The organism is Desulfobacter hydrogenophilus (genome assembly GCF_004319545.1).
Lineage (GTDB): Bacteria > Desulfobacterota > Desulfobacteria > Desulfobacterales > Desulfobacteraceae > Desulfobacter > Desulfobacter hydrogenophilus.
In genome coordinates, this window is record NZ_CP036313.1 from 230,685 (window position 1) to 288,355 (window position 57,671).

Annotated in this window: 56 protein-coding genes and 1 riboswitch (1 of these 57 only partly in view); of the genes, 24 read left to right on the top strand and 32 right to left on the bottom strand. The window is 46.9% G+C overall.

Annotation, left to right across the window (positions count from 1 at the left end; translation table 11 throughout):
* The 3 genes in view from EYB58_RS01095 to EYB58_RS01105 are tightly spaced (at most 27 nt apart) and all read left to right on the top strand, a layout consistent with a single transcriptional unit that may run on beyond the window.
* Positions 1 to 132: the 3' end of a YbaB/EbfC family nucleoid-associated protein gene (locus EYB58_RS01095; RefSeq protein ID WP_111954266.1), read on the top strand. Its footprint begins 177 nt before the window's first position; only the last 132 of its 309 coding nucleotides appear in the window; its start codon lies off the left edge, out of view; it ends in the stop codon at positions 130 to 132.
* 27 nt (positions 133 to 159) lie between these two features.
* Entirely contained in the window at positions 160 to 759 is a 600-nt protein-coding gene (gene recR, locus EYB58_RS01100; protein WP_111954268.1) for a recombination mediator RecR, read from the top strand.
* A 2-nt stretch (positions 760 to 761) separates the two neighbouring features.
* A complete protein-coding gene (locus tag EYB58_RS01105) occupies positions 762 to 1,175 on the top strand; it encodes a YkgJ family cysteine cluster protein (RefSeq protein WP_111954270.1) in 414 nt (137 codons plus the stop codon).
* A 452-nt stretch (positions 1,176 to 1,627) separates the two neighbouring features.
* Here the strand turns inward: EYB58_RS01105 and EYB58_RS23725 are convergent, their stop codons facing one another.
* Positions 1,628 to 1,894 (bottom strand): J domain-containing protein, encoded by a 267-nt coding sequence (locus EYB58_RS23725; RefSeq protein ID WP_242637510.1) that lies wholly within the window; start codon positions 1,892 to 1,894, stop codon positions 1,628 to 1,630.
* Positions 1,895 to 2,186: 292 nt separating this feature from the next.
* Between EYB58_RS23725 and EYB58_RS01115 the strand changes: the two genes are divergently transcribed.
* The 5 genes from EYB58_RS01115 (at position 2,187) to EYB58_RS01135 (ending at position 4,810) form a co-directional block, all read left to right on the top strand.
* Entirely contained in the window at positions 2,187 to 2,633 is a 447-nt protein-coding gene (locus EYB58_RS01115) for an Hsp20/alpha crystallin family protein (protein WP_111954272.1), read from the top strand.
* 18 nt (positions 2,634 to 2,651) lie between these two features.
* Positions 2,652 to 3,023, top strand: a complete 372-nt coding sequence (locus tag EYB58_RS01120; RefSeq protein WP_111954274.1) for an Hsp20/alpha crystallin family protein — start codon at positions 2,652 to 2,654, stop codon at positions 3,021 to 3,023.
* A gap of 102 nt (positions 3,024 to 3,125) precedes the next feature.
* Positions 3,126 to 3,692, top strand: a complete 567-nt coding sequence (locus tag EYB58_RS01125) for an Hsp20/alpha crystallin family protein (RefSeq protein WP_111954276.1) — start codon at positions 3,126 to 3,128, stop codon at positions 3,690 to 3,692.
* Between the two features lie 256 nt (positions 3,693 to 3,948).
* Entirely contained in the window at positions 3,949 to 4,389 is a 441-nt protein-coding gene (locus EYB58_RS01130) for an Hsp20/alpha crystallin family protein (RefSeq protein ID WP_111954278.1), read from the top strand.
* A 34-nt stretch (positions 4,390 to 4,423) separates the two neighbouring features.
* Complete coding sequence (locus EYB58_RS01135; RefSeq protein WP_111954280.1) at positions 4,424 to 4,810, top strand: Hsp20/alpha crystallin family protein; 387 nt, start codon at positions 4,424 to 4,426, stop codon at positions 4,808 to 4,810.
* A gap of 155 nt (positions 4,811 to 4,965) precedes the next feature.
* Here EYB58_RS01135 and EYB58_RS01140 read toward each other — a convergent pair whose 3' ends face one another.
* The 4 genes from EYB58_RS01140 to EYB58_RS01155 are packed head-to-tail and all read right to left on the bottom strand — an operon-like array spanning position 4,966 to position 8,506.
* Positions 4,966 to 5,772 (bottom strand): OmpA/MotB family protein, encoded by an 807-nt coding sequence (locus tag EYB58_RS01140; RefSeq protein WP_111954282.1) that lies wholly within the window; start codon positions 5,770 to 5,772, stop codon positions 4,966 to 4,968.
* 22 nt (positions 5,773 to 5,794) lie between these two features.
* Entirely contained in the window at positions 5,795 to 6,556 is a 762-nt protein-coding gene (locus EYB58_RS01145) for a motility protein A (protein ID WP_111954284.1), read from the bottom strand.
* A 5-nt stretch (positions 6,557 to 6,561) separates the two neighbouring features.
* Entirely contained in the window at positions 6,562 to 7,929 is a 1,368-nt protein-coding gene (locus EYB58_RS01150) for an HD-GYP domain-containing protein (protein ID WP_111954286.1), read from the bottom strand.
* A gap of 25 nt (positions 7,930 to 7,954) precedes the next feature.
* A complete protein-coding gene (locus EYB58_RS01155) occupies positions 7,955 to 8,506 on the bottom strand; it encodes an HD domain-containing protein (protein ID WP_111954288.1) in 552 nt (183 codons plus the stop codon).
* A 107-nt stretch (positions 8,507 to 8,613) separates the two neighbouring features.
* Between EYB58_RS01155 and EYB58_RS01160 the strand changes: the two genes are divergently transcribed.
* Complete coding sequence (locus EYB58_RS01160) at positions 8,614 to 9,618, top strand: LysM peptidoglycan-binding domain-containing protein (RefSeq protein ID WP_111954290.1); 1,005 nt, start codon at positions 8,614 to 8,616, stop codon at positions 9,616 to 9,618.
* A 38-nt stretch (positions 9,619 to 9,656) separates the two neighbouring features.
* Here EYB58_RS01160 and EYB58_RS01165 read toward each other — a convergent pair whose 3' ends face one another.
* Positions 9,657 to 11,474: a GspE/PulE family protein gene (locus tag EYB58_RS01165; RefSeq protein ID WP_111954292.1), complete on the bottom strand. Its 1,818-nt coding sequence runs from the start codon at positions 11,472 to 11,474 to the stop codon at positions 9,657 to 9,659.
* Between the two features lie 208 nt (positions 11,475 to 11,682).
* Between EYB58_RS01165 and EYB58_RS01170 the strand changes: the two genes are divergently transcribed.
* Positions 11,683 to 12,576: a DMT family transporter gene (locus EYB58_RS01170; protein WP_111954294.1), complete on the top strand. Its 894-nt coding sequence runs from the start codon at positions 11,683 to 11,685 to the stop codon at positions 12,574 to 12,576.
* Positions 12,577 to 12,852: 276 nt separating this feature from the next.
* On the opposite strand, the gene EYB58_RS01175 is transcribed toward EYB58_RS01170, so the two are convergent.
* The 3 genes from EYB58_RS01175 to EYB58_RS01185 form a co-directional block, all read right to left on the bottom strand.
* A complete protein-coding gene (locus EYB58_RS01175; RefSeq protein WP_020589781.1) occupies positions 12,853 to 13,041 on the bottom strand; it encodes an indolepyruvate ferredoxin oxidoreductase subunit alpha in 189 nt (62 codons plus the stop codon).
* A gap of 113 nt (positions 13,042 to 13,154) precedes the next feature.
* On the bottom strand, positions 13,155 to 14,111 hold the full coding sequence (locus tag EYB58_RS01180; protein ID WP_111954296.1) for a hypothetical protein: 957 nt from the start codon (positions 14,109 to 14,111) through the stop codon (positions 13,155 to 13,157).
* Between the two features lie 6 nt (positions 14,112 to 14,117).
* Positions 14,118 to 16,394: a cysteine synthase gene (locus tag EYB58_RS01185; RefSeq protein ID WP_111954298.1), complete on the bottom strand. Its 2,277-nt coding sequence runs from the start codon at positions 16,392 to 16,394 to the stop codon at positions 14,118 to 14,120.
* 167 nt (positions 16,395 to 16,561) lie between these two features.
* Between EYB58_RS01185 and EYB58_RS01190 the strand changes: the two genes are divergently transcribed.
* The 8 genes from EYB58_RS01190 (at position 16,562) to EYB58_RS01225 (ending at position 28,801) form a co-directional block, all read left to right on the top strand.
* Positions 16,562 to 18,787 (top strand): LPS-assembly protein LptD, encoded by a 2,226-nt coding sequence (locus EYB58_RS01190; RefSeq protein WP_111954300.1) that lies wholly within the window; start codon positions 16,562 to 16,564, stop codon positions 18,785 to 18,787.
* On the top strand, positions 18,784 to 19,308 hold the full coding sequence (locus tag EYB58_RS01195) for a UpxY family transcription antiterminator (protein ID WP_111954302.1): 525 nt from the start codon (positions 18,784 to 18,786) through the stop codon (positions 19,306 to 19,308). Before EYB58_RS01190 ends, EYB58_RS01195 begins: the two co-directional genes overlap by 4 nt.
* A gap of 74 nt (positions 19,309 to 19,382) precedes the next feature.
* Entirely contained in the window at positions 19,383 to 19,658 is a 276-nt protein-coding gene (locus EYB58_RS01200; RefSeq protein ID WP_020589776.1) for an HU family DNA-binding protein, read from the top strand.
* A gap of 15 nt (positions 19,659 to 19,673) precedes the next feature.
* On the top strand, positions 19,674 to 20,699 hold the full coding sequence (gene holB, locus EYB58_RS01205) for a DNA polymerase III subunit delta' (protein ID WP_111954304.1): 1,026 nt from the start codon (positions 19,674 to 19,676) through the stop codon (positions 20,697 to 20,699).
* Between the two features lie 104 nt (positions 20,700 to 20,803).
* Complete coding sequence (locus EYB58_RS01210; RefSeq protein WP_111954306.1) at positions 20,804 to 21,616, top strand: PSP1 domain-containing protein; 813 nt, start codon at positions 20,804 to 20,806, stop codon at positions 21,614 to 21,616.
* Entirely contained in the window at positions 21,613 to 23,523 is a 1,911-nt protein-coding gene (metG, locus tag EYB58_RS01215) for a methionine--tRNA ligase (RefSeq protein ID WP_170299746.1), read from the top strand. The genes EYB58_RS01210 and metG overlap by 4 nt, the downstream gene beginning before the upstream one ends.
* A gap of 47 nt (positions 23,524 to 23,570) precedes the next feature.
* A complete protein-coding gene (locus EYB58_RS01220) occupies positions 23,571 to 24,962 on the top strand; it encodes a penicillin-binding transpeptidase domain-containing protein (protein WP_111954310.1) in 1,392 nt (463 codons plus the stop codon).
* A 125-nt stretch (positions 24,963 to 25,087) separates the two neighbouring features.
* Positions 25,088 to 28,801 (top strand): SIS domain-containing protein, encoded by a 3,714-nt coding sequence (locus EYB58_RS01225; RefSeq protein WP_111954312.1) that lies wholly within the window; start codon positions 25,088 to 25,090, stop codon positions 28,799 to 28,801.
* A gap of 259 nt (positions 28,802 to 29,060) precedes the next feature.
* On the opposite strand, the gene EYB58_RS01230 is transcribed toward EYB58_RS01225, so the two are convergent.
* From EYB58_RS01230 to EYB58_RS01275, 10 genes are all read right to left on the bottom strand, one after another.
* On the bottom strand, positions 29,061 to 30,689 hold the full coding sequence (locus EYB58_RS01230) for a mechanosensitive ion channel family protein (protein WP_207309113.1): 1,629 nt from the start codon (positions 30,687 to 30,689) through the stop codon (positions 29,061 to 29,063).
* Positions 30,690 to 31,664: 975 nt separating this feature from the next.
* Positions 31,665 to 33,026 (bottom strand): IS1380 family transposase, encoded by a 1,362-nt coding sequence (locus EYB58_RS01235; RefSeq protein WP_111960849.1) that lies wholly within the window; start codon positions 33,024 to 33,026, stop codon positions 31,665 to 31,667.
* A 204-nt stretch (positions 33,027 to 33,230) separates the two neighbouring features.
* Positions 33,231 to 33,998 carry a ComF family protein gene (locus EYB58_RS01240; RefSeq protein ID WP_111954574.1) on the bottom strand — a complete coding sequence of 256 codons (768 nt, stop codon included), beginning with the start codon at positions 33,996 to 33,998 and terminating at the stop codon, positions 33,231 to 33,233.
* Positions 33,998 to 34,825, bottom strand: coding sequence for a 23S rRNA (guanosine(2251)-2'-O)-methyltransferase RlmB (gene rlmB / locus EYB58_RS01245; RefSeq protein ID WP_111954576.1), 828 nt, complete (start codon positions 34,823 to 34,825; stop codon positions 33,998 to 34,000). Before rlmB ends, EYB58_RS01240 begins: the two co-directional genes overlap by 1 nt.
* Positions 34,825 to 35,385, bottom strand: a complete 561-nt coding sequence (gene gmk / locus EYB58_RS01250) for a guanylate kinase (protein WP_111954578.1) — start codon at positions 35,383 to 35,385, stop codon at positions 34,825 to 34,827. The genes rlmB and gmk overlap by 1 nt, the downstream gene beginning before the upstream one ends.
* Before the next feature lie 3 nt (positions 35,386 to 35,388).
* Entirely contained in the window at positions 35,389 to 35,661 is a 273-nt protein-coding gene (locus EYB58_RS01255; protein ID WP_020589767.1) for a DUF370 domain-containing protein, read from the bottom strand.
* Positions 35,662 to 35,799: 138 nt separating this feature from the next.
* Positions 35,800 to 36,684: a YicC/YloC family endoribonuclease gene (locus EYB58_RS01260; protein WP_111954580.1), complete on the bottom strand. Its 885-nt coding sequence runs from the start codon at positions 36,682 to 36,684 to the stop codon at positions 35,800 to 35,802.
* Between the two features lie 4 nt (positions 36,685 to 36,688).
* The gene (locus EYB58_RS01265; RefSeq protein ID WP_111954582.1) at positions 36,689 to 37,222 is read right to left on the bottom strand and encodes a DUF4416 family protein; all 534 of its coding nucleotides are present in this window, start codon (positions 37,220 to 37,222) and stop codon (positions 36,689 to 36,691) included.
* Positions 37,219 to 37,392 (bottom strand): Trm112 family protein, encoded by a 174-nt coding sequence (locus EYB58_RS01270; RefSeq protein ID WP_111954584.1) that lies wholly within the window; start codon positions 37,390 to 37,392, stop codon positions 37,219 to 37,221. The genes EYB58_RS01265 and EYB58_RS01270 overlap by 4 nt, the downstream gene beginning before the upstream one ends.
* Before the next feature lie 22 nt (positions 37,393 to 37,414).
* On the bottom strand, positions 37,415 to 39,169 hold the full coding sequence (locus tag EYB58_RS01275) for an ABC transporter ATP-binding protein (RefSeq protein ID WP_111954586.1): 1,755 nt from the start codon (positions 39,167 to 39,169) through the stop codon (positions 37,415 to 37,417).
* 66 nt (positions 39,170 to 39,235) lie between these two features.
* Between EYB58_RS01275 and EYB58_RS01280 the strand changes: the two genes are divergently transcribed.
* Complete coding sequence (locus EYB58_RS01280) at positions 39,236 to 40,525, top strand: 3-deoxy-D-manno-octulosonic acid transferase (RefSeq protein WP_111954588.1); 1,290 nt, start codon at positions 39,236 to 39,238, stop codon at positions 40,523 to 40,525.
* A gap of 202 nt (positions 40,526 to 40,727) precedes the next feature.
* Here the strand turns inward: EYB58_RS01280 and EYB58_RS24650 are convergent, their stop codons facing one another.
* Complete coding sequence (locus EYB58_RS24650) at positions 40,728 to 40,817, bottom strand: hypothetical protein (protein WP_368733847.1); 90 nt, start codon at positions 40,815 to 40,817, stop codon at positions 40,728 to 40,730.
* A gap of 29 nt (positions 40,818 to 40,846) precedes the next feature.
* Entirely contained in the window at positions 40,847 to 41,176 is a 330-nt protein-coding gene (locus tag EYB58_RS01290; RefSeq protein ID WP_131071979.1) for a drug/metabolite transporter permease, read from the bottom strand.
* A 133-nt stretch (positions 41,177 to 41,309) separates the two neighbouring features.
* Here EYB58_RS01290 and EYB58_RS01295 point away from each other — a divergent pair, with 133 nt between their 5' ends.
* Positions 41,310 to 41,969: a nitrite/sulfite reductase domain-containing protein gene (locus EYB58_RS01295; RefSeq protein ID WP_111954592.1), complete on the top strand. Its 660-nt coding sequence runs from the start codon at positions 41,310 to 41,312 to the stop codon at positions 41,967 to 41,969.
* 2 nt (positions 41,970 to 41,971) lie between these two features.
* A complete protein-coding gene (locus EYB58_RS01300; RefSeq protein ID WP_111954594.1) occupies positions 41,972 to 42,883 on the top strand; it encodes an MBL fold metallo-hydrolase in 912 nt (303 codons plus the stop codon).
* A gap of 170 nt (positions 42,884 to 43,053) precedes the next feature.
* Here the strand turns inward: EYB58_RS01300 and EYB58_RS01305 are convergent, their stop codons facing one another.
* Entirely contained in the window at positions 43,054 to 43,965 is a 912-nt protein-coding gene (locus EYB58_RS01305; RefSeq protein ID WP_111954596.1) for a DMT family transporter, read from the bottom strand.
* 154 nt (positions 43,966 to 44,119) lie between these two features.
* Here EYB58_RS01305 and tyrA point away from each other — a divergent pair, with 154 nt between their 5' ends.
* Complete coding sequence (tyrA, locus tag EYB58_RS01310) at positions 44,120 to 45,262, top strand: bifunctional chorismate mutase/prephenate dehydrogenase (protein ID WP_111954598.1); 1,143 nt, start codon at positions 44,120 to 44,122, stop codon at positions 45,260 to 45,262.
* Positions 45,263 to 45,292: 30 nt separating this feature from the next.
* Here the strand turns inward: tyrA and EYB58_RS01315 are convergent, their stop codons facing one another.
* Complete coding sequence (locus EYB58_RS01315) at positions 45,293 to 46,654, bottom strand: sigma-54-dependent transcriptional regulator (protein ID WP_111954600.1); 1,362 nt, start codon at positions 46,652 to 46,654, stop codon at positions 45,293 to 45,295.
* A 12-nt stretch (positions 46,655 to 46,666) separates the two neighbouring features.
* Positions 46,667 to 48,457: an ATP-binding protein gene (locus EYB58_RS01320; protein WP_111954602.1), complete on the bottom strand. Its 1,791-nt coding sequence runs from the start codon at positions 48,455 to 48,457 to the stop codon at positions 46,667 to 46,669.
* A 594-nt stretch (positions 48,458 to 49,051) separates the two neighbouring features.
* On the opposite strand from EYB58_RS01320, the gene EYB58_RS01325 reads away from it, so the two are divergent.
* Complete coding sequence (locus tag EYB58_RS01325; protein ID WP_111954604.1) at positions 49,052 to 49,546, top strand: Spy/CpxP family protein refolding chaperone; 495 nt, start codon at positions 49,052 to 49,054, stop codon at positions 49,544 to 49,546.
* 109 nt (positions 49,547 to 49,655) lie between these two features.
* Here the strand turns inward: EYB58_RS01325 and EYB58_RS01330 are convergent, their stop codons facing one another.
* Positions 49,656 to 50,462, bottom strand: coding sequence for a fumarylacetoacetate hydrolase family protein (locus EYB58_RS01330; protein ID WP_111954606.1), 807 nt, complete (start codon positions 50,460 to 50,462; stop codon positions 49,656 to 49,658).
* Positions 50,463 to 50,536: 74 nt separating this feature from the next.
* Between EYB58_RS01330 and EYB58_RS01335 the strand changes: the two genes are divergently transcribed.
* Positions 50,537 to 51,439, top strand: coding sequence for a rhomboid family intramembrane serine protease (locus EYB58_RS01335; protein WP_111954608.1), 903 nt, complete (start codon positions 50,537 to 50,539; stop codon positions 51,437 to 51,439).
* Here the strand turns inward: EYB58_RS01335 and EYB58_RS01340 are convergent.
* The 7 genes from EYB58_RS01340 to EYB58_RS01370 all read right to left on the bottom strand — a co-directional run bounded on the left by EYB58_RS01340 (position 51,420) and on the right by EYB58_RS01370 (position 57,533).
* On the bottom strand, positions 51,420 to 52,115 hold the full coding sequence (locus EYB58_RS01340) for a S1 family peptidase (protein ID WP_242637511.1): 696 nt from the start codon (positions 52,113 to 52,115) through the stop codon (positions 51,420 to 51,422). The genes EYB58_RS01335 and EYB58_RS01340 overlap by 20 nt on opposite strands.
* A gap of 149 nt (positions 52,116 to 52,264) precedes the next feature.
* Positions 52,265 to 52,801, bottom strand: a complete 537-nt coding sequence (thiF, locus tag EYB58_RS01345) for a sulfur carrier protein ThiS adenylyltransferase ThiF (RefSeq protein WP_111954612.1) — start codon at positions 52,799 to 52,801, stop codon at positions 52,265 to 52,267.
* The gene (thiH, locus tag EYB58_RS01350) at positions 52,801 to 53,907 is read right to left on the bottom strand and encodes a 2-iminoacetate synthase ThiH (RefSeq protein ID WP_111954614.1); all 1,107 of its coding nucleotides are present in this window, start codon (positions 53,905 to 53,907) and stop codon (positions 52,801 to 52,803) included. Before thiH ends, thiF begins: the two co-directional genes overlap by 1 nt.
* A gap of 249 nt (positions 53,908 to 54,156) precedes the next feature.
* Positions 54,157 to 54,939, bottom strand: coding sequence for a thiazole synthase (locus EYB58_RS01355; RefSeq protein WP_111954616.1), 783 nt, complete (start codon positions 54,937 to 54,939; stop codon positions 54,157 to 54,159).
* 2 nt (positions 54,940 to 54,941) lie between these two features.
* Positions 54,942 to 55,139 (bottom strand): sulfur carrier protein ThiS, encoded by a 198-nt coding sequence (thiS, locus tag EYB58_RS01360; RefSeq protein ID WP_111954618.1) that lies wholly within the window; start codon positions 55,137 to 55,139, stop codon positions 54,942 to 54,944.
* A gap of 91 nt (positions 55,140 to 55,230) precedes the next feature.
* A riboswitch (TPP riboswitch) is annotated at positions 55,231 to 55,325 on the bottom strand.
* 39 nt (positions 55,326 to 55,364) lie between these two features.
* Positions 55,365 to 56,216 (bottom strand): diaminopimelate epimerase, encoded by an 852-nt coding sequence (gene dapF, locus EYB58_RS01365; RefSeq protein ID WP_111954620.1) that lies wholly within the window; start codon positions 56,214 to 56,216, stop codon positions 55,365 to 55,367.
* 186 nt (positions 56,217 to 56,402) lie between these two features.
* Positions 56,403 to 57,533 (bottom strand): ribonuclease D, encoded by a 1,131-nt coding sequence (locus EYB58_RS01370; protein ID WP_111954622.1) that lies wholly within the window; start codon positions 57,531 to 57,533, stop codon positions 56,403 to 56,405.
* Between the last annotated feature and the right edge of the window lie 138 nt (positions 57,534 to 57,671).

The following is a 57,671-nucleotide window of genomic DNA, read 5'->3' on the forward strand; positions in this document are numbered from 1 at the left end:
GATCCCGAAGATATTGAAATGCTGCAGGATCTTGTGCTTGCCGCAGTGAATGACGCCTTAAAAAAATCCCAGGAGATGGTCTCCACTGAAATGGGAAAACTGACCGGTGGCATGAATATCCCAGGCATGTAATATTTTATAAAATAACCAGAACCCATTGTGAACCATTATCCTGAAGCCATTGTCAAGCTGATCCATTCGCTTTCCACCCTGCCGGGAATAGGAAAAAAAACAGCGGAACGTCTGGCCCTTCATATTCTTCATGCCCCGGACCATGAAGCCGCGTCTCTGGCCGCAAATATCATTGAACTGAAAAAAAGCGTCCGGCTATGCGCATCCTGCTTTGCGCTCACTGACCGGGAAACCTGCCAAATCTGTGCAGACCCCGGCCGTGATAAAGGCATGATCTGCGTGGTGGAGAACCCCACAGACATGGCTGCCATTGAAAAGTCAGGGGGCTTTTCAGGTGTGTACCACATCCTTGGCGGTGCCCTGTCCCCCATTGACGGCATCGGCCCCAAAGACATTCGCCTGGCCGAACTGTTCAGGCGGGCCCGGGGCAAGGACGTCAGAGAGCTGATCCTTGCCACCCGCACCAATGTGGAAGGAGAAGCTACGGCTGCCTATATCCGGGGCAAACTGGCTACAACAAAAATTAAAATCACCCGAATTGCATCGGGCATACCCATGGGGGGGGACCTTCAGTATGTGGACCCCTTAACTATGCAGAAAGCCATGGAAAAACGTTACGGAATCTGAAAATGCTGACACCAGAAGATATTTTTGACTGTAAATTATGCGGCGAGTGCTGCAAAGGATTTGGCGGCACCTATGTGGATGAAAAGGACATCAGAAAAATCTGCAATTATATCCAAGCAGATCCTGACACCTTTGTGGAAAATTATTGTGATATGTCCGGATCAAGGCCGGTGCTGACACGGGGAGAGAACGGGAGCTGTATTTTCTTTGACCCCCAAAAGCAGTGTACCATCCATCCGGTTAAACCATATATGTGCAGGGCCTGGCCCTTCATAAAAGCCCTGATTAACCATCCGGAAAACTGGGATATCATGGCAAACTCCTGCCCAGGTATGAAAAAAGGCGTCCCACCCGGGGATATTTCACGCATAGCTATCATGGAAAAAGAAAAACTTGATCGGGCTTTCAAGCGTTAGTCAGGCTCTAAAGCATTTCACTGATGCGAAAAGACACTGTCAAATAAAGAGTTCTAATACCATATATATGCGGTAACATTCGAACCACATGATTATCTGATATACCTGAGGGATAGCTTATCATGACCGGATACTCTCCCGACAAGAGACCTGCACCATGACATCTCCTGCATTCGTATGCGCCACCCCATCCTTGACCGGAACAGGATGGACATTTTAATTGTACTGGCAGTGCCACCTTAATTTGTCCACCCTGAAATGCCTGTTCAGGTGTTAATGTGATCACGACATTAAGATTCTCAAAACATTCGCTTTTAGGTCGGGATATTTGCCTGAAATTGCATCATGTTCTATCAAACGATTCATCAAATGGTGGTCTATAGGTATGAAAAAACCGTAAAAAAATCGCAGTTCCCAAATTTATCGGTTATTCTTTTTCAGGAATGAGAGATTCAACGTGTTCCCTTGGGCCGGATCTTATACTTTCCCCATACGTGGATCTCAACTTTTTTTTGACTCAGGACTTCAAGATCATGTATCTGTCGTTTAATTGGATCTGAAAGTATGGAATATACCTCCTGGACTGCAAGAAACGGAGAATGGTTATCCCCATAACGGTCTGGATGGAACTCTTTAACAAGTTGCCTGTATGCGTTTCTGATCTCATCCAGTGTTGTATCTGAAGCGGTTCCTAAAACAAAGTAATAGTCTTTTGGCATGATATCCCCCCTGATAAAGACTCGCCAATCAAACCATTTACGACCTACATTATCATATTAATAAAAAATTAAATAGTAATGAAATTATATTGACATAGTATTTTTTTGTGTTTATCCTAATTCGGAATTCAAAAAAAGGGCTTTCAAACCAGGCCTCTAAAACAAAAAAAACAATACAACAGCCACGGGCTGTCCTCGTCCATCAATACCCAGGCACAGCCCATAACAAAGGTTTAAAGATCTAAGTAAGTTACCCAGACTTTCATATAAAAAAACGAAAGGAGTTGGAACTATGTTTACAAAACTAAGTGACATCGACAGAAGGTTCAGGACCATGGATCTGTTCCGAAACAAAATAGACAGACTTTTGAGTGATTATGACAGGTCATACCTTTATAATCCTGCTTCCACACTTAGATCTAATTCACTAAAAACCAACCTTCTGGAAAGCGGTGATAGATTTGAAGTCCAGGTCGAAGTGCCCGGTATCTCAAAAGATGACCTGAATATCAAAATCCAGGGCAATTATCTTGAAATTAGCGGCAAACGTTCTGTGGAGACCCCGGAAGGGTACAAAAAGCACAGAAATGAAAGAGGCAGCAGCACATTTTCACGCAGCTTTACTTTGCCGAATGACATTGATGCTGAAAAGGTGGAGGCCGCGCTTAAGGACGGCATTCTGTACTTGACACTACCAAAGTTAGAAACTGCAAAACCCAAGCAGATCACAATCAGTTAATTTGATTAGGAGGTTATCATGAGTGACAGAAAAGAAGATGACGCCATCGAAAAAACCAGAGATCTAAGGACTGCCATCCCATCTGTTGATATTTATGAAAATGATAACGAAATTCTTCTGTATGCTGATATGCCTGGTGTAAAAAAGGAAGATCTCTCAATAAATATCGACAATGGGACCCTTTCCCTTTCCGGTGTTCGTCGGTTTGAAAACAAAGGGGTTTCCAGATGGGAACAGTTTTCTGATATAGAATATGCCAGAAGTTTCTCCGTGCCCCAGAGCATTGAAGTCGAACGGGTGGAAGCAGCGCTCAAAGATGGTGTACTCAAATTGCATCTGCCCAAATCTGAAGCAGCCAAACCCAAAATGATCAAAATAAACGCCGCATAAAATCAAGGAACCATCTCTATTGCTTGGATGGCTGTGAGAGTCGATTGAGCATATCGCAGCCATTTTGAGCCAAACCATATCAGTATAAAAAGGAGATTAAAAATGGATATTAAAAAGATAGCACCATGGAATTGGTTTAAAAAAGAAACCGGAGATAATGGACATACCATTCCTGAAAAGTACAATAAAGATAAAGAGAACAGGTATTCAACACGCTCATTAAATGTTTTGCACGATGAAATGGACCGGTTATCTGATAATTTTTTCAGCGGTTTAGGCTTGTTTCCATCATTTTCCAGGTCAGGAATGCTTGAAGAAATAACCGGGAATGTATTAAAACCCAGTCTTGATCTAAGTGCAACTGATAAAGAATACACGGTTTCCTTAGAGATACCAGGCGTCAATAAAAAAGATGTAAACCTTGAGCTTATTCATGACACCTTGATTATTCGGGGAGAGAAAAAACAAAAAAAAGAAGAGAAAAAGAAAAATTGTTACCGACTCGAAAGATCCTATGGATCATTTCAACGCACTTTATCGCTGCCGGAAGATGCCAACAGGGACAATATAAAAGCTGATTTTAAAAATGGTGTATTGAACATCACGATCCCCAGAATGGAGCTTGCTTCTGGAACCGAATCTAAACAGATAGAAATTAAAAATACCTAACACGCGAATATTTATTATAAGAACTAATTAAAAAGGCTCGAACCCATTATTGAAATAAAGTCATTAAAAAAACAATAAAACCCTATTGACATGGAACAATCCAGAGTTAATTTAGGCAAAAATAGAGATGACTTTGTGGGAGCAGGGGTTTTGTACATAGAATTGACGACACCTTAACTTTCATGGAACGTCGATTCTATCATCCCAAACGGTTCCCGTAACAACCCTCAATAACCTATCACAAGGAGGACGAATTATGTTTACAAGATTTGGTGATATAGACAGATTATTCGGCACCATGAATCTCCTTCAAAGGAAACTGGACAATCTTTATGGCGCTTATGGGAGACCATCCGGTTACAAATGGGAATTAGAATCAGCTGTTCCCAAGACAAATCTCTATGAACACGGAGACAATTTTGAAATCAAAGCCGAAGTTCCAGGACTTGAAAAGAATAACTTGAATGTAAAGATCCAGGGGAATTATCTTGAAATCAGCGGAGAAAGGCGATCAGATGCTCCCGAAGGGTATAAAACCCATAAAACTGAAAGAGGCGTTGGATCTTTTTCCAGAAGCTTTACACTGCCTGCAGATGTTGACTCAACCAAAGTTAAAGCCACGCTTAAAGACGGTGTGCTTTATCTTACACTTCCCAAGCATGAGGCCGCAAAACCCAAAAAAATAAGCATAAATTAAACTTTAAGATAAAGTTTTAAAAAAGGAGGGTACAATGGATAGAGCACAAGAAATCGTAAAGCAAGACGAAAGAACCGTCGAGAAAACTCATGAATTGTATGAAGCAACGCCAGCCGTAGATATTTATGAAAATGACAATGAAATCCTTCTCCACGCTGACATGCCTGGGGTGGTAAAAGAAAATATATCAGTTGATATTGATAACGGAAAACTATCAATATCCGGTGTCAGAAAACTTAAAACAGAAGGGGCAGCAACATATACAGAATTTTCAGATGTAGAATTTGTCAGAAGTTTTTCCGTACCCCAAACCATTGATGTTGAAAAAGTTGAGGCAGAATTAAAAAACGGCGTCTTAAAACTGCACCTGCCTAAATCTGAAGCGGCAAAACCCAGGCAGATAGAGATAAAAACGGCATAAAATATATCACAATTTCACCCGGAGAATCTTAATCCTCCTTAGAGGTTTGTAACATCAACCCCAAAATGGCAGGCTTTCTCCGGGTGACTTGTTATCCTTTAGAGCCTGTGGTCAGAGAAAAGTTCAGCTCACAATCGTTCACACTATCGCGTTTTTTATTTTTTATACATGCCTTCGAACTGGCGGGCTATACTGTCACGCTCATAAACAATCTCCACCCGACGGTTACGGGCCCGGCCCTGGGCCGTATCATTGGTGGCCACGGGATGATACTGGGCATAGCCTTCGGCAGAAATATAAAAAGGCGACACCCCGTTTGCTACCAGCAGGCGTGCAACAGTAGACGCCCTGGCCGAAGACAGTTCCCAGTTCGATGGATAAGTGGATGAAGTAATGGGCTCGGAATCGGTATGCCCCCGGATCTTTACATGGTAGGCAAGCCGTGACAGGACCGAAGCCACTTTTTCAAGAATCTCCAAACCCTTGGGAGATAACTGAGTGCCGCCTGCTGAAAAGAGCAGCAAGTCAGACATGGTAATGACCACACCGGCCTCGGTTTTAGTGACACTGACCTCCCCGCCCAGTTTATTGAAAAGGACCAGTTCCCTGATTTCAGAAACAATATCATCTAGCTCCTTTTCAATCATGCCGCCAAGCTCATCAATGGACTGGTGATCTTCTGTTTTTTCCGAAGGCACCGGATGCATGGTTAAACCCTCCCGGGTACCGGATTCAGGAACAGCCTGAGCTCCCAGGGCACTTCTCAGGGATTTGACAAGTTCTTTATAAGTCTCCTGCTGGGTGGTACTCATAGCAAATAAAAGAACAAAAAAGCACATTAAAAGCGTTACCAGATCCGCAAAGGTTGCCATCCATGCAGGCGCACCTTCGGTGACATTGATAATCTGTTTTTTGACGACCTTTTTTTTCTCGCTACCTGACTCTTCGTCGTTTCCTGCCATGCCTTTATCCTTTTACTAAGGATTACTTTTTCTCTTCCTTGGCAGCATCCCCCAAATAGACCTTGAGCTTGTCTTCCATAAGTTTTGGATGTTCACCTTCCCGGATGGATAAAATACCCTCGTAAACAATATTCATGTTGGTAATTTCTTCTTCGGTACGCCCTTTGAGCTTATCACTCATGGGAATGAAAAAAAGATTGGCCATGATGGCGCCGTAAAATGTGGTAATCATGGCAACGGCCATTTTCGGACCAATGGTGGAGGGGTCATCCAGATTAGCCAGCATCTGCACAAGGCCGATCAGCGTACCGATCATCCCAAATGCCGGTGCATAAGCCGCCATGGCGGCAAAAATGGCCGAACCGGTATCCAAATCTTTTTTGGTCAATTCCATCTTCTTTTCCATGATTTGCCCGATATCTTCGGTCTTAACCCCGTCCACGGTCATTTGCAGGGCCTGGGCCAGATAGGGATCCGAAGTGCTCTGAATATCACCTTCAATGGACAACAATCCACCTTTTCTGGCCTTATTGGATATTTCCGTAAGATTGGCAATAATATTCTCGGCTTTTTCAATTTTGAACATAAACACCTTAATCGCAGTTTTAACGATGCCTATAACATCACCTAGCGGAAAACCGATCATGGTTGCGGCAATGGTACCGCCCACCACAATAAGAATAGAGGGGATATTGATGAACATACTGATGGGACCGCCCAAAAGAATGGTGCCCAGAATGAACCCAATCCCTGAAACAGCACCGATTATTGAAGAAATATCCATTCGTTTCAGACCTTTATATAAACAGTTTCGTCTACAGGATATGCCCTGTGATATTGTATGATCTTATCAATGGTCTGCCGATTCAGGGTCTGCCCGGCAGGCAGCAGTTTCGTACCGGTCCGGGTGAACAGCGTTGCACTGAGAGTCATTCCCGGTTTCAGCTGCTCCACACCGACACCGCGAACCTTGAGCGTATCCCCGCCCAAGTGCAACACCGCATACTTTTCAAGCCATCCGGCGACCGTAGGATCAAGTCGGCTGCCGATCATCGGCTCAAGTTCTGAAAGCAAATTCTGAATGCCAAACGATCCGTTCTTCTCTCGAAGGTTCTCCATTTCATCCGCAGCAGCAAGAATTCTTGACGCCAGAGGAATATGGCGGCGTTTCAAGCCATCAGGATATCCTGTGCCGTCCACATTTTCGTTCAAACAACGAATAATAGCCGCTGCCCCCTCAAATCCCCGGCAATGGCTGAGCAGTTCAGCCCCTTTAACCGGAAACTGTACTCTCATAGCTTGATCATATACTGTGGAACTGCTGTCTGGATCTTGATCTGCGTCTCCCCAACCGGGCACCTTTTCGCCAATATAATCCTTTGAAAGAAAAAGAAGTCCGGTTTCGTGAAGCATACCAGCTTTTGATAGATCCTCCAACTGTTTTTGGGATAAGCCCATCTTAGTTGCGATAAAACAGGCAATTTTTCCCACACGCTCGCCATGGCCGCGATTAAGCTCCACCCGCTGACGAATTAAAGTATAAAGAATGCGGCCAAAGCCTTCCATATCCGCAGCCATCTGTGTCTTGATCTCCAAAAGGCTTTGCTTTAAACGCCTGCGCTCTTGGGACATTTGATGAATTTGTTTTAGAGCCGTGTTCAGATTGCTTTTATCCTCAAGCAATTCATCTTTGACCTCTTTTAATTCGCGTTTAAACCGATCCAGATACCCAAAAGATTTTTCAAGGGAACCGATTTTGGAAAAAAGTGTCTGTTCGAGATGAAGCTTATCTATTGCGCCTTTGGCCTTAACTTCAATCTCCCGTGTATCCAAAGGCCAGTCCACCACCTGGTCAGCACCCGATGACATAAGACTTAATCGGACACTTTTCTTAGTTTCTGCAGGCACGATGACAAAAACCGCCGGAGAAAATTTAAAATTATGGACGTGAAACGTATCAAACCATGACCGGACCTTTTCAGAATCAACATCGGCGTCAAGGACAAAGGGATCCATCAGCACAATATCCGGTCGCTGTTTGAAGGATTTTATAGCATCAGGCGTGTTGACACAGGCAATAGAAAGGCGCGAATCTGCAGACACAAGATCCTGAGGACACCGAACCCCCACATATAGAAGAGAAAGGCGCAAAGCCATAAATCACACGACACCTGTATCTTGTCTATTCCGAATATCCACGGGTCCACCATTCATCCCAACGTGTGCCAAGAATCTCCCGGGCAAGTTGTTTACCCGTATCTGTCCTAAGGCGGCCAACCACAAAGGGCAGCCAGGATTCAGGTGAGGAGGCGCCAAGGTCTTTTAATTTTTTAAGTTCAAGAATCAAGGAAAGCTGATCCGCATCATTGGCCAGCCGGGCTTCCATGGTTTCTCCCTGGTTGAATTCATCGATAAGTTCGGAAATATCTTCTGCCCAGTCAAGACCCTGGATCAGATCTGACACCGCACGGGGTTCATCAACCGTGTTGTAGTGTTTATGCACGTAATTCAAATCCCCTGTCCGGGCCTCGGCCGTATCATGCACCAGGGCCATGGAAATAAGCTTTTCAGCATCTACATCCGGTTCAAGTCGGGCCATGACAAAGCACAAGAAAGCTGCGGTAAAACAGTGTTCAGCAATGCTTTCCTGTCCGGCCCCTAAAAAAGCGTACCCGGTCCGGTTCAGGTCTTTAAGCATCCGTACTTCAAACAAAAGATCAGCAATTCGTGTCATTTCGCATCCATTTCCTGTAATTTAGGCAACAAATATTGACATTTTATAGAACATTAGCTTAAATAAAGTCAAGATTTACAAGGATCAACACATCATTGGAGGTCTCCATGCCGATTCACGATAGAATGTTTTCATCCCTGGTGTTCCTAATAGTGGTTTGCATCTTTGCCTGCCTTTCCCCGCTTAGCGCCCGGGAAGGAGCGAAAACGTTTGACACAAATCAGGAGACAGGCTTTTACTACACCATTAAAAAAGGCGATACTCTCTGGGATCTGTCCCAAAAATTTTATAATTCCCAATGGGACTGGCCAGGCCTGTGGGAGCTTAACAAGGAGATTAAAAATCCCCATTGGATTTATCCGGGCAACACCATCAGGGTGTTTCTCAAACCTGAATTTAAAAAGCAGCCCCCTGAGAAACCAAACAGGATGGCGATTGAAACCCGGTTTAATTATCCAGCCATTCACAGAACCGGGTTTATCAAAAAAGAACAAGTGCCGGCCCTTGGCACGGTGTTACGAGAAAAAGAGGGCAATATCATGATGGCCACCAATGATATTGTTTATATCAGGCCCACGGGCCATACCCCTTTTGTTACTGGGCACAGGTACCAGATTTATTCTACCTCCCAGGTGGATCAAAAGATCCGCGCAAGCCGTTACAAAGGCATCAAGCACTTGATCAAAGCCGACCTTGAAATTATTGAAGTCAATACCCAATATGCAGCCGGCAAGATAAAAAAAGCCTACACGGATGTGGTTTCAGGCGATCTGGTTATGGATTTTTATCCAAGACAGCCCATACTTGAGGTGGATGAACACCCTGATCCCGTGGATGCGGTTTTGCTCTGTTCCGAGGATAACAATATTCTGGTGAACGATTACCGCATCGCCTTTATAAACAAGGGTGCCGACGATAATATCCAGTCGGGCAACATTTACACCATCAAACGCGGCAAAGAAAACGAATCGGTTTACGATGTCAAAACAGGTCTGGATATCGCACCCGTAGCAGCGGGCAGACTCATTGTTATACATACGGAACCTGCAAGTGCGACGGTCATGGTTCTCTCATCAATCCAAGACATTCATCCCGGCGATATCGTAAATTAAAAATGACGCCGGGTTTAAAGCAATGCATGAACCCGGCGTCACCCCTGCTCCCAAGTCACCCTCAAAATTTCCTGGTAGGTTGTCTGTCCCTCAAGCATTTTTTCTATCCCGTTTGCCCGTAAAGGAATCAGGCCTTGTTCGCGGGCTGTCCGGCGCATGTCACCAAGATTTGCCTTTCTGGTTGTCAACTGCTTTAGCCCCCGGGTGTAGGCAAGGATTTCATAAATCCCGATCCGGCCGCTATAACCGGTATTTCTGCATTTCATACAGCCCTTACCATGCTTCAGCTTTAAGGGACCATCACCCGGCACAAAAAGCCCTAACTCTGCCAGCTCCCGACGGTCCATTTCAAAAGGCTGGGCGCAATGGGGACAAATTTTGCGCACCAGGCGCTGGGCAACCACCCCGGTAAGGGCGGAATGGATCAGATAGGGCGGAATACCTAAATCCAAAAGCCTGAAAACCGTGGACACAGCATCATTCGTGTGCAGGGTAGACAGCACCAAGTGCCCTGTCAGGGCCGCCTGTACGGCAGCTTTGGCAGTTTCAAGATCCCGAATTTCTCCCACCATGATGATATCCGGATCCTGGCGCATGATATTGCGTAGAACCGATCCAAACGTCACATCAATGGCCGTTTGGACTCCAATCTGGTTAAACTCCTCATGGATCATTTCAATGGGATCTTCAATGGTGGTGATATTTACTTCAGGAGATGACAGCATACGCAATGAAGAGTACAACGTGGTGGATTTTCCGGATCCGGTGGGGCCTGTGACCAGAACAATACCAAAGGGCATGGTGATCAGTTTTTTATATTTCTTCAGATCTGCCGGTGTGAACCCTAAGCTTTCCAGGTCCTGGAAAAGGATTTCAGGGTCCATGATCCGCATCACCACCTTTTCGCCAAATGCCACAGGGATTGTAGATACCCGAATTTCCACTTCCTGATCCTTTTTGAGCATCTTAATCCGCCCGTCCTGGGGCCGCCGTTTCTCGGCCATATCAAGGGCAGACAGATTTTTGATCCGACTAATTACGGCGTTGTGAAGTTTTTTAGGCAATTTGTACACGGTGTGCAATGCACCGTCAATCCGCATACGTACAAGGCAGATATCTCGTTTGGGTTCAATATGAACATCGCTGGCCTTCTGGTCAAAGGCATAGGAAAACAAATGGTTCACGGCATTGACAATATGCTGATCCGTGGACGGCGGTTCATCCATGTTACCAAGTTTGACAAACCGTTCAAGATTGCCTAAATCTACCCCGGTTCGTGAAAATAAATTTTCAGCCGCACTGATGGAATGATGAAACCCAAAAAACTCCCTGATAAGCCTTGCCACATCCGTTTTTGAACTAACAATGGGGGAGACCTTCAGATTGGTTACCCGCTGCACATCATCAATGGCTTCATGATTAAAGGGATTCGGGGTGGCCACCACCAGTTTGCCGTCTTTCATCTGCAAAGGCAGCAGCAGATGCCTTAGAGCAAAGGAGCGGGAAATAGTGCCTGTGACAAAATTGAGTTCAAGTTTTAAAGGATCAATTTTTTTATACGGAAGATGCCAGGATTCGGCCAGAATTTTAAAAATAAGATCTTCATCAATCACTTTATCGGGTTTGTCCAACCGCTTCAAATTCAAATATACCAACACATCAATAAAAGATATGTCAGAAAGCGCCCCTCGCCTATCCCCGGGTGTATTACGGTCGGTTTGCACGGCAAGTTTCTCTTTTATCTTACGCTCCCGACAAAGTAAATCCCTTGCCTGATCCGACGAAATCAGGCGGCCTGAAATCAGGGCCTGGCAAATGGATTTGGCGCCAAAATACCTATCAGAATTTAAATGCATAAATCCCCTGTGAAGAATACTAAAACAGCCTTTTAAAATTGATTATAAATGTATCTATTAACCTAAATTCCCATTTGAATTCAAGGGACCATTTTAAGCACGAATATTTTTTTTTATCTTGACTTTACCCTCTTCAGAGCACAAATTATCCTCCCAGTCGGAAAGCAGACCTGTAACTGTTCCGTTTTTTATTGATGGGCGCATATTGATGACATATTTCAAACTTTTATTGACCGCTTTTTTCTGGGGCGGCACCTTCATAGCCGGCAAAAGCCTGGCAGGTCATGTACACCCATTTTGTGCGGCATTTTTAAGATTCTCCATTGCTTCATTTTTTCTGGTGCTACTGGTGATAAAGCAGGAGGGAAGGCTACCGAGGATTTATGGAATAGATGCGCTTCTAATTTTTCTTTCCGGTTTAACCGGCGTTTTTGCTTATAATTTATTTTTCTTTTCCGGCCTGACCATAATCAACGCAAACCGAGCCGCACTTATTATTGCTACCAACCCCATATTCATCAGTCTTTTTTCAGCGGTAATTTTTAAGGAGAAATTGACACCTTTAAAAATCCTGGGTCTTGTCCTGTCCGTTTCCGGGGCGCTTATCATTATCACAGGCGGGGATATCAACCAAATTTTTAAAGCCGGTATCAGCCGAGGGGAAATGGCCATTTTCGGTTGTGTAATCTCCTGGGTCAGTTATTCGCTTCTTGGCAGGCCCCTTACCGGCCGGTTCTCTGCTTTGGTCAGTGTGTGTTACTCATCACTGGCCGGTACTCTGATGCTTTTTTTCCCGGCAGTATCAAAGGGTCTGTTCGCAGCCCTTCCAGGGTACGGCATGCTTGAATGGGGCAGCCTTTTCTACCTGGGATTTTTCGGCACAGTACTCGGTTTTTACTGGTATTACCAGGGGATTAAGGAGATCGGGCCCACAAAATCCGGTGTATTCATTAACTTCGTACCGGTTTCTGCGTTGATTCTATCTTACTTTATTCTTAACGAACCTGTAACAAAACAAATCCTTACAGGGGCAGGTCTGGTTGTCACAGGCGTTTATATAACGAATATATCGGGATTTTGGCGCAGAAAAAACCAACGTTGATTTAGGACCACAGATGGATGACTTGTCGTTCAAACACTACAAAACAAAAAATGCCGGGTTCCCCTGTAAGGACCGTAGATTAAATAACTTGAACGAAATAGCTTTCCTTCTGGCCCATCTACTTCGTTACATCAAGGGCCCAATAGGCCTGCTATTCAGCCTTTAATGCGCCTTGTAGATGAACCAACATATCGGTGTTATTTCTACCCAACTTATTTAATCTACGGTCCTTACAGGGGAACCCGGTATTTATTTGGATATAAGATAACGCCTTTTTTAGTCTTCTTCTATGGTAATGGCGTCTTCTTCACAAACTTCTACGCAGCTTTCGCAGCCCATGCATTCTTCTGCATTGACGGGATCGGATTTGCCGTCCACCATTTCAAACACTTCTGCAGGACATACATCAACGCATTCCTCGCAACCTACACATTTTGCCTGATCAACGATCGGGGTAAAAGCCATTTTAAAACCTCCTTAAAAATTAATAATACATTTTTATAAACTCATCTTTCCAAAAGATAGTAACCTGAGTCAGCACCCGCTTTTACAACAATGTTTTTGCTAAAACAAGCTTTTTATGAGTTTAATTCCACCAGGCATACGCCGATTTGTCCGCCTGGATTTTTTTTAGTTAAAGCCACATCACCAAGGCCCGAAAAGAACCGAATTTGAATCCGCCCGGTAACGGAACCATGGTCAGCACCTTCAAAATAATCTTTTTCAGAATCAGGAGTCAGGCCCTGGGCCATCCGTTCTATGATTCCCTTTATTTTAAAATGCTGTTGCTTTATGACCTCACGATCTTTTTCATGCACTTTTATGGAATCAATGTCAAGGGCATTTATCGCCTGGCCCGCACCGGTCAAAAATTCATCCATCACAGCCCTGCTGGTGGTGATCAGAACCGGAATACCGCGCGGATCAAAGCATTCCGCATCAACCGCGGCCTTAAGCCAGGCCTTTATTCTTTTTTCAGTCATGGCCTGACCCGGTTCAGGGGATTGTGTATGATCCACAGACAGAGACATGTCTCCGTCCCCTTTAAGTTCGGCTAAGAGTGCCGCGTTTTCCTGATCCAGAGTATCCAGAGCAGACTGGATGTCCTGGGATTGCCTATCATGGATATCAGCAAATTTAAGGAAAACAAGTGAATCGCTGCTGTCCCGGGAGATTGTTGCATCCGGGTCATTTAAAACTGTCCCCTTACGGATGCCGGCACAGATGGCAGCCACGCCTGAATCATCTTTAAAAAACGTATTCTCACGAATCAAAGCCCGAAGGTTTCTTTCATTGCCCTTATGAATGGCGGCCCACGCCATGTAGGCCCGGACCCCTTGTTCAGCTATGGCAAGTTTTTCTTTATCAAGGCAAACCCGACCCAGCTGTCCCTGGGCCTCCAAGCCAGCCATGGGCTCGGGTAACACAGCACCATCATGAATATCTAACACATTAAAATAGTTAAAGAAACAGGACAAAATATTTGCCTGACGGGCATCCATATAAGTAAACGGAAAAAAATAAAAATTTATCATAAAATTTTACACCTTTTGATCATGAACCAGGATACTCATTTCGTCCAGTTGTTTTCGAATTCTGTCTGCTGTCTTAAAATCTTTTTGCTGCCGAGCCGCATCCCGTTCAACCATGAGTGCCGCCACCTCTGACGAATACGGTACCTTTCTGCTGAAATCCAAAATATTAAGCACGGTATCCATATCTTTGAAACATTTAAGCAGGCGCTCTGCCCCCCCCGGCCCGACCTGACCATCAACAACCATCCGGTTGATGTGCTTCACACCGGACAAAAGACCGGATACCAGGACAGGGATCTTAAGATCGCTTGCCATGGCGTTCATCATGCCCTGGCGCAGATCATAGGTGATATGCTGGATCTCCTCTTCATTGGACTGCCCCGACACATGATAAAGGGATTCAATGCAACGGTTGATACGGGAAAGAACGGTTTTGGCATCATCCAGACTTTTTCTGGATAACAGCAGGGATTTTCTGTAATGGGTGGACAGCAGCCAGAAGCGAATGGTTTTCTCGTCCCATCCCATGTCAACCAGCCGGTCCAGGGTCAGTGACGAAACATCATCCGCATCCAGGGACCCATCATACTGCACCGGATGACAATGCATCCACACCCTGGCAAAAGAACCGCCGGCAGCCCCGGCAATGGCAATCTCATTTTCATGGTGGGGGAACATAAGTTCCCTTGAACCCGTATGTATATCAAACTCTGCGCCAAGGAAGGTTGACGCAATGGCAGCACACTGCAAATGAAGCGAGGGACGGACATTACCCCATTCCGTTTTAACGCCCAAGCCCTGTTTAAGCTCCGACAGTGTTACCCGCTTGAGCAGAGTAAAGTCCCTGGGATTGTTCTTTTCATATTCATCCAGATCCACAGTGGACCCCACCCGGATCTTGTTGACGTCCACCCGGGAAAGTTGGCCGTAATCCCCAACGCTTGCAAGGTCAAAGTATACGGAATGAAGTTTTTCATAGGCATGTTTGTTGACAAGCAGTTTCCTTGTCAAATCCGTCATTTCGTTAAAATGTTCGGACACCCTGGGATAAGCCTGAGCCTGCCTCATACCAAGCCGTGACAAATCAGCCAGAAAAGCATCAATAAAAGGCTGGGTAAAGTCCTGGGGGGTTTTTTTTGCCTGCCTTGCCCCGTCAATGGTTTTATCGTCATAATCGGTAATATTAACGATATGTCTGACTTTCACATCCTGGTATTCAAGGTAACGGATGAGCAGATCCGTAAACGCATGACGCCTGAAATGACTGATATCCAAACGCCGGTGTACTGTGGGACCGCAAGTATAAACACCAACTTCCTTGTCTCCCTGGGGGTTTAAGGACTCTTTTTTCCCACCCAGGGAATTGTGGACGATAAAATGAATATTCTTCTTTACGCTGAAAAGCTCGGTGGAAAGATAGCGTTCACCTGAATCCGGAAAAATCACAACGATGACCCCGTTTTGAAGACGCTTGGCTTGCTCAAGGGCCACCGCCATAGCCGCACCCGAACTCATGCCCACAAAAAGCCCTTCTTTTACAGCCAATTGACGGGCAGCCTCAAAAGCTGTTTCATCATCAATGTGAACGCTTTCACTCAGCAGCGTTTTATCAAAGATCTCAGGGGTATACGACTCTTTCATATTTTTAAGACCCTGGATACCGTGTCCTAAATAGGGCTCGGCACAGATCACCCGGGCATGATGGTCCTGATCCTTAAAATACCGAGACAGACCCATAAGTGTCCCCGAGGTACCCACAGCCGCCACCACTGCATCTACCTGGCCGTTGGTCTGGGCCATGATTTCAGGTCCGGTGGTATGGTAATGGGCTTTCCAGTTGGCGTCGTTATTATATTGGTCCGTAAGAAAATATTTGTCCGGGTATTCCCTGGCCAGACGGTAGGCCTCTTCAATGGCCCCGTCCGATCCCAAGTGCCGGGGAGTAAGAATAATTCTAGCACCTCGAGCTTTGAGTATTTTTTTACGCTCTTCACTGGCGCTTTCGGACATGGCCAAGGCCAATTTGTAGCCCTTCACCGCACATATCATGGCAAGGCCGATGCCCGTATTTCCCGAAGTGGCTTCAATAACGGTCTTTTCAGGCGTCAGTTCGCCATCCTTCTCGGCCTGGCTGATCATATACAGGGCAGCCCTGTCCTTGATGGACCCGCCCGGGTTCATATATTCAAGCTTGGCCAGGATGGTGACGCCGGGCACAGGATTAAGTGTCTGGATTTTTACAAGGGGGGTGTTGCCTATTGAATCAATAATGCTGGCATACATGTGTATCCTCTCTTTGCCGGAGAAACCGGCCACGGTTCTTCCTCACAAAAGTCATGATTACGGCCCGGAGCCGATTTACGCAGCGGCCTTGACTTTTCAAGTATAAAATGGCTTTATACAGTAATTTTATTTGATTCGCAATTTATTAAACAGGACCATTTTCACGTATGGTTTCATGTAAAAGAGTGCTGTGCCAGATATGCATTGTCCCGGCCGTCATTATATTCCTTTCAGGCCAGGCCTTTTGTTTCTCCGCTTCCATGCCCACGGAAAAGGTATCCTGGCATATCCAGGCCCGGCAGGTGAGCTACGAAGATAAACGCAAGCTTTATATTGCAGAAAATGACGTGGTGATTACCGGAGGAAAAACGCGCCTGGAAGCCGATTATGTCGAATTCTCAGATATAACCAAAGACGCCTTTGCCAAAGGCAATGTCCTGTTTATTTCAGGAAAGGATACCATTACCTGCAAGTCCATGAATGTCAACCTAAGCTTGGAAACAGGCACGATCAACCAGGGCACCATATTCATCCAGGACGGCAACTATTATATCTCAGGGGACAAACTTCGAAAAACCGGTGAGTTCACCTATGATGCGGAAAAAGGGTCCATCACCACCTGCGAAGGAAAAAACCCGGACTGGAAAATCACAGGAAAAGACATTGGGGTGACCGTTGACGGGTTCGGCCATGCCAGCCATGCCGTCCTTTGGGCCAAAAAAATGCCTACTTTTTATGCCCCCTATTTTATATTCCCTACCAAAACAACGCGCCAGACAGGGCTTTTGACACCCATGGCAGGGTATTCAGACGACATGGGGTTTGAATACCAGCAACCGCTGTTTTTAGCGCTTTCAGACAGTACCGACGCTACTTTTTACCCTTACTATATGTCGGACAGGGGGGTGATGCTCTCCGGCGAATACAGGTATATACTCTCCCCGGAATCCAAAGGAATGATCATGATGAGTTATCTCAATGATGAAACCATTGGAGATGACGCGGATGAAAACGAAGATTACAATATTTCGGCTACCCCCGACCGCACCAACCATGACAGGTACTGGTTCCGAATGAAGCATAACCAGGAACTGTGGTACGGTTTTAATGCCAAACTGGATATTGATTATGTTTCTGATATGGATTATCTGCGGACTTTTACGGACGGCTTTGCAGGATTTGACAGCACCGATGCTGCATTTGAAGAGATGTTTGGCCGTGATCTGGATGAAGAGACCGATTACATCCGGGAAAACAGCTTGCTTGTCACAAAAAACTGGTCCTCATACAGCCTGAATATGGAGGCACTGTGGTATGACAATATTGAAGCACGCCAGACTGACATAGATGACACCACTTTGCAGACCCTGCCCTCGGTTGAATTTTTTGCAGCCCGTCAGAAAATTGCAGAGGGTTTTGGATTGTATTATAAAATGGACTCGGAACTTACGTCATTTTACCGGCAGGATACCACCGACACAGAGGTTACCGGCAGACGGGCAGACGTTCATCCGATTTTTTATTATCCCATAAAATTCGGCAAATCCTTTTTTATAGAACCCTATGCCGGTGTCAGGGGTACACTATGGGATGCAGATGATTTTACTGACAGCGACGGGGATGATTCCAACGTCATGACCCGGGGACTGTATGAAATGGGCGTGGACATGTCAACAACCCTTAGCCGTGTGTTCACATTAGACACGGATTTTGCCGAAAAAATCCAACACAAGATTGTGCCCAGGCTGGAGTATGACTACATTCCCTTTGTGGACCAGGAGGATCTGCCCTACTTTAATGCTGTAGACGATATTTCAGAAGAAAACATAATTACCTGGTCTTTGACCAACACATTCACCTCCAGAAAAACAATAACGGACGAAAACGGGGAAGAATCCAAGGCATACAAGGAACTTTTCTGGTTCAAGCTCTCCCAGGGTTACGACATCTGGTATGAACAGGATGAGGATGATGCGGAAGACGACCCCTGGCAGGATTTGACATTAAAATACGAATTAAATCCGCTAAGATACCTGTCATCAAACGGAACCATCGCCCTTGACCCCAATAACGGTCATTTCACTAAGATACAGGTCGGGGGCACGATATCAGATAATAGAGGGGACAGTATTAGCCTGTCCTACCGGTATTCAACAGATTATTCACATACATGGAAAACAACAATCAACACCAATCTGGTGCCAGACATTCTGAAAGCATTTTATTCTGTTGAACAAGATCTTGAAGACCAAAAAACCGTTGAAACAAGCATGGGCATATCCATCAATCAGCCGTGCTGGGGGGTAAACCTGGCGTTTATCGATGAATCGGCAGACAAATCATTTGCCTTTATGGTAATCCTGAAGGGTATCGGAGGATTCGGCACACAATGAAAAACAATGCTCTTTGGTTCGCCCTGCTGACCCGAAGCAATTTCGAGCAGACGGTGTACTCTCGCATAAGCAAAAAAAAAATAGATGCCTTTCTGCCCAGTACAAGAAAACCCAGCAAAAGGAAAGACCGCAAGCTTATGATAGAAACCCCGTTGTTTCCCGGATACGTGTTTGTTAAATCCACTATGGCACCAGTAGACCAGTTACCAATTTTAAAAACCGTGGGTGCCGTCAGACTGTTAGGAAACTCTGCCGGTCCTGTACCCGTACCCGAGCACCAGATTGAGTCTCTCAAGCATTTGACATCCGTAACCCAGGATCTGGTTACAGGCAGCCTTATTGAAATAAAAAAAGGAGATCCGGTAATCATCCTCGAAGGCCCCATGGCTGGGCTGAAAGGAGATTTTTTTGAACATAAGGGCAAGGGCAGGGTCATTATAAAAATAGACCTATTAGGCAGATATGCAGGCGTGGAGGTCGATTTTGACAAGGTTGAAAAAATCCCAGACCTTTTGTCATAAGCCCTTGACTTTTTGGTGCATATTCATTAAAACCCCCTGAAAAACTTTTAGCTGTTTAATATATTTGAGGTTCTATGAATAAACTTGAATTGATTTCTACATTGAAAGACCGGGCGAATCTGACCAAATCAGAAGCAGCCGACGTAATAAGAATATTTTTTGACTCCCTGTCAGACGCCTTTGTCAAGGGAGAACGGGTTGAGATAAGAGGCCTTTGCAGCTTTCATATCAAAGAATATAAAAGCTATGTGGGAAGAAACCCCAAAACCGGACAGAAAGTAGACATCCCGCCCAAACGCCTGCCGTTTTTCAAATGCGGAAAAGAACTCAAAGAACGGGTTGATTATTAGTCCGATGTCTCTGATATGCATCCTGAACCTTCTGAAACAAACCAGGGCCCCCCTCCCTCGTCTCTGCCATTATCTGAATTAATTTATATTGTTCAGGCCGGTCGTATCCCCAATGCCCTACTTTTTTACGGGCCCCGGGGGAGCGGCAAACAGCAGGCTGCGCTTTTTTTTGCACAGGCCTGCAACTGCCGTGCAGACAACGATCGGCCGTGCAATATCTGCGCTTCATGTAAAAAAATATCTGCGGGTATGCACCCGGACATGATCTTTCTTGGTCCGGCTGAAAACAAAAAGATGATCACCATTTCCCAAATTCGGGACATGGGCGGAATCATCGCATCCCGCACCAATGAAGCAGCGTTCAGAATGGTATGCATCCTTCATGCAGACCTGATGAACCCCCAGGCTCAGAATGCCCTTCTCAAGATGCTTGAAGAACCGCCGGGACGAACATTTTTTATCCTTGCAGCAGAACAGACTACACCCCTTTTACCTACCATTTTATCCAGGTGTCGGCGCATTGACTTTCAGGCTCTTGCAGACCATGAAATCAAAAAACTTTTGTGCACACAATACGGGCTTGATCCCGGAACCGCCCACATTCTTACTGGAACGGCCGGAAGCGACATAGACCAGGCCCTGCGTCTTTCAGGACTGGACAAAGAGGGCACTAACTGGAAAATGCTGCGGCCATGGTTAATCAAAGAAATATGCCTATTTTTGACGGCGCCACAGCATCAAAGCGCCTTTAAAAGTCTTGATTTATCCAGACTGCTGTCGGCTCGCCCCGAATATGTTCATGATGCCATGGCAGTGATCCGAACCGTATTCAGAGACTTTTGCATATTAAAATACATGCCGGATAAAATAGTTAACCTTGATTTTTTAAGTACATTTAAAGATATTAGTGTGATGCATTCATATTCTCGGATGTTAACATGGATGACACTATTTCATGAGACGGAAAAAAGACTGGAATCCAACAGCGGCACAAGGCTGACCCTTGACCGTTTTTTCCTTTCCTTGTCTTTATTTAAATAACCGCCATGGGCTGGCCTGGTATATCACCACCCAGACTCAACCCACAACAGAACATGAAAGTAATTTAACAATTTATTGGAACTTTTAATAAAGAGGCCAATTTTATGGTAAATGTTACCGGCGTTAAATTTAAAACCGCAGGTAAAATATACGATTTCAACAGCAACGCCTTGGTCATGAACTTAGGAGACCGGGTAATTGTTGAAACAGAACAGGGGTTAGGGTTCGGCATTGTTGCCGTGCCTCCCCGGGAAAAGGACAAAAGCGAAAAGTCTTTAAAAAATATTGTCAGAGTGGCCACCCAGGAAGATTTCAGCCGGCGCACAGAACTTGAATCACTGGAGCGGCAGGCCCATGAATATTGCGTTAAGTGCATAAAAGACCTGGCCCTTTTCATGAACTTGTTCAGTGTGGAAAGCACCTTTGACAGAAACAAGCTGACATTTTTTTATACGGCGGACGGCAGGATTGATTTCCGGGAACTGATTAAACTTCTGGTCAAAGAATTTTCCATCCGCATTGAAATGCGCCAGGTTGGTATCCGAAATCTGTCCAAGCATGTGGGCGGTGTGGGCAAATGCGGTAGGGAACTGTGCTGTTCATCTTTTATGCATACCTTTGATCCGGTGTCCATCAAAATGGCAAAGGAGCAGGGGCTAAGCCTGAACCCCACTAAAATTTCAGGGGTATGCGGCCGGTTGATGTGCTGTCTGACCTTTGAAGATCACACCTACCGCTACTATAAGAAAAAAATGCCAAAACTGGGCAAAACCATTACAGTCGAAGATGTCAAAGGCAAGGTGGTCCGCCAGAATGTTCTCAGACAAAGTGTCACCGTCAGGCTTGATGATCGCACGGAAAAGGAAATATTTCTGTCACAACTGAAAAAAGAAAACACAGGAAACCCATCTCAATGACTTATCAATACTATACCACGCCCATTTACTATGTGAATGCCAAACCCCATCTCGGCCATGCCTATACCTCCATTGCAGCAGATGTCGCTACCCGTTTTAAAAAAATGGAAGGGGCAGACACCTTTTTTTTAACAGGAACGGATGAACACGGAGATAAAATAGTACAAGCTGCAGAAAAAGAAAACACCACGCCCAAGGCTTACGCAGATAAAATCAGCAAACTATTCCAGGATGTTCTGCCCCTGCTCAATATAGGAAACGACCACTTTATCCGGACAACGGACCCTAAGCATATTGAAGTTGTAAAATCTGTCCTGGCAACGATTTACGACAAAGGGGACATCTATTTTTCAAGTTATGAGGGTATTTACTGTTTCGGATGTGAAAGATTCTACCAGGAGCGCGAGCTTGTGAACGGCAAATGCCCGGATCACGGTACGGTACCGGAAACCATCAAGGAATCAAACTATTTCTTTAAAATGAGCAAGTATCAGGAGTGGCTCATTGAACATATTGAAACCCACCCGGACTTTATCCAGCCCGAACAATACAGAAAGGAAATTCTCTCTTTTCTTAAAGAGCCTTTGGAAGACCTTTGTATCTCCCGACCCAAAACCCGTCTGACCTGGGGTATCACCCTGCCCTTTGATGAAGATTATGTCACCTATGTATGGTTTGACGCCCTGGTCAACTATATCACGGCCCTGGGATACCCTGACGGGGACAGGTTTAAAAAATTCTGGCCCACCACCCGGCATTTTGTGGCCAAGGACATCATCAAACCCCACGGAATTTACTGGCCCATCATGCTCAAGGCTGCCGGCATTGACATATATAACGGACTTAATGTCCATGGATTCTGGAATGTTCAGGGCTCTAAAATGTCAAAAAGCATCGGCAATGTCACCGACCCTGTTGAGGTAACAGGTCAGTTCGGCGTGGATGCGTTCAGATATTTTCTTATGCGGGAGATGGTATTTGGCCTGGACGCAAATTTCACCGAAGATGTTATTGTGGCAAGAATCAACTCAGACCTTGCCAATGATTTAGGCAATCTGTTCTCCCGGGTGCTGTCCATGAACTACAAATATTTCGAGGGCAGCATCCAAGGCCCGGATGCTGATTCAGACAAAAACTTAAGCCTAGAACCCGAGGCTGTGATTGCCTTTGAGGCTTACACAACAGCCATGGCAGAATGTCAGTTCCACAAAGCCCTTGCAAGCGTCTGGGAACTGGTGTCAGCCATGAATAAATACATTGTTGCCAACGAACCCTGGGCCCTGGCCAAAGATCCGGCACGCGCAGGTGACCTTGCTACGGTGTTATACGAACTGCTGGAGGGGATTCGCTTTGTGGCAGGTCTAATCTGGCCGGTCATGCCGGAAACCAGCACTAAAATAATTGCCGCCCTTGGCCTTGAGCTGCCTGAAAAAGGATTTTTCACCCTTGATGCCATCCGGCCCTGGGGGCAGATACCCCGCGGCATTACTCTGGCAAAACCCCAGATTCTTTTTCCCCGGGTGGACATTGAAAAAAAAGCGGCGGAGCCACCTGCACCCAAACCGCTCAAACCGGCATTAAAAGAAGAAATCACCATTGATGATTTTTCTAAAATAGACTTAAGAGCCGGCAAAATTCTGTCTGCCGAACGGATTGAAAAATCAGACAAACTGCTAAAACTTCAAGTGAACATAGGTGCCCAGACCCGACAAATCGTGGCAGGTATCGGTAAATCCTATAGCCCCGAAGACGTGGTGGGCAAAGAGGTCATTGTCGTCGCCAACCTGAAACCTGTAAAACTTATGGGAGAGTTGTCCGAGGGCATGGTGCTTGCGGCAACCATAAAAAAAAGCCTTGTTCTTTCCGGATTTAACGGCAGTCCTAAGCCCGGCTGCACGATTAAATAGTGTTTGAACCGTATGCAAACAATTAATTAATATTTTGAGATACGTTCTTGGATTCTATTAAAACTGAACAGTCCTGGCGAGAATTTCAGGCAAGCTATATCCAGCAGAAAAAGAAACGGTCCATGGCCGACCGCATACGTAAAATTGCAGTTTTCCTCTGCCTTGGTGCGGCGGCCTGTGCATTGATCTGGTTTGGGGCGTACGCGGTATCCAAGATCGGTGACTGGCTGTTTTCTCCAAAACCGGAGAAGGTCGCAAGTGAACCAGCCCCGCCCAAGTACCTGGGGATATCTGAAGTCAAAACTCTGGTCCAAAATATTGATATTCTCAATGCAAAAACAGACCTTTTCTTTGCGGACGGGCCGTCTTGGACATATACCATCCACACCAAACTGGACACACGTCTTCAGGCTCAACTGATCAGTACGCTGAACTATCTGCAGACCCTGGACAGGGGAAAACCCGAACTTATCGGCATGGTGGCCATGGACGGCAGCACCGGATTCATAAAAGCCATGGCCGGATTTAATCCGGGTAAGCAGGGTACCAACCCATGCACATCGGCCGTATATCCCGCTGCCAGTCTTTTCAAAATCGTCACCGCATCTGCTGCCGTGGAAAAATTAAACTACACAGCCACCACCCCCCTTTTTTTCAACGGCAGGAAATACACCCTGTACAAACAACAGTTAACAAACCAGACAACAAAATACACCAGTCGGGTCACTCTGGAAACAGCCTTTGCCGAATCCATAAATCCTGTATTCGGCAAACTCGGACAGCTTCCCCTGGGCAAAGAGGTGCTTAACAATTTTGCCGAAAAATTTGGTTTCAACCAAAATCCGGATGCAGATTTTAATTTTCCGGCCCCCTATTTTTCAGCAACCGACAGTGATTACCATTTGGCAGAACTTGGATGCGGATTTAATCGAGACACCCTTATTTCACCGGTATTTGCAATGACTATGGTTTCAGCTGTGGTAAACAAGGGACATTCCCTGGTCCCACGCCTTGTGGACCGGATAGCCAATTCGGATGAAGATGAGATTTACAAAAGTGCTAAAAAGATATATAAAACACCGATCAGTGCCAAAACAGCCGCCACCATGAAAAGACTCATGAAAAAAACCGTATCGAGCGGCACAGCCAGGAAATCGTTCCGGGGTTATTCGCGGGATAAAGTATTATCAAATCTTTTAATCGGCGGGAAAACCGGCTCCCTGTCAAACCGAGAGCATACGCTTAAATACGACTGGTTCACAGGGTTTGGACAACAAAAAACAACAAAAGAGACATTGATTGTCGCAGTAGTAGTGGGTCACGGTAAATATATCGGGACCCGGGCATGCATCCATGCAAAGAACATGTTGAGAACCTATTTCAGCGCTCCCAAAACCCAAAAAAGTTCGCTAACATCAACTTCAGCTGTTCCGGAATAACAGTCATTGGCTGACCTGGTCGACCAACAGCCAGGTTCAACCCAGAACGAAGCATGAAAGTAATTCAATACACTACCATGACTTTCATATAAAAAAATTTCCGGAACGTATAACGGAGGATACATATGAAACGGCAAGGCAATTTTTCAACACAATTTGTGGATTATCTTAAACACATTGCAAAGATAAATGTGAATATGGGCAAACCGTTGTCGTCGGTGAAGGAGAACACCTTACTCTTTTTCCCCGACACCGGCTGCACCCTACACTGCGGGATCTGTGCCCTTGTGGCCTTTAAAGGGCCTGCCTGTAAAAATGATCTGGCATCTCTATCCAAAGGCATTGAAACCCTTTCAAAAAATCGTCTTGGCCCGTTTTCAGAAGACACAAACCCAATGGTTTCAAAAGATTATCTAGGCGGCAGAGAATTTTTATCCACCTTGTTTGACCATGCCCAGAACCTTAAACAGGAAACGATTTTTGCATCCCTGTTTTATGACCGGGAAAAAACCCGCAAATTATCCGGCATCATCCAGGAAATTGAAAAAATTCTTGAGGATGAAATCCGGGATTTCAAATCTGCCACAGCCGGATTATCCACGCCCGAGGTGGAGATTGCCGCAGATCATATTGATCAACTCAAGGATATCTTCTGGTGTCTGAGAAAAGAAGTTATTGACAATATTGTAGCTATTGAACATCTGGCCCCGGGTATAGAGAAACAAAACAACCCTGCAGGGATAGCACTTTTCAAGCGGATCAATGCCGTACTCAACAGCCTTGACCGCCTGGAGGTCAGAGGACGGGATTCGGCAGGCATTTCAGTACTGTGCACCCTGGATGAAAAAGAATTTACAAAGTACAAAAGCATTCTTGAAAAAAAAGGGATCGCCGAAGGTTTGGAAAACAGATGCAACCGGCAAATCCTGTCAAACAACACCATCTCGATCGGTAAAGACGGCAACCCAGGTGCCCCAAACCGTATTACCATCTGTTTCGTATACAAATTTGCCGCAGAGATAGGCGCCCTTGGCGACAACATCGCCTTTATCCGGAATCAAATTAAAAATGACCATCTGCTCCAGGTACTTGCCCAATTTCCTCTTTTAGCATCATCGGTATCGGCCCATACAAGATGGGCATCAATAGGTGATATCACCGAGGCCAACTGCCATCCGTTGGACAATACACCCACAGATACCAAAATATGCCAAAACGGGATTATCCATGTCTGCCTGAACGGGGATATTGACAACTACCTGGAACTGAAAACCGAATACGAGGCCCGGTACGACAAAATACATCCCCAGATCACCACGGACACCAAACTGATCCCATTGCAGATTGAACACCACCTGAAAATGGGCGCGCCCATTGAAGAGGCATTCCGTCTGGCAGTCAATGAATTTGAGGGTTCCCATGCCATTTCCATGCACACAGACCTTGCACCGGGCAAATTGTTTCTGGCCCAGAAAGGCAGTGGGCAGGCCATTTTTGTGGGGCTTGCTCCGGACCATTACATTGCGGCATCGGAATTATACGGGGTGGTGGAGGAGACCCGCCATTACATCAAACTCAACGGCGAAGAAAAGGGGCAGATCGTGGTCCTGGACCAGGAGGGTGCCGGTGGTATTGAAGGGATACGATCCTTTTACTATGACTACCAACCCATCAACCTGACCCCGGAGGATGTGCTCACCAGTCAGATCACCTCCAGGGACATTGACCGCCAGGGGTATAACCACTATTTTCTCAAGGAAATCTCTGAAGCCCCTCTGTCCGTTGAAAAAACCCTGGAAAACAAATTCAAACGAAATCCGGGTTCAGGACTTCTAAATGTCAACCTGAACAGGACGATTATTCCGCCGGATCTGGAAAAAGATTTACGGTCTGGAAAAATAAGAAAAGTATATTTTATCGGCCAGGGGACAGCCGGTATTGCAGCCCAGGGATGTGCGGATCTTCTCACCCATTACCTGGGGGGTAAATCCATAGACGTTCGTGCCAAGAAAGCCTCTGAGCTTTCCGGATTCAGCATTGGCTGCGAAGGAGGCAATGCCAAAACCATGGAAGACACACTGGTTGTGGCCATCAGCCAATCCGGCACGACCACGGACACCAACCGGGCCGTGGACATGATCCGGGCCCACGGCGCCAGGAGCATTGCCATTGTCAATCGCAGGGATTCGGACCTGACCTTCAAGGTGGACGGAGTATTATACACCAGTTCCGGCAGGGACATAGAGATGTCTGTGGCTTCCACCAAGGCCTTTTATTCCCAGATCACGGCCGGGGCTGTACTCGGGCTGCACATAGCTGCCCTGCTCAATGCCAGAAGTGAAAACTATATCAGCGATCAGATCCATGCGCTGATGGCATTGCCAGCAAAAATGAAAACCGTGCTTGACATGCGTGATGAAATCAAAGCATGTGCGGACAAGCTGGCCATATCCAAAAATTACTGGGCCACAGTGGGTTCCGGTGCCAACAAAACATCTGCCGACGAAATCAGAATCAAATTGTCGGAACTGTGCTACAAAACCATCTCCTCTGATTTTGTTGAGGACAAAAAACATATTGACCTGTCAAGCGAGCCATTGATCATTGTCTGTGCCGCCGGGACCAGGGAAAGCGTGCTGGGGGACATCATCAAGGATACAGCCATTTTTAATGCCCACAAAGCCTGTCCCATTGTGATCACCACCCAGGGCGAAGACCGGTTTGATCTATATGCCAAGGCCGTTTTCAAAATACCTGAAATCCAGGAACATTTTGCCCCGACGCTCAATACCCTGGTGGGACATATCTGGGGGTACTATGCAGCCCTTGCCATCAATGATAAATCAAAATTTTTCTACGAGGCAAGACTGAAAATAGAAAATATCATTGAAGAATTCAGGCGCATGGGCCATGATGATTACGAAGTACTCTTAGAAAACAAATTCACGGAAACCGTGGCGGAATTCTATAATCAATTTTCCTTAAAAAGGCGCCAGGGAGAATTTCCCAGTGCCATCGGCCTGAATACGATTTCCAACATCACCTTGCTGCTCAAATACCTGTCCGGCAGGCTGCCGGTATCAGATTTTGAAATGGACTTTGGTGTCAAAGGCACCCCGTCCAATATGCTATCCACCTTTTTTACAACCATAAACCAGGCCATTAATATCATGGCCCGGCCCGTGGATGCCATCAAGCACCAGGCCAAAACAGTTACCGTGGGTACCAGCCGGATCAGTGAAACCTTTGAAGGTATTATATTTGATGTCCTTACCGAACATGACATCCAGATTCCTTTGATTACCAACACCAATGTACTGGTCCTTAAAAACCTGCAGGAAATCATATCCGAAATTAAAGGTGCATTGCTCTACCGCATCTCCGGCTTAAGCCTTTTGGGAAAGGTTACGCCCGATACCCGCATTGATGTGGTATCCAAAACCGGCAACCTGGCCAATGAATCCTCCAGAGTAGAAACAGATCACCGTCTCAAGGGAACCAAAAACATCATTGTCAGGGAGGGGAACGTATATATCGGCAAGGGCCGGAAAGACAACAAAAGTATTCTTGTTATTCCGGTGCTCTCATCTTCTCCGACGTCGCCCAACATCATTGAATTTCTTTTGTCTTTAAACATCGCCTTTAAATCCACAGAAGAGATTACCCTGCTGAAAAAGATTAAGGCCCTGGGCGGAAAATATACCCGGCTTAAGGACTGGATTCTTGAAAGTACAAATGTGGCATGGGATGATAAATACCTCAACCTTGTGGACATTGAGACCCTGTTCGGCGCCACGGCGGAACAGGCTGTGGAGGCGATTGTTGAAAAGCTCAACTGATTAGTGCCTGAGCCCTGGCGGCCAGTTGTAGGGTGGGCAAACGCGTAGCGTTGCCCACCATTTCAGGCATAACACCTTATGCCTAAACGATAAGTCAGATAGGATCAAATTTATAAGCAAATGGTGGGCACAAAAAACGTGCACACCCTACCTGGCTGTAACAAGACAATCAATTTGAAAAACACCGGTTTATTCGGTGTATTTTATGAATTGGTACTGAATTGAATTCTTCTTTTAGCTTGAGGATGGATTCGTTTTTCTATTCCTGCAGGCTATTTTGACTCAACAAATCTTTATCACCCGTATTTTCTTTAATTTCCTCCTCTAATTTTTCCATCAGATTCGAGTTGGGTTGCGCATCAAGCATATCCTCGGCATCCACACCATCTAATATTTGTTTCGCCCGGGCTTTAGCCTCAACTTTTTCTAACTTATCATGATATGTATTGACGCTTTTATCCCGTTCAGCTGCTGCTTTATTCACTGCAGCAGGGGTGGTGTTCGACGTTACTCCCATTGTGGACTGCCCGTCACTAGGATTGGGTTGAAAACCAGTATTTACAATGAAATTAAGCTGCTTAATAGATTCTTCCACATCGTCATTAAAACGCAAACGATAAATGGGTTCCGGCAAACTAAAACCATGATTTTCTAAGGCATGTTTCGCTTCACGAATAGCAATACTGCGAGCTATCAAAAAGTCGGCCTCGGCTTGATTGACCCATACCCGAAAATCAAGCACGATATTAGAGTCACCCACTTGGCTAATGACAGCGGTGGCTTTAGGCGTTTCTAGTACAAACTCCAGTGTATTGATGGCATCGAGCCCAACCTTGATAGCAGCAATAGGATCATCATTGGCATCGACACCTAACTCAAAGGTAAAACGACGTTCAGGGTTTTTTGTGTAATTTAAAATCGTGCCTTTAAATACTTTTGAATTAGGAATACGCAACTGATTGCCATCCAAGGTCATCAAAATTGTAGCACGGCTCGTTAAGCGTACCACAAGGCCTTCTTGCCCATCAATATTCACATAATCTCGTGCCCGAAACGGTTGTCGCACGCTGAGCATAAGAGATGAAATGTAATTCTCAATCGTGTCTTTTACCGCAAAACCAACGGCAAGACCAATCACTCCTGCACCGCCCAGGAGTGTGCCAATTATGGCTTCTGCCCCCATAAGACTTAAGCCCAATATCAGCCCTAAAACAATAAAAATGACCTTAACGGTTTGCGATAGCAACTCAGCCACAAAAAGGTTAGGAGTAATACTTTGCCACAAGCTGTTACGCCTTGACAGCCATACACCAAACCATGTGACTACACCAAATGCGAGGATAGCGACAAATAATAACGGTAAGGCCTTAATCAGCCCACGGGCCCGCTGTTTTAAATCTGCAATCATTGGGGTAACGTTATCTTGAACATCAAGCGTACGGTTGATGCTGTCCGCTACTGTGACCACATCACTCACTCGATTAGCAAGATTGACAGCTTGCAGCGCCTTTTTTTCATTGGGTGTCTCACCTTCTAAGCTAACTACGCCTTCTCGAACGCTGACGGATACCTTGCCAAGGCCTTCAATTTCTGAAAAAATACCGGTAATACGTTTTTTGATATCACCATCATTGACACGCCCGGGCTTGGTTTCAATAACTGTATTTTTTTCAGTCAGATCACCGGTTGTAACTGTTTTTTTATTATCTTGATCATCTTTCGATTCGCCATATTGCGATGACAATACCGCATCTGTATTGAGCAACTCTTCCCCAACGGCATAGGTAAACAAGGGTGAAAAAACGGACAACATTAATAAAAAATTTAAGATTACTAATAGATGACGCATACTTAAAGAGCCTTTAGTTTTTTTATATGAAAGTTCCAATAGGTTACTGAATTACTTTCATGCTTTGTTGTGGGTTGAGCCTCGGTATTGATAGACCAAGTCAGCCCATGGCTGTTATAAGAAAGTCTGGGTAAGTTACTCAGATCTTTCAACCTTTGTTATGGGCTGTGCCTGGGTATTGATAAACCAGATCGGCCCGTGGCTGTTATATGAAACGCTCGCCAAAGCATTGTCAATGAAGGCATTTCAAAATTCGTTGAGGGCGGAGCCATACCTCGCTCCGGCCATGCCGGTTATAAAAAAGTACCAAAGTTAAATTGACGTGATAAAGTCCAAAGTTTTCAGGTTTACAGTCCAAAATCGGCCTTGATCATCGTTTCGACCAATAAAAAATTTATCCGGGAGGGGTCAGGCATCATAACTCAATAAACATATATCAAAATAAACATTTTCTCAAAAAAATTTTGCGGTAGAGTACTACAGTGGCATGCCTGGCGTCTTGCATATCCGGTCAACTAACGCTTATAACATTTAAGTATGATTAATTTAGCGCATCTTTTCGAAAGCCCAAAGACAAACTTAAAAATCAGCCAATTTTTTGGGTGTGTCTCACCTTTTACATAAGGTGATTGTTTTTGATTTCAAAAACCAGACTCAAAATTAAGCCGCAATCGAATTTTATGAAGATTTGATCGTTTTTTTGACTTTTGAGGATAGGAAGAGCAACCACTTTTCATGAAAATACGTCCTTTTTAAAGGAGTCCTGAATTCCCGGCATAAAATTTGCCTAATCAGCCTTTGCCCTCTGATACATAAAAATCTGCTGAGGTTTGGCCTCTGCAAACCCTGACCTAAGATCATATTTGATGGTTTATTGGCTGGCAATCCTAGCTAATCCGTTTTTTTACTGAACTATACTCAATTCCCATGCTCAAATCACGCCAGATAGGAATAGTTCACCATTAGCGCTCTGCGCATAACTTTTCCAGCCCAAGTTTTCACCCAATAATGCGCTTATCCGGGAGAACAACGTAATCGGTGCAATACGTTCTCAGCCAATTGGGCGAATGGGTTAATCTTACCAAATGAAATGCTCCACCGCCTGCCACTATAAATTAAACGGCCGGCCATATACATTAAGTCCTGCATGACTGTTCTTAACCTCCTTCGTGAGACTGTTTTTCTACGGTTGACCGGAAGATTGTTCTCATCCTGTTCCTCAAGACTAATTTGGCCTATGATTCTAAGGGTGTTGTACGCCAAAAGAGCGAGATGGAGAATCAGGCTGTTGCTGCTAAAATGGCAGCTGGGGAACCGTTCTAACCCAATATCACTTTTAATTTCTGAGTGAAATTGTTCACTGGTTCCATGATCATGGTATAAATTAATGACCTCTTGGGGGCTCAGCCCGGTTATGGTAATCCAATAGGTCTCTACTTCGATTTTGGGAAAAAGCAGGGGTTCTCCTTTTTCTTCATATCGTTCAGTCACTTTGAAGACAATCGGACGTGGCAATGCATGCCCTTTGGGGTCAACAGTTGTTTGCCCGACCCACACACTTTTGTGTTTACAGCGAATCAATTTAACGTTTTCAGTATTCTGAGCCAGGATAAACCAGCCATCCAAAGATTCTTTACGTAAATTGCGCTTAACCAAGACATCAACACCTTCGTATTTTTTTATTATTTCAAAATTATCCTGACTGTCATTTCCTGAATCAAGACGCATAAGAAGAGGTTCTTGGGTGATCTGCCTGGTTAATTTCAATATTTCTTGAATGAATGCCGGGGTGTTTTTTTGACAATGCTGACTGCCTTTTCTAAGCTCCACATTGATTAAATATCCTTCAGTTCCCAGATATCCGAACATCGGTGCATATCCATCACAACCTTTGTATGTCCTGGAAACCCCCTCTTTTTTCGTTTTTGAATTGTCAAAGGGGCTGACATCCAGGTCTAAGGGAATATAATTGCCGACACTCGTCTGAACTGGTGAAATGGCGGGTGCTTTGCCTCGAATCATTTCAACTGAAGCTTCCTTGATAAGTTCATTGGCAGATTCCCCGATCAGGTCAATACGTTCACGCAAGGTTGATTGGGAAGGACAATTGCTGATTCCCATAGCTTGGGTAAAAAAAAATGGATCCTGCCTGAAAATTTCAATAGCGATGTAGTCTGGCTTACCAACACAAATAAGTCCTAACATGGACGAAAGGATCTCTCCATGAGAAATATTAGGATCAACACAATGTACATCCGGTAAATTTTTGAAGCGCTCAGCAAAATTAATGGACTTAAGCAATGCACCTACAGGGAGCAATCCGCTTTGACTGACAAGGTTTTCATTTCCATGTTTTACATTGATAGTGGTCGGCATCGGTCTTCACCTCCGAAGTGAATGTTTTTTTAATGCCATTATATTAATTTTATATTAAAATTTCAATGTGTTATATTCAAAAAAGCAATCTTTATGCCGCTAACTCAGGGGAGTTATAGGCATTTTAAAATTGGTCTATTTTTTGCGAGCGAAAAGGTGGGACACACCCACCAAAACGCCTATGTCGAGCCGTTCAAGCACCAATTAAGCCCGGGCCAGAACCAAAGCCGACACACCGGCAGCCCCTGCATCCAAAAGGGTCTGAGCGGCTGCATCGCAGGTGGCCCCTGTGGTAAACACATCATCCACCAAAAGGATATTTTTACCTTTGATACGGTCAGGTTTAGGGCAGGCAAAGGCCTGGGTCAGATTCTTTTTGCGTGCCTTATGGTCCAAACCGGTCTGGCTGACCGTTGCCCGGACCCGGGCAAGGCCGCCGATGTCAATGCGCCATGGTGCCGGCCGGTCATAGGCATCCTTGTACAGCCGGGGAAAATTTCGGACAAGAAAATAGGACTGGTTGAATCCGCGCTTTTTAGCCTTTGATCCATGGAGGGGAATGGGCAGAATCAGATGAAAACCATCCATGTCATAATGGGTGGCAAAGGCCTGAAACAGGTGACGTTCAAAGGGACGGGCCAGACTGAGCTTTGATTGGTATTTGAACAACCCCAGGGCCTTTTGTATCACATCTTTATACATAAATGCCGCCCGGACACTCTGAATTGCCATGGGGGTTTCAAGGCAGGTGCCACACAGGTGATCAGGTCCGGATTCAAAACAACGGCCGCAGGCAGGGCAAAACGGGTGATCAAATACCGGTAGCGCCTGCCCCAGGCACGTGTGGCAGAAACAGACACTTAACGGGTTATCCGTAGGGTTTTTAATATATTTTCCGCATCCCAGGCATTTGTCCGGAAATACCAGTGCACCAATACCGGCCACGGTCACTTTGGCCAGTTTTTTTATCATCAAAAATTGAGACCCAGGCGTTGACGGCGGGCTTCAAACATGGCAATACCACCGGCCACGGATGCATTCAGAGACGTAATCTGGGTTTCCATGGGAATGGACAGGATAAAATCACAGGCTTTTCTTACCCCGGGCCGCAGACCGGTGTGTTCGCCTCCCACCACAAGGGCCAGGTTGCCGGTAAGGTCTGCCTCAAAAAGGCCTTTATCTGCACCGGCATCCAGACCGGCCACCCAGGCGCCATATTTTTTAAGGTCACGGATCAAAACCGAAAGGTTGGTAGCTAAAAAGATGGGGGCATGCTCCATGGCCCCGGCTGAACTGCGGGAGACCCCGGCAGACGGCAGGGCACAGCGGTCTTTTGGCATTACAATGTAATCCACGTCGGCACACAGGGCGGTGCGGATCAACGCACCGGTATTCTGGGGATCTTCAATGCTTTCAAGGATCAGAATAAAAAACGGATCCATCCGGGTTTCAATTTGTTTGAGCAAAGCCGAGGCTGATTGAACCGGAAAGGGCGAGACCCTGGCCGCAATGCCCTGGTGACGGCCAAGTCCGGCCAACCGGTCCAGCTCCTCACCGGCAACGGTTTGGACAGCCACCTGTTTCTCGCCGGCCAGGTCTGCCACAGCCCGTACACGTTTATCAGACCTATTCTCATACACCATGATGGATTCAAATTTACGACGTCCGGCTTTCAGGGCTTCAAATACCGAGTGATACCCGTAAAGAATCTCTTTATCCCCGGGATTCCTATTTTCATTTTTCCGTCTCGGGACCTGGGGTTTGCCTCTCCGGCCCTTGGACCCTGGTTTACCGGCCATCAGTTCGCCGTTTCCTGTTCAACAATGGCAAGAAGTTCGGCAACCGCCTCATCCAGCACATCATTGACCACCACATGGGTATAAAAAGATTTCTGGGCAATTTCGTATTTTGCATTCTTCAAACGCATGCGGATCACCTCTTCGGCATCGGTTCCTCTACCCCGCAGCCGCTGTTCAAGCACGTCCAAAGATGGGGCCATGATGAATATGGAAACAGAATCCAGCCCGAAATCCATAATTTGTCGCCCCCCCTGGACATCAATATCTAATAGGACACTTTGGCCTGCGGCAAGCCGTTCTTGAACAAAAAGGGCGGAGGTGCCGTAGCAATTGCCGTGGACTTGTGCCCATTCCAGCATCTGGCCCGATTCCACCATTTCCATGAATTGCGCCGTATCCGTAAAAAAATAGTCTTTTCCGTGAACCTCCCCCTGTCGGGGAGTGCGGGTCGTGTGTGAAATGGAATATACAAGATCTGGAAACCGTTTCAAAAGTTCTTTGACAAGGGTTGTCTTGCCGGCACCAGAGGGTGCTGAAACAATAAAAAGTTTTGCCGCCATGCCCTATTCCTCCTGAAGTTCCCCGGGGTTTTGAATCAGGGACTCAAAGCGCGCGGAAACAGTTTCTGCCTGAATCGCAGACAGAATCACGTGGTTTGAGTCGGTCACAATGATGGCCCGGGTTTTTCTGCCATGGGTCACATCAATGAGGCGCCGGTCCTCCCGGGCTTCATCCTTAACCCGCTTCATGGGCGACGAGTTTGGAGATAAAATCGCCACCACCCGGTCTGCCACCACAGTATTACCAAACCCAATGCCCAAAAGTGGCTGTTCCATAATTTTCCTTTTGTTAATGGTCATTTCTTCCCGGCAGCGAATATACGTTTTTAAAAGCAAGTCTGTGTAAGACTATACAAATATTCAACTTTCGTTGTGGGCTGAACCACGGTGAAAAACCGTATCAACCCATGGCTGTTATTCGATATTCTGCACCTGCTCCCGAATCTTTTCCAGCTCGGATTTCAGGTCGACCACGGCATGGGACAAGGTCGCATTACCGGCTTTGGAACCAATGGTGTTAAATTCCCGGTTAAACTCCTGGATCAAAAAATTGAGTTTTCTGCCCTGGGACTCATTTTCATCCATGACCTCCCGGAACATTTTAATGTGGCTGTGCACCCGCACAATCTCCTCGGAGACATCACTTTTGTCTGCAAGAAGCGCTGTTTCCTGGGCCAGACGAACTGGATCAAGACAATCCCCGTCCTCGGCAGTCAACACGGCCAGGCGTTCCTTAAGCCGGGCCTTGTAAACTTCCGGTATGGTTTGGGCCTGTTCTTCAACGCCTGCCATACGCTGTTCAATGTCTGAAATACGACGGGTTAAATCCTGGTACAGATTTTCCCCCTCACGCTTTCGCATGCTATCAAGTGCCTGGGCCGCGTTATGGGCCGTGTCACACAAAGCGGAACGGAGAAACTCCAGGTTGACTTCAGGTTTTGCAGCCATGATAACCTGCTTGGCCCCGAGCACGGTTTCCAGGGCAATATCACCTGAGAGAGAAAGAGTGTCCTGGACCGTTTTTAATGCCTTATAATAGGCTTTGGCCTTGATAACGTCCACCTCAAACAGGTCCTGGTCCAGGGACTGGTCCTCCAGGCTCGCCCGGATCTCTATTCTGCCCCGGGTATGAAACTGCCCCATTATTTTTTTAATTTCCTCTTCAAAGGGCTGGCAGGTTTCGGGCAAATAAATCGAAAAATCAAGAAATCGGGAATTATAAGCGCGCACGGTCATGTTCACGGTCAAGGTATCCAAAGTGTGAGACACTTTGGCAAAAGCGGTCATGCTTTTTATCATACAATTATCCTTTTATGGTCTTAAGATCCGCAAGATATTTCTGCCTCACCTGTCCTAAAAATTTCAGCACAGCAGGGGAGGCGTAATCCGGGTAAGTCCACTCCAGGGTTTTAAAGCCTTTTTTGGTGTACATTAATGTCAGGTCGGCATAAATTTTCTGTCCGATGTAAATCCTGTGGGAATACTCCTTTCCCGTGGCCAGAATAAATCGGGAAGACAGAAGATATCCCGGATCAATGTTGATGGTTCTGTTATTCCGGTCCAGGCAATCGGATTCAATCTTGTTGGTGTCAAGTTTGATCGAAGCAAGGGCATCCTGTTCCATGAGGGGCTTGAATGCAATAAGCCTGCGAAACAACGGTTCCCCCATTTCCCTGTAATAATAATCGGTGAAATCAAAATCCAGCCAGGGGGAAATCATGTCCACGGGACCGCCCACAGCTTCAAGTCGTGGGAAGATTGATTCCAGAACTGTCTTCTCTTTCATGAAAACCGACATCACAAGCTTGGCCGCTGCAGGTTTTTTAGGTGTACTCATTGTTTAACGGGAATTGCCTCGTCAATGAGCATAACGGGAATATCATCCCGAATTTCGTATTTAAGGGCACAGGCGTTGCAAATCAGGCCGTCTTCAGCCTCGGTCAACTTCACCGGACCTTTACATTTGGGACAAACAAGAATTTCAAGCAGTTCCTTTGATACAGCCATAGCAGTATCTCCTTGAATAGTATTAATTTTTTGAAGTCTGCATGGATTGCAGTTTATAATAAAAGCCTTTTGCAGCCATCAGGTCATCATGGACACCTTGTTCAACAATGGTTCCGTTTTTAAGTACAATGATCCGGGAGGCGTAATCTATGGTGGACAGTCTGTGAGCAATGACAAAGGAAGTACGGCCCTCCATCAAATTCTCCAAAGCCTTTTGCACAACTTTTTCTGCTTGGGAATCTAAGGCCGAGGTTGCCTCGTCTAGAATCAGCACCGGCGCATTTTTCAAAAGCGCCCTTGCAATGCAAATCCGCTGTTTTTCCCCCCCGGACAAACGGGAACCAAGCTCTCCGATCACGGTATCATAACCCTTGGGAAAACCGCAGATAAAATCATGGGCAAAGGCGGCCTTGCCTGCCGCTTCAACCGTGGCATCATCTGCATCCATTTTTCCATAGCGGATATTGTCCCGCACGGTCTCGTTAAATAAAATGGGTTCCTGGGTCACAATGGAAATATGGTCCCGCAGGGAAGCAATTGTCAGGTCTCGCACATCGTGTCCGCCAACAAAGACACCGCCCTCTGCCACGTCATAAAGTCTTGGAATCAGGTTCACCAGGCTGGTTTTTCCGCCGCCGCTCATGCCGACCAACGCCAGGGTCTCTCCGGGGGCCGCCTTAAGATTTATGTTCTTTAAGGCCATAGATTCTTCAGGGCCATAGGCAAAGGAAACATTTTCAAAAACCACCTCACAGGATGCCGCTTTAAGGGGCCGGGCATCGGGTTTGTCCACCACATCATTTTGGGTTTCCAGCACATCAAAAACCCTGGATGCTGCCGCCGCGCCCTCCTGGATGGTATTGTTCAGTGAGGACAATTTCTTCACCGGATCATAAAGCATCATCACGGCAGTTAAAAAAGAGAAAAACACACCAGGTGTGGACGTGCCGTTGACCACCCGCATTCCGCCAAACCAGATAACAAAAGCGATGCCTAACCCGCCTAAAAATTCCATAACCGGGGAAGACAATGCCCGTGTTATCACCTTTTTCATTTCTAAACGAAACAGTTCTCTGGTTTTTTCCTTGAATCTGGCTGTTTCAAAGGACTGAAGATTGAATATTTTAACAATCTTTGCCCCGGAAAAGGTTTCATGCAGAAAGGCGTTAAGATCTGCCATGGTTTCTTGGGATCCTGTGGAAAACTTCCGGATTCTTTTGCCAAATAAGACGATGGGATAAAAGGCAATGGGCAGGACAATAAAGGCGCCTAATGCAAGTTGCCAGTCCCGGTAAAAAATAACAAACAAAAACGCCACAACAGAAAAAGAATCCCGAAATAGACTGATAACGGCAGTGGACACCATGCCTTTGATAATATTAACATCATTGGTGATCCGGGACATGAGCACCCCGGTCTTTTCTTTGTGGATATATGCAATGGGCAGGTTCATGATCTTTTCATAAAGGTTGTCCCTGAAATCGCGGATAATACGCTGTCCCACATGATTCATCAGGTATTCCGACCCGTATGAACCTGCGCCTTTTAGAAAAAACACCAGGACGGCAATGCCAGGAATGAGCAATAACTTGGTATTGTCTTTGGCAATAAAAATATCGTCAAGAACAGGTTTAACCAGCAGGGCCATGGTGCCGTTGGCACCTGCCACCACCACCATACATAAGGCAGCCAAGGCAAGTCTTTTCCAGTGTGCAAACACCATCCGGATAATCTTTTGCCTGCGTTCTTTAGACAATCTATTTTTTTTTGATTTCATGGGTGGGGGCAATTGCTTTACAGATTCTATTGTCAAGTACCAAAAAACATGAGAGCATAACCTCCCATGACAAAGTGTGCTTTTATACCCAATTTTTTCAAATTTTACAATATGCTGTGGGGGGCGGCTCTGCCTTTTTTAAAACGGCACCCAAGACTTACCCCGACCTTTGGCAGACGAATCAATCCGGTTCACCTTCGATCGGCAGATATCTGGATACAGGCAGCATCGGCCGGAGAGGCGTATCTGGCGGTATCCATTATAAAGGCCCTTAACCCGGACAGGTCGGTCACCATGCTGTTGACCACAACCACGGATCAGGGCATGAAAATTCTGACACAAGCGCTGTCGCCAAAAAAAATTTCGTCCCGGATCAGCCTGTGCGTTGATATATTCCCCTTTGACAAGCCGACGACCATGAACAAAGCAGTGCAACAGGTCAATCCTGCTGTCATGGTTTTGCTGGAGACAGAACTGTGGCCGGCCCATCTTTATGCGTTAAAAAAAAATCATACCGCCGTATTGCTCATCAACGGCAGGTTATCCCAAAAAAGCTACCGGAATTACGGGCTCACAAAAGCGTTCTGGCGATCCTTTGCCCCGGAGCGCATCCTGGCCATCTCTGCCAAAGACGCCAAAAGATTTTCCCGAATATTTTCCCACACCCGCATTGACACCATGGACAACATCAAATTTGACCGTATGAAGGTTCAGAACACGGCCGATAAAAGCTCTGCTTTAGCTGCAATTGTGCCCCGGGAACTTCCCCTGTCTATTTTTGCCTCCTTCCGCCGCCAGGAAGAAAAGCAGATCATTGACATGATAAAAACCTTATTAGAAAGGGTGCCGAACCAGATTATTGCCCTCTTCCCCAGACATATGCACCGAATAGCGCCATTTTTAAAAAAAATGAATAAAAACGGCCTCAAGGTATACAAAGGCTCGCAGATATCATCGGTTCTACCCGGTCCGGCCATTATCCTGTGGGACAAATTTGGAGATCTGCACCAGGCTTACAGCAATGCCGACGTGGTTTTTGTCGGCGGAAGTCTTGCGCCCTTAGGGGGCCAGAATTTCATGGAGCCCGCAGGGTTTGGCATTCCCACAATCATCGGCCCCCACTGGCAGGATTTTGCCTGGGTGGGAAAAGACATCTTCAATACCGGTGCCGTAACCCGATGCAGAAATTGGCATCATGCGGTTAAAACCATGTGTAGCCACCTGTTAACATCCGGAAACCGACAAACCCGTATTGACGCGGTGAATCATTATATTTTACAAAAACAAGGCGGAGCACAGACCGCTGCAGACACAATTTGGGCGTCGTGGGTGACAAATCATGTTGAACCCGGGTAGTTGATATTGATAGACGATGTCAACTCATGGCTGTTATAAGATTTCAAACTATTTTGAATAAAGCGGTATCTGATTTGTCTCCAGTCTGTGGATATTTTCTGATGCACCCGTCACAATGCCGTTCATTGAAACATCCGTAGAACCGCCGATATGAGGTGTGGGCATCACATTATATTTGAATACACTATTTTATGCCCAGTATTCACATATCAAATATTTTCAGCCTTCTGATCAGTATTTTTCCAATACCGCCAAGGCCGATAATCCCCGCTGTTTTAACCTGCAGAGAAATTCCCTGGACGGGTTATAAGTTTAACCGAGTTAGTTAACGGCGGTACTTTCTGTCCCCGTGTGCCGGTGGGTGTTTGAGTCCTCGCGGCCTATTTGCTCACCACTTTTAACGGAGAACCAGCTTAACAGGGATCCAAAAATAAGCAAACCGCACCCCAGCCACAAAGAGGGAGTGGGTGCCACGGAAAGGTAGATGCAGGAGACGATAGTGGATAAAAGCGGGGTCATGTAGGAGCTTGCCACCAAAAAAATGGTGTTGCCTTTACGCATGGCATTGTCCCACAGGCTGTAGGCCATCAATGTAATAAAAGCCAGGGCCACCACTGTCCCATAGCAGGTTGTGGGCAACGGGGTGTTCAAATAAAAAACCCAATAATCGGGCCGACTTAAACCAGGGGAAAACCAACTGCCTTGACAACGCACCAGGCAGTTTTATTTTGAGTTAATATTTTTGTTAATGCACCACTTCTAACTTTAATTAAGGATAAATTAAATGCTCAAACTTGGTGAAAAGGGAGCCATCCTCCAGAATGACAACAAAACCTATGCCATTGCCCCTCACATTCCCTGCGGGGTTGTTACACCGGAAATGCTCAGAAAAATTGCTGATGTGGCGGAAAAATACGACGCCAAAGCACTCAAGCTGACCGGGGCCACTCGTATTACAATTGTAGGACTCAAGGAAGAGGACATTGATTCGGCCTGGCAAGATCTGGGACTTGACAAGGGTGCCGCCGTGGGCATGTGTATCCGCTCGGTGCGCGCTTGTCCGGGCACCACATTCTGCAAGCTCGGCAAACAGGATGCCCTGGGCGTGGGTATGGAGATGGACAAACAATACCATGCCATGGAACTGCCGGGTAAATTCAAAATAGCGGTATCAGGATGCAAACTGTCCTGCGCCGAATCCTGGGTCAGGGACATCGGACTCATCGGAGAAGCCAATGGCTGGCTCCTTGTCATTGGCGGCAACGTGGGTATGAATCCCAGGATTGCCCAGAAAGTGGCTGAAGGGCTGAACACTGAACAGGCATTGGAGGCCTGTAAACGTGTTGTTGGGTATTACAAAGAAAATGCCAAAAAAGGGGAACGCCTCGGAAAAATGATCGATCGTATTGGTCTTGAACCCTTTGAAAAGGCCATTCAAAGTTAACCATGAAGACCTGGTACATACCCGAAGACCGGTTTCCCATACAGGTGACCCCCGGAGTGCAGGTGATCGGCAACTACTATTTTAATCTTATGCTGATCACAGGGAAAGAAAAGACAGTGCTGTTTGAAGCCGGTGTTTCAGGTATTGTGGATCAAGTCATCCGGCAGCTGGGTATGCTTGAAATTTCCCCGGACATTATAGTGGTCAGCCATCCCCACGCCGATCATGTAACAGGGCTTCCCGGATTGGCTGACCGATTTAAACAGGCCCGGATCATTGCCGGGCCCGGGGCCAAAACATTCATGACCCATCCCAAGGCCGCCTCGGCACTGATCGCCGAGGACCGGTTCATATCCCGGCGCCTCGGCGAAGAAGGATTAACGCCAGGGCGCCCCAGCCTTGATGCCCCACCGGATGCCGGTCGCATTGAAGAAATCGCCGGCCCTGCACGACTAAATCTGGGCGGCGGACTCTTTTTTGATCTGCTGCCGGCAAAAGGCCACTCCCCGGGGGCATTGATGGGGCTTGCCGTGCCGGACCAGGTGTTGTGCTGCGCCGATGCCCTGGGGTTCCATTATCCCGGTCGGGATTTCTGGCCCCTGTTTTTCACAGGCGCGGCAGACTACCTTGACACAATCAAACAGATCAAAACGCTGACCCCTGAAATTATCTGTCCGGCCCACCAGGGTCCCATCATGGCCGACAACGTGTCTTTAGCCCTGGAAAAAGCGGAATCCAAGGCACTTGAAATCATAAAAATGATAAAGGGCAGCCCACTCAATGATATGGAACTGGTCGAAAAACTATTCGAAATGTCCTACAAAAACGAATTTTGCCTATACACCAAAAAAAATGTAACAAACTGTGCCGGGCTGCTGGTTAAGCGGGCCAGAGAGTATCATTCGCCTTTGTAGCAGCCTGTTAAGGATCGCAGATTAAATAAGTTGGGCAGAAATAACGCCGAATTCTGGTTCATCTACAAGGCGCATTAAAGGTTGAATAACAGGTCTATTGGACCTTTGATGCAACGAAGTAGATGGGCCAAAAGGCAAGCTATTTCGTTCAAGTTATTTAATCTGCGGTCCTAAGACGGGTTAGAGGTGCGGCCGGTAAATTTGCGCACTTTTTTTACGGTTAACAGCACATTTCCGGCAAATATCAAAAACGCCCCCACCCATCCGGCAAAGGAAAGCGCGGGATCCATGACAAGGAATGGCCCCAGGATTGCCGCCAGAAAAATCCGGGTTGAGGCGATGATGCCCCCTTCAATGGCAGAGACGTATTTAAACCCTTGGGTCAACAAAAACTGACCGGCAATGGCGATGGCTGAACACCAGAAAAGATAAACCATCTCGTGGCTATTGGGCAGTTGCATTTCATGAAAAAAAAGACAGAATACAACAATACCTCCAAGACCGAACATAAAGAACAAAATGGTCAAGGTGTCGTGATCCTGCCGGGCCATGTTCAGTATAATGATGGCAAAGGCCGCAATGAACCCCGAAGCCAACCCCCACAAAGCCCCTATGGGAAAATGTGTATCTGCCGGCATTAGAATCATAAAAACCCCGGCAAACGCCACCAGGACAATCATAACGGTACCCAAATCTCTTTGGGACTTAAAAAGAATCCATGAAAACAAGGCGATAAATAAAGGAAAGGTCATGTTTAAAATATTGGCCTGGGCCACGCTGGTCTGGGCCACGCCCTTGAAAAAACAGAAAACGGCCAGGGTATTGAGCAACGCCCTGCCCACCAGAAATCTTTTTTTAACCACCCTGATTTTATAACGACCCAGGGAAATGATAATGCAGACAACAAGAAATCCAAAGCCGAACCGGGCCAGGGTAAACATGGATGTACGGATATGAAGCCCAGCCATGGCCGACCACTTGATCACCACGGTGGACATATAAAAACAAAAAGCTGATCCAAACACAGCCAGGTATCCAAGGGTTGATTTTCTATCCATCCGGGGCAGCATACCGTTAAACATTTCAGGTTCCTTCTTTGGTGCCCGTGGCCCTATGCCTGATCCAGGTATTTTTTCACCCGGCAGGGTTTATATTGCCAGAACTGACTGACTGATGGTATTGTGAGTACTATTAACCCATTTTTCATAAATACAAATTGCCATAAGACCATAAATTATGACCAAAGACAACGTCTCTTTTGCACAGCAAATCAAACCCATTCGGGATGAAATTGATACCATTGATGCCCGGATTATTTCCTTATTAAGCCAACGCCGGGAACAGGTGGAAAAAATTGTGGCGGTAAAAAAAGTGCACAAGGTGCCCATTTACCATCCGGCCCGGGAAGAAGACGTGATATCCCGCCTGCGGGGAAAAGCCTCGGACATGGATGTAGACCCGGATCTGGTGGAAAATCTTTATAGAACAATCATGCACCAGTCCAGAAAAAGCCAGACCCGTGTATCCAAAACCAGTTTGATCCGGCCCCAGGCAAGGATACTTATTGTGGGCGGAGCCGGAGAGATGGGCCGTCTATTTGTCCGATTTTTCACTGAAACCGGATACCAGGTGGATATCCTGGATAAAAATGACTGGGACAGGGCAGAAGGCTTGTGTGAAAACGCAGACCTTGTTGTTGTCTGTGTTCCCATCAACGTTACCGTTAAGGTCATTGACGCCTTAGCCCCCCTGATGCGGCCGGATGCAGTGCTCACGGATCTGACGTCGGTCAAAAAGAGTCCCCTTGAAGCCATGTGCCGGGCACACAAGGGTCCAGTGCTGGGCCTGCATCCTCTTTTCGGCCCCACCACGGACAACCTGGACAAACAGATCATTGCGGCATGTTCCGGACAAGACGATGATGCCTGCCAGTGGGTCATTGACCAGCTGGTAGCCTGGGGTGCAGTGGTTGTTGAAACAAGTGCCCTGGAACATGACCAAGTCATGGAAATTGTCCAGGCCCTTCGGCATTTTGCAACGTTCAGTTTCGGCAGTTTTCTTTACCGCCAGGGCATCCCCATTAAACGCACCCTTGAATTCTCAAGCCCGATCTACCGTCTGGAACTGGGGATGGTGGGCAGGCTTTTTGCCCAGGATCCGGATCTATACGCTGAAATCATCTTTGCCACACCCGAGCGGCGCCAGCTTTTAAAAACATTTGTCCAATCCTTGACCCAGTTTCTGGATATGCTTGAATCCGGTGATAAGGACGCATTCATCAAAGAATTTAAGCAGATTGCTGAATGGTTCGGACCTTTTGGCCACCAGGCCCTGCGTGAAAGTACCTATTTTATAAACAAACTGATTGAACGGTTCTAAGAAACTCAATCAACAGGCTGTTGCAGAATGTTAATCAGCCTCATCCCCATACCTCTTAAGTTTTTTAAGCAATGTTTTCCGGGTAATGCCAAGTCTTCGGGCAGCTTCGCTCTTATTTCCCCCGGCTGCGGCCAGGGTGGATAAAATGGCACGCTCCTCCACCTTGGACAGGGAGATATTTTCAAGGTTCAAACCCGCCTCCCGGATCTGTTCAGGTTCATCATCCAGGATAAAGGAGAGATCAGACCGGCGAAGGTAATCGGTGCGGGCCATGACCACGCCGCGCTCCACGGCATTCATCAATTCACGGACGTTACCCGGCCACTCATACCGGATCAGGGTATCCATGGCATTGGGAGAAAAGCCCTTGATATCCCTGCGGTTTTTTCTGGCAAACTCATCCAGAAAATGCATGGCAAGTTCCGGGATATCCTCGGGACGCCGACGCAACGGCGGAATACCAATATGTACCACATTGAGCCGATAGTAAAGGTCTTCCCTAAAGGCTTTTTCGGTGGACATGGCTTTCAAATCCCTGTTTGTGGCGGCAATCACCCTGACATCCACGGCAAGGGTCTTTTCCGAACCCACGGGTGCAATCTCTTTTTCCTGGATGACCCGCAGCAGCTTTGCCTGCATGGATATGCTCATCTCCCCGATTTCATCCAGCAGGATACTACCCTTGTCCGCTAAAAGAAACTTGCCCTTACGGTTTTTATCCGCCCCGGTGAATGCACCCCGCTCATGGCCAAACAATTCAGATTCCAGAAGGGTTTCGGTGATGGCGGCACAGTTGATCCGGATATATGGGTGCTGCCGTCTGATGCTGTTGTTATGAAGGGCAGCAGCCACAAGCTCCTTCCCTGTGCCGGATTCGCCTGTAACAAGCACATTGGCATCGGTGGGAGCCACCATATGTATGGTATCCAGCAGTGCCTCCATGGCAGAGCTTTTGCCCAGGATATCGTGGTGAAAGGTGCTGGTTTCCAATTGTTTTTTCAGGTCCTGATTTTCGTTCTTCAGATGAAGACGTTCGAACACCCGGTCCACGGTGAGTTTAAGCTTGTCAAAGTCAAGGGGTTTGGTCAGGTAATCATAGGCCCCGATTTTCAGGGCCTGAACGGCCGTGTCCACCGAAGAATAAGCGGTCATGATGATTACGGGAAGGGCCGGATTAAAGTCATGAATTTTAGCCAGAGCTTCCATGCCGGACATTTTCACCATTTTCATATCCATAAGCACCAGCCCAAAGGGGTTGTTTGTCACCGCATCCACACCCTCATCTCCGTCCAGGGTTACCTGCACGGTATATCCCCACCCTTTCATCAGGGTTTTAAGCATGGTGGCATGGGCAGTATCATCATCCACCACCAGCACTATCTTCTCACTCATCAAAAAAAGTCCTTACATCTTCTCTATTGTTTCATCATCAGGCAGGGTAATATAAAACACAGTGCCTTTTGAGGGGCGGCTTTCCACCCGGATTTCACCTTTGAGATTTTCAATAATCCTATGGACAATGGATAATCCAAGACCTGTCCCCTTGGCCCGGGTGGTAAAATAGGGGTCAAATATTTTTTCAGAATCTTTTGCCGGGATGCCGCAACCGTTATCCACCACCCGGATTTCAAGGCCATCAGTCACATCTGTTACGCCAATTTCAAGAATCCCTTTGCTGTCCATGGCATTTAATGCATTCATATAAAGATTGAGCAGCACCTGGCAGATCCGTTCCGGGTCCGTATGAATGGTTTCTCTTCTGGTACGGATATCCGTTTGAACACGGATCTTTTTTTTCCCAAGATCATGGGAAACCAGTTTAAGGGAGTGTCGGATAAGGGGTTCGATCCGGGTCTGCTTGATCTGTACGGCCATGGGCTTGGCAAATTCCAGCAACTGGGTGATGGAACGGTCCATACGTTCCACTTCCTGGACCATGATTTTTGCAATCTCCACATCCTCGGGTTCATTTTCATACTGCCGGGCAAAATAGGTGGCAAAGCCCTTGATGGAACTTAACGGATTTCTGATTTCATGGGCCACGCCTGCGGCAAGTTTTCCGATGGCAGCTAAACGCCGGTTGGTTTCCACCTGTTTTTTCAAATCCCGGATCTGGGTCAGGTCCCTGAATAAAAGGACAAATCCCTGGATCTGATCTTCGTCTGCCGGGATAGCCGAAACGGTCATATCCAGCCGAAGATCGCCTTTCTCTTTTTGGTTCAAGGCCACTTCCCCGGACGCGACGCCTCCTGACCTCGAAATTTCAGCAGCCATGGCAGCCATCTGGGGAAACGCTTTTTCAGGAATTTCACCCAGAATCTTTTCAGCAGACCGATTGGCTGAAGTCACGTTAAACTCCGGATCCAAAGTGATCAAGCCCGAGGGCATATTCTGGACCACATTGTCGGAAAACGCCATAACCTGTTCCAGGGATAACTGGGCCGCCCTGTAAGCCTGGAGGGCAAACAGGGCAATAATGCCTGAACAGCAAAAAATAAAAAACAAAAGCCCTTTGATAACAATGTTCTTAAATCCCTGGGCCTGGGCCGCCTGCACCCCGGTCATGGACATTCCGGCAAAAATATAATGATCGATCTGCCCAAATGTGCCCAAAGCCGGCCTGACCGATCTTTCAGCACCAGACAGTCCGGGCGACATCTTTCCATGGTCGTAGCCGGGATCAGGGCCGTGAACAGGCCCCAGACCTCGACCTCTGACTCTATGATTAAACGGAACAAAGCGCTTGGCCACTTCCAGGACCGGCCCATCCAGTGTGTTCAGGGAGCGGCTGGAGATCAGGTGGGTATCCCTGGGCAACGGGCCAAGGTCTGCCCATCTGTCATAAAGGGTACCCACCATGGCGGCATCGGAATGGGCGATGATTTTCCCCATGGCGTCGGTGATCATGATATAGGCAACATCAGGCTGTCCTGCGGTCTCCTCCAACATGGACTGAATCCTTTCGGTGCCCCAATGCATAGATCCCATACCAATCCGGGTGCCGGCTTCAAAAGTGCGGATTAAAGAGGTGCCGGTGATTAAAAATCGTTCCCGGATAAACTCATCCTGTTTTTTAACCCGGTCCAGGGTCATCAGGATAAATACCGGCAACAGCACGACCAGGACCCCCACCATAACCAGAGGCGGCACCAGCCCCGGCATTTTGGGGGTAATTTTTAATTTAAATTTATCCATTATCGTCCTGGATTCATGCAATCTGTCCTATCCACATTGTTAGACCGATCCTTAGGACCGCATTGAACAACGAACTAACTTAACTTCTCTGACCTTTTTTATAAAAAATCTGTGTAACCTACACAGACTTTCTATTTTCGTTGTGGGCTGAACCCCGGTGGAAAACCAGGTCAGCCCGTGGCTGTTTATATTCTGTTTTTGCAAAATAAATACCATTATTGTTTCAATTTGATGGCCTCTTTTCAAAACTGTTTTCACCAGGGTCTTACGCCCTATGGCCCGGAAAAAAATAAATGCTACAAATTTTGCGCCGAATGTTTATTTTTATATAAGATGCGGCACAGATGTATAGATCGTATATTTTTTACCCGGTTGTATACCCCCACCCGAGTAAAAAGTACACACTATATCTAATTTTTTAAACAATACCCTGATATGATATTTAGATGCGAAAGACTTGATATAAGATGGTCTCAATAAATTTCAAGATAAATGGCACACCATTTGCTTTATAGTTCAGCAACGATGGTCAACCATTTAAGATCATAAAAACACAAGTTACAGAACATAAATCAAGCACCACAAGGAGGCATTATGAAAAAAACATTAGCCGTATTAACCATCCTGATCATCACATGCACCTTTTCCGCCAGTGCATTTGCAACCCCCCCAAAGCAGGGCAAGGGAAAGGGCTTAAGACAAAACCAACGAGCGTGCATGAACCTGACCGATGAACAGCAAAAACAGCTTAGTGATCTGCATCAAAAATTTGTTGATGACACCTATGAAACGCGTACAGGAATAATGAATCTGGACCAGCAAATCCGCATGTACATGGAAACATCTGATCCTAATCCGGGAAAACTGAAAGCCATGGTCATAAAAAAAGCGGATTTAGCAAAAGATCTGGCTGTTAAACGTTTGGACTTTGCCCTGGATGCCAGAAAAATATCCCCAGAATTAAAATACATGGGAATGGGCAAAGAATTTGGCCGCCATGGCAAGGGATACGGCCACGGTTATCATGGCGTTGGTAAAGGCGCCGGAGTTGACGATCCCAAAGAAGAGACCCCTTCAGAAAATAATTAATATATACCCACCACTCAATTATCTATCTCTCCATCCACTCCCTTCTCTCCTGTCCCCCCGGGTTGCCACACCCGGGGGGACCCCTTTTTCCGAAGTTTTTTAGCGCTTTTTATCCTTCTTTTTCCACAGGATTTTCAAGCACGCCAATGCCTTCAATTTCAACCTCCATCCGATCTCCCGGCGCCAGAAATACGCGGGGTTTACGGGTAAATCCCACCCCTTCGGGCGTACCTGTCAGGATCAGGGTGCCGGGCAAAAGAGTAGAAGACTGGGACAGATAGGCAATCATATTGGCCACGCTGAACACCATGTCACTGGTGTGGCTGTCCTGCATGAGTTCACCGTTCAAGCGGCACTTAATGGCAAGGGTCTGGGGATCGGTAATTTCGTCTGTCGTGGTCATGACCGGCCCGCAGGGACAAAAGGTGTCATAACTTTTTCCCCGGGTCCACTGGAATCCACCGGCATGTTTCTGCCACCGCCGGGCAGAGACGTCATTGGTGCAGGTATAACCAAGCACATAATCCAAGGCCTCTTCCTCGGGCACATTTTTGGCAGCCTTTTTAATGATCACCCCAAGCTCGGCTTCGTAATCCACCTCGGGCGGATCTGATGCACATTCCGGGATCACGATGGCATCCTTGTGCCCGGCAAGGGACCCTGGGTATTTCATGAACACAGCCGGATATTTTGGAATTTCCTGGCCAGTCTCTGCCGCATGACGCCGGTAATTAAGGCCGATGCAGATAATGGCCGAGGGCTCCACCGGGGGCAGAACTTTCACCACATCCACCCGTTCGCCGGTATCGCTGAAACTGTAATCCGCAGACTGTTCCACCAGGCTGGCCGTTTTTCCGTCCCAATCGCACCCCATGACTTTTTTACCCTGCTGGGTAGTAAAACGAATGATCTTCATTTAAGGCTCCTTTATTCTTTTTATTGTATGAGCTATATTCATAGCCGGAAATAAACACATCCGGCAAGGAAAAAATGAAATCTATTTTCACGGGCAGTATACACAATAAAAACAGCAGAAAACAGGCCGATCTTACCCTGGTGGTCCTGGCGTCCCAGTCTGTCAAAGCGGTCATTGATACGTGTCCTGACGGATCATACGACATCCTTGTCCCCGATGACGATGTTTTTAAAGCACAAGAGCAATTGAAACAATACGCAAAGGAGAACAAGGGGTTCCAAAAACCGGCTCCCCATGCGTCGACCAGAATTTTTTTCTCCCCCGCAGCCCTGGCGCTGGCCTTTTTTATAGCAGCCATCCATTATATCATCACCACCCGGGGCCTTCACAAACAAGCGATCCTGGACTTTGGTTCGTCCTCGTACTATCTCAGCCAAGGGCAAAGTTTCAGGGCCGTGACCGCCTTATTTCTGCACAGCGATACGGATCATCTTCTGGGAAATATGGCCGGAATACTTGTACTTGCGGGCCCTTTACTTCGCGTGACCGGTTACGGGCAGGGACTCTTGCTGCTTTTGGCCGCAGGCACGGCCGGCAATCTGATATCTGAAAGTTTTGGCCAGGATTTACGGCTCTCCATCGGGGCTTCCACAGCGGTCATGGCGGCGGCAGGACTTCTTGGGGCCCGGCGCATGACCATTGGCGCACAATCAGGTCATTCAGTATTTCCAAAATTCAAAGGGCTGGCCCCCTTTGCTGCGGCAGCCACACTTACAGCCATGTTCAGCCATGGTGAGAATACCGATGTATCGGCCCATCTATTCGGTTTTCTTGCCGGTACCGGAATCGGGCTGTGCTATTATCCGTTATCTGGGCCTTTATCAGGTCCGGTGATGGGCCGTATCAGTTTCGGCATTGTTCTGGGAATTTTATGCATGGCCTTTATCCAGGGTGTTTTTACTTTTCTGCCGGGATAATGGACCGGTTAAGCTTTCGGACAAAACTGACAGGGACGGCATAGGTGATTCCTGTAGGCTCTTTTAGGACGTATTCTTTTTTCCCTTTGACAAAAACTTTATTGATCACCCCAACGACTTGTCCGGTGGAAATCCGATAGACCGGACTTCCGCTGTTCCCCGGAAAAGCAACGGCATCAAGCTGGATAATATCCCAGGGGTGTTCAAGGTATTTGATCATCTCTCCTTTGATCAAACTGCCGTGGGGGCTGGGCAGCATGACCGGGGCAATGGCCGAAACAATACCGGTGTGGGTAGTGGCATTAAGACCGAGTACAAAGCCGATGGGAAATCCGGTAAATGCCACTTGGTGACCTTCTTTAAGGGTACCTTCCGCCGCCATGGGCAAGGGAGCCAATTTGCCTGCCATTTCCAGTATGGCCAGGTCGTGAAACGGGTCTTCAGCGACCAGAACGGCCTTGACCCCTTTCCCCGGCAGATTCTTGTGAAATATGCGCAGATGGAACATGCGTTTCTTTTCTTTAATGCCCTGGACCACATGGTGGTTGGTGACGATTCTGCTGCCGTCCCCGATGGCAAAACCGGTACCCCGGAACTGGATCATGGGGATATCCTTGAAAGAATAGGTGCCCACGGATACGGTGGAGGCTTTTATTTTTGACACCAGATCGGCCATGTAAGCATCCCGAGCCTGCGACAAAACGTGCTGCTGGGCAGATACAGGGGAAACGAAAAAAGCAAAAATGATCGTAATTACACTAAAATAAACTCTCATGGCATTTACTTACCGGTTAATGCCTCAATTGTCCATCGTTTCCGCGGCCCTTAGTCATGAAGCACGCCGGGTTGACTGAGAATAAATTCACTCATGTAATTGGCGACGGTGGTCACCTTGTGGCTGAACAGCGGCGCCTGATCACAATCGGTGGTAAAATCACCGACAATACAGCAGGTGCCGATTCTGCGCGAGCCTATGCCGGCCAGATCGAATCCGGCAATGCCGTTGGCTGAAACCACCTGTTTTTTGTCAGCCAAGGTTTCAATGAGCATTTTTTTATCCACTTGGCGATCAAAGCCCTCAACGATCAAGTCGCAATCAAAGAACAGGTCAGCACAATTTTGCCTGTCAATACGCTGGACCTGCCCCTCAAGGTTCACCTCGGGGTTAATGCGGCTTAAATTGATATTAAGTGCATCAACCTTGAACAGGCCGATCTGGTCGACAAAATAAAACTGACGGTTGAGGTTACCGGACTCTACCCGATCAAAATCGACCAGTTTAAGTTGCATCACGCCACTTCGCACCAGGTTAAGGGCCACGTTGGAGCCAATACCGCCAACCCCGGCAATACCGATTTTCATCAGATGCAATCCCAGTCTTTGTAAATCGGCTGGTAACCCTGGGCGAGAATCGCATCGGCTACCTGGGCCACACTGCGGGCATCGGTAATCTCGAATTGCGGCGTCTGACCGTCCGGTATCTCGGTGTAGCCACCAACACCGGTACTTGATCCCGCAGAGTAACGCGTAGCACCCAAGGGGAGAATACGATCGCGAAAGGTGGCGTTTTCACGGGTGGAGACGGTCAGTCCCAAACGCGGCAGAAAAATACGCAGCGCGGTCATGAACTGAACAAAGGTTTTGTCATTCACCAGGTAGTCGGGTTGAAAATCGCCTTCCGCCTCGTTAAATCGGGGCAGGGAGATGGCAACCTCGGTATTGATATACTTGTTTTCAAGGTAGCTGGCATGCAACCCGGTAAAAAACATTTCCCGCCGCGGCTCGGAAAGACCAAGCAGAGCCCCAAGATTAACGACCCTCATGCCGCCCTTGGCAGCCCGTTCAGGCCCGTTGAGCCGCCAGTGATAATCCATTTTTTTGCCGGCCAGATGAACCCGTTTATAAACGCCTTCGTCATAGGTTTCCTGGAACATGGTCATGGAATCGACACCTGCCTCATAGAGTTGCCGGTACTCCTCAATCTCAAGCGGGTAGACCTCAATCGCCACGGATGCAAAATGTTTCTTGAGCAGTCGCGACGCATCCACCAGGTACGACATGGGGGTCATGTGCTGGGCTTCACCGGTGAGAAAGAGCACATGCTGCATCCCGGTTTTGGCAATGGCCTTGGCCTCAATCTCAATCTCTTCCAGGCTGAGCTTTCGGCGAAGGATGGAATTTTTGTGATTAAATCCACAGTAAGCACAACCGTTGTTACAATAGTTGGAGATGTACAGCGGAATAAACATTTGGATCGTGCGGCCAAAATACTGCACGGTCAACTGGTGGGCTTTTCGGGCCATGGCCTCAAGATGTCCGGCAGCCCGAGGGCTCAGCAGAGTCAAAAGATCCATAGGATCGGGTTTTTCCTTGGCCATACTGAGGATGATGTCCTCATCATTCACCTGGTCAAAAAATTTAGGAACATTAAAATCACGGTACTGCTCAACTACCTTGTAGAATGACATAATTCGATCCTCATTTTATGAAAGTCGCAATAAGCTATTAAATTTCTTTCATGTTTTGTTGTGGGTTGAGCCTCTATGTCATAAAATTAAGATGATTCCAATTAGAACCATGAAGCGCATGGAGGACATGAAGATTAATTTTCCGGTATATATTCTTCATGCGCTTCATGTCCTTCATGGTAAAACAAACGACACATACTTAAACTTATGACATTGAGTTGAACATAGGTGTTGATAGACCAGGTCAACTCATGGCTGTTCTTCGTCAAGAAATCCGGTGAGCGGAGAAGAGGCGCGGGCAAAGGTGGACGCCTCGGCCATTTCCGCCAGGTAGGCCGCCCGCCCGGCTTTGACCGCCAGATCAAAGGCGCGTCCCATGGCTTCGGGATCCCGGGCCGTGGCAATGGCGGTATTCACCAGCACCGCATCTGCACCCATTTCCATTGCCGCCGCAGCCTGGGAAGGTTTACCGATTCCCGCATCCACAACGATGGGCACACAGGCATTCTCAATTAACATGGCAATCAGCGGTTTGGTCTCCAGTCCCCGGTTGGTTCCGATGGGCGAGCCCAGGGGCATCACCGCTGCGGCTCCTGCGTTTTCCAGACGTTTGGCCAGGGGCAGATCGGGCAAAACATAGGGCAGCACCTGAAACCCTTCTTTGGCCAGAATTTCCGTCGCTTTCAAGGTCTCCCAGTTATCCGGCATCAGGTATTTCATATCGGTGATAACTTCGATTTTAATAAAATCACCACAACCGGCTTCCCGGGCAATACGGGCAACGCGAACGGCCTGTTCTGCGTTGCGGGCGCCGGATGTATTGGGCAGCAGGGTCACATTTTTGGGGATGTATTCGAGAATATTTTCAGACTGCTCCGAGACGTCGACACGGCGCAGGGCGACCGTGATCATCTGTGAACCACTGGCCGCAAGCATCTTGGGAATTTGTCCATGGTTGCCAAATTTCCCGGTACCGGTCAGTAACCGGTTACTGAATTCTTTCCCACCTAATAAAAGTAAATCGTCGTTCATAATCAGCCTCCTCCGACAAAACTGAGCATCTCCAGGCGATCTTTGTCCTGGAGTTCAGTTGTCGGCCAAAATTCCTGTTTGATGATTTGCTGGTTAAGTTCGATAACCAGCGCCCCTGCATCGAGTTTTTTCCAGGCAATCAACTGTGCCAAAGTACAGGACTCTATGCATTCCTGTTTTCCGTTGACAAAAATATTCATAGGCAAAAATCCTTAAAAAAAAAGCCGTTTACCCCTCAAAGGAAGGGCAAACGGCTATAAAAATACCTAAATCCGGATTTTTCCAGGTTTATTGCTGTCTTGTCCGCTCTTCCCTTCGCCAGTATTATCCGGATCAGGTTCAATGGGTATAATCTCAGACGCTGTGCGCCACCCCAAACGATGAATTATGCTATATAGAGAATAAAAAGGTTTGTCAACCCGGAGTTAAATTTCAACAGTTCCCTTAAAAACGGTCTGGGCAGGCCCGGTCTTAAAAATATGACCAGAGGATTCATCCCATAAAATATCCAGATCTCCACCGTCCAGATGGACACGCACCTGTCGCCCTACCCATCCCGTCAGATGAGCGGCCGTAACGGCAGCACAGGCCCCGGTACCGCAGGCAAGGGTTACCCCGGCCCCGCGTTCCCACACCCGCATTTTTATTTGGCTGTCAGAGATGACTTCAATGAACTCCACATTGGTTTTTTCAGGAAAACGGGGGTGATTTTCCACCATGGGACCAACAACTTCAATGTCCACCAGTGACAAATCATTCACAAAGATCACCGCATGGGGGTTCCCCATGGAGACACAGGAAACGGACATTGTGCCCTGCCCTGTTTCAATGGGCACCCCAAGGGCCATCTTTCCATCATAGACAAAAGGGATCTGTTCAGGAATAAGCCGTGGCACCCCCATATCCACGCATACGGAGACCACCTGTGCATCTTGCTTTTTTTCAATGCGGGGCACCACAGTTCCGGCCAGGGTTTGAACCTTTATTTCATCTTTGACAAGAATATTGTTCTCGTACAGATATTTGGCAAAACAGCGCATGCCGTTGCCGCACATCTCCGGTTGAGACCCGTCTGAATTGATAATAACAAACCGTATATCATGGGTATCAGAATGCCGGGCCAGAATAATGCCATCGGCACCGATGCCAAACCTCCGATGACACAGGTGCACGGCCAGATCCGAATAATCAATGTGCCCGGCAATGGTTTTGTCCCGGTCATCCAGCATAATGAAATCATTGCCGAGACCATGCATTTTCCAAAAATCTATATGCATTGTCTATCCTCTCTCTTGTTAGGCTTGGGATCAGATTAAAATCGTCCAAATATGACTTAGGATTTTAAGTCGTATTCAAGGCGCGTTACTGGGAGCATATTCGAAATATGTGTTCAGTGACGCAACGCAGAAGACGGCTTAAAAGGAAAGTCATATGGATGGTTTTATTTTGATTGCGAGCCTTAATTACTGCACTCGGGAAAGTGTATCCATAATCTTCCCACCAAGCGCCTCGACCTGCCAGTTTCGTATACCCGGAATCTGCAACAGATCGTCCGGGCTTGACGGCTTGTCCGCTGCCACCGCAGCGATCATATTGTTATTGATCAAAAATCCAGGCTCCATGGCCAGGGTTTGGGAAGCAGTCTCACGCATTTTTTTTAATGCATCAATGCGGCCAAGGACCTGGGAGTTTTTTCGGGGCATCCGGGTTCTAGGATAAGAGGGCAATTCCCGGTGGGGTAAGGCAAGGGCTGTTTGAATGGCGTTGACGCACAATTGCCCGTACATACCAGCCTGCTTAGGGCTTAGCGCTCGATGTTTCAAAACAGCCTCAACACTGGTCGGCCTGCGCTGAACCATGGTCATGATGGACTGGTTGGACATAATTTTAAAGGGTGGCAAATCCTTTTTCTCCGCCTGGGAAATCCGGACTTCCAGCAGATGCTCAAGCACAGCAAGGCTTCGGTTGTCAAGCTTACCGGCCCCCTTGAACTTTTTAAACAAGGGCCTTAAATGGTTATTTTCGTATTTCACCCTGGCCTGCAAATCAAACTCCTCTTCGGCCCAGGCCAAACGCCCGATCTTTTCAAGGCGATCCTTTAAAAGGTCATGCAGTTCCACAAGCGTCGCCACATCCCCCACACTGTAGGCAATCATATCATCTTTCAAAGGCCGTTTGGACCAATCCACCTTCTGGTACTTTTTATCCACATCTATATTAAAATAAGATTTCAAAAGTGCGCCCAGACCCCGGGCCTTAATATTTAAAAAACGGCAGGCGATCTCGGTGTCAAATAGGTTTTCAATTTCAACGGACAACTCCCGGTCAAGGCTTCTGACATCAAAGTCTGACCCATGGAACACCTTGATAATTTCTGGATTTGCAAGGATTTGAGAAAAGGGTGAGAAATCATTGATCAGAAAAGGATCCACCAGCCAGGCCTGGTCTGGGCCTGCAATCTGGATCAGGCATATCTTTTCTGAAAAACAGTGCATGGAATCGGCCTCCAGATCCACGCCGATTATCTCACAGGGTTCAAGTTTCAGGCATACTTGTGCCAAGTCTTTGTCCGTTGTTACAAACTGATAAACCACCTTAGTTTTCCCTTGATTGTTTAAAACACTTCTTTTAAGATTCTTTTTTTAAATTTAACGGCTTTTATTACAATGTTTAATCAAAAACACTTGATCATACGCTGCCTTGGAAAATAGGGCAAGGTCAGGCATGATATA

Excerpts from the sequence above, each read along its gene's own strand:
- holB (WP_111954304.1), top strand. The coding sequence starts at position 19,674 with ATGCATCCTGAACCTTCTGAAACAAACCAGGGCCCCCCTCCCTCGTCT.
- EYB58_RS01170 (WP_111954294.1), top strand. The coding sequence starts at position 11,683 with ATGACATATTTCAAACTTTTATTGACCGCTTTTTTCTGGGGCGGCACC.
- EYB58_RS01130 (WP_111954278.1), top strand. The coding sequence starts at position 3,949 with ATGTTTACAAGATTTGGTGATATAGACAGATTATTCGGCACCATGAAT.
- EYB58_RS01145 (WP_111954284.1), bottom strand. The coding sequence starts at position 6,556 with ATGGATATTTCTTCAATAATCGGTGCTGTTTCAGGGATTGGGTTCATT.
- EYB58_RS01270 (WP_111954584.1), bottom strand. The coding sequence starts at position 37,392 with ATGGCTGTATCAAAGGAACTGCTTGAAATTCTTGTTTGTCCCAAATGT.
- EYB58_RS01335 (WP_111954608.1), top strand. The coding sequence starts at position 50,537 with ATGAAATCTATTTTCACGGGCAGTATACACAATAAAAACAGCAGAAAA.
- EYB58_RS01195 (WP_111954302.1), top strand. The coding sequence starts at position 18,784 with ATGAAAAACAATGCTCTTTGGTTCGCCCTGCTGACCCGAAGCAATTTC.
- EYB58_RS01140 (WP_111954282.1), bottom strand. The coding sequence starts at position 5,772 with ATGGCAGGAAACGACGAAGAGTCAGGTAGCGAGAAAAAAAAGGTCGTC.
- EYB58_RS01225 (WP_111954312.1), top strand. The coding sequence starts at position 25,088 with ATGAAACGGCAAGGCAATTTTTCAACACAATTTGTGGATTATCTTAAA.
- EYB58_RS01150 (WP_111954286.1), bottom strand. The coding sequence starts at position 7,929 with ATGGCTTTGCGCCTTTCTCTTCTATATGTGGGGGTTCGGTGTCCTCAG.
- EYB58_RS01255 (WP_020589767.1), bottom strand. The coding sequence starts at position 35,661 with ATGGAACAGCCACTTTTGGGCATTGGGTTTGGTAATACTGTGGTGGCA.
- EYB58_RS01120 (WP_111954274.1), top strand. The coding sequence starts at position 2,652 with ATGAGTGACAGAAAAGAAGATGACGCCATCGAAAAAACCAGAGATCTA.
- EYB58_RS01300 (WP_111954594.1), top strand. The coding sequence starts at position 41,972 with ATGAAGACCTGGTACATACCCGAAGACCGGTTTCCCATACAGGTGACC.
- EYB58_RS01240 (WP_111954574.1), bottom strand. The coding sequence starts at position 33,998 with ATGATAAAAAAACTGGCCAAAGTGACCGTGGCCGGTATTGGTGCACTG.
- EYB58_RS01155 (WP_111954288.1), bottom strand. The coding sequence starts at position 8,506 with ATGACACGAATTGCTGATCTTTTGTTTGAAGTACGGATGCTTAAAGAC.
- EYB58_RS01180 (WP_111954296.1), bottom strand. The coding sequence starts at position 14,111 with ATGATAAATTTTTATTTTTTTCCGTTTACTTATATGGATGCCCGTCAG.
- EYB58_RS01165 (WP_111954292.1), bottom strand. The coding sequence starts at position 11,474 with ATGCATTTAAATTCTGATAGGTATTTTGGCGCCAAATCCATTTGCCAG.
- metG (WP_170299746.1), top strand. The coding sequence starts at position 21,613 with ATGACTTATCAATACTATACCACGCCCATTTACTATGTGAATGCCAAA.
- EYB58_RS01175 (WP_020589781.1), bottom strand. The coding sequence starts at position 13,041 with ATGGCTTTTACCCCGATCGTTGATCAGGCAAAATGTGTAGGTTGCGAG.
- EYB58_RS01265 (WP_111954582.1), bottom strand. The coding sequence starts at position 37,222 with ATGAGTACACCTAAAAAACCTGCAGCGGCCAAGCTTGTGATGTCGGTT.
- thiH (WP_111954614.1), bottom strand. The coding sequence starts at position 53,907 with ATGTCATTCTACAAGGTAGTTGAGCAGTACCGTGATTTTAATGTTCCT.
- EYB58_RS01190 (WP_111954300.1), top strand. The coding sequence starts at position 16,562 with ATGGTTTCATGTAAAAGAGTGCTGTGCCAGATATGCATTGTCCCGGCC.
- gmk (WP_111954578.1), bottom strand. The coding sequence starts at position 35,385 with ATGGCGGCAAAACTTTTTATTGTTTCAGCACCCTCTGGTGCCGGCAAG.
- EYB58_RS01200 (WP_020589776.1), top strand. The coding sequence starts at position 19,383 with ATGAATAAACTTGAATTGATTTCTACATTGAAAGACCGGGCGAATCTG.
- EYB58_RS01115 (WP_111954272.1), top strand. The coding sequence starts at position 2,187 with ATGTTTACAAAACTAAGTGACATCGACAGAAGGTTCAGGACCATGGAT.
- thiF (WP_111954612.1), bottom strand. The coding sequence starts at position 52,801 with ATGAAAATCGGTATTGCCGGGGTTGGCGGTATTGGCTCCAACGTGGCC.
- EYB58_RS01355 (WP_111954616.1), bottom strand. The coding sequence starts at position 54,939 with ATGAACGACGATTTACTTTTATTAGGTGGGAAAGAATTCAGTAACCGG.
- EYB58_RS01135 (WP_111954280.1), top strand. The coding sequence starts at position 4,424 with ATGGATAGAGCACAAGAAATCGTAAAGCAAGACGAAAGAACCGTCGAG.
- EYB58_RS01325 (WP_111954604.1), top strand. The coding sequence starts at position 49,052 with ATGAAAAAAACATTAGCCGTATTAACCATCCTGATCATCACATGCACC.
- EYB58_RS01210 (WP_111954306.1), top strand. The coding sequence starts at position 20,804 with ATGGTAAATGTTACCGGCGTTAAATTTAAAACCGCAGGTAAAATATAC.
- EYB58_RS01125 (WP_111954276.1), top strand. The coding sequence starts at position 3,126 with ATGGATATTAAAAAGATAGCACCATGGAATTGGTTTAAAAAAGAAACC.
- thiS (WP_111954618.1), bottom strand. The coding sequence starts at position 55,139 with ATGAATATTTTTGTCAACGGAAAACAGGAATGCATAGAGTCCTGTACT.
- EYB58_RS01295 (WP_111954592.1), top strand. The coding sequence starts at position 41,310 with ATGCTCAAACTTGGTGAAAAGGGAGCCATCCTCCAGAATGACAACAAA.
- EYB58_RS01185 (WP_111954298.1), bottom strand. The coding sequence starts at position 16,394 with ATGTATGCCAGCATTATTGATTCAATAGGCAACACCCCCCTTGTAAAA.
- rlmB (WP_111954576.1), bottom strand. The coding sequence starts at position 34,825 with ATGGCCGGTAAACCAGGGTCCAAGGGCCGGAGAGGCAAACCCCAGGTC.
- EYB58_RS01275 (WP_111954586.1), bottom strand. The coding sequence starts at position 39,169 with ATGAAATCAAAAAAAAATAGATTGTCTAAAGAACGCAGGCAAAAGATT.
- EYB58_RS01320 (WP_111954602.1), bottom strand. The coding sequence starts at position 48,457 with ATGGATAAATTTAAATTAAAAATTACCCCCAAAATGCCGGGGCTGGTG.
- EYB58_RS01305 (WP_111954596.1), bottom strand. The coding sequence starts at position 43,965 with ATGTTTAACGGTATGCTGCCCCGGATGGATAGAAAATCAACCCTTGGA.
- EYB58_RS23725 (WP_242637510.1), bottom strand. The coding sequence starts at position 1,894 with ATGCCAAAAGACTATTACTTTGTTTTAGGAACCGCTTCAGATACAACA.
- EYB58_RS01160 (WP_111954290.1), top strand. The coding sequence starts at position 8,614 with ATGCCGATTCACGATAGAATGTTTTCATCCCTGGTGTTCCTAATAGTG.
- EYB58_RS01315 (WP_111954600.1), bottom strand. The coding sequence starts at position 46,654 with ATGAGTGAGAAGATAGTGCTGGTGGTGGATGATGATACTGCCCATGCC.
- EYB58_RS01340 (WP_242637511.1), bottom strand. The coding sequence starts at position 52,115 with ATGGCCGATCTGGTGTCAAAAATAAAAGCCTCCACCGTATCCGTGGGC.
- EYB58_RS01330 (WP_111954606.1), bottom strand. The coding sequence starts at position 50,462 with ATGAAGATCATTCGTTTTACTACCCAGCAGGGTAAAAAAGTCATGGGG.
- dapF (WP_111954620.1), bottom strand. The coding sequence starts at position 56,216 with ATGCATATAGATTTTTGGAAAATGCATGGTCTCGGCAATGATTTCATT.
- EYB58_RS01280 (WP_111954588.1), top strand. The coding sequence starts at position 39,236 with ATGACAAAGTGTGCTTTTATACCCAATTTTTTCAAATTTTACAATATG.
- EYB58_RS01105 (WP_111954270.1), top strand. The coding sequence starts at position 762 with ATGCTGACACCAGAAGATATTTTTGACTGTAAATTATGCGGCGAGTGC.
- tyrA (WP_111954598.1), top strand. The coding sequence starts at position 44,120 with ATGACCAAAGACAACGTCTCTTTTGCACAGCAAATCAAACCCATTCGG.
- EYB58_RS01260 (WP_111954580.1), bottom strand. The coding sequence starts at position 36,684 with ATGATAAAAAGCATGACCGCTTTTGCCAAAGTGTCTCACACTTTGGAT.
- EYB58_RS01235 (WP_111960849.1), bottom strand. The coding sequence starts at position 33,026 with ATGCCGACCACTATCAATGTAAAACATGGAAATGAAAACCTTGTCAGT.